The sequence below is a fragment of the Curvibacter sp. CHRR-16 genome, assembly GCF_018474005.1.
In the GTDB taxonomy this organism is placed as follows: domain Bacteria; phylum Pseudomonadota; class Gammaproteobacteria; order Burkholderiales; family Burkholderiaceae_C; genus Allorhodoferax.
The window spans coordinates 1-57,671 of sequence record NZ_JAHCSH010000003.1; the positions used below are offsets into that span (position 1 = coordinate 1).

The following is a 57,671-nucleotide window of genomic DNA, read 5'->3' on the forward strand; positions in this document are numbered from 1 at the left end:
TGCACTTGCTCGACCACCGCCAGCTTAAAAGCCAGTATGTAGTCCTTCTGCGTTCTCTTGATGCCTGATTCCATTTGACTTGCCTTTTCTGTGATGAAAAGGTGTCAACCTCCGGCAGGACGGGTCACAAGACAAAAAAAAAGCCCCGAACACTCGGGGCTTCAAGCCTATTTGCTGTCACACATCAAGGCCCTGCTCAGGGAGGAAAAGCAGGGGACAGTTGCCTGTCCGATCCGGAGTATAACGAGAAACCGTTTTTTGGGTAGCCCCTAGGTGTAAAGATTTCTGTGCATTTGGTAGGTTTTTAATATCGGTTACCTTGACTCAAATCGACTCCCTGCATGGACGCCAATGCGGCAGATCCACTACGATTGCCACTATCACTCTAGAAGCCATTTATGACATCCAGTTTTCCTTTTGCACGCCCACGTCGATTGCGCCATGACACCTTCACTCGCAATCTTGTACGGGAGACACAACTCAGCGCCCATGATCTGATTTACCCTGTATTTGTTGTGGATGGCAGCAAACAACGCCAAGCGATTTCATCCATGCCCGGTGCAGAACGTCTAAGTTTGGATTTGCTGTTACCCGTCGCGGAGGAATGCTGTCGCCTTGGCATACCTGCCTTGGCCTTGTTTCCCGCCATTGAGCAAAGCTTGAAAACTTTTGATGGAAAGGAGGCCCTAAACCCTGATGGCCTCGTCCCCCGAACCATCAAGGCACTGAAACAGGCGTTCCCAGAGCTTGGCGTGATTGCAGACATTGCCCTTGACCCATTTACCAGCCATGGACAAGACGGCATTCCGGACACCCGCCCCGGGCATAACAACTACATCTTGAACGACGAAACGGTCAGTCTTTTGACCCAACAAGCCCTTATTTACGCACAGGCCGGTGTGGACATCGTAGCGCCCAGCGACATGATGGATGGACGTGTTTACGCCATTCGCTCAGCACTGGAGAAAGAAAATCTCATTCACACGCGCATCATGTCCTACAGCGCTAAATATGCATCCGCTTTCTATGGCCCATTCCGCGAGGCGGTTGGCTCATCTAGCAACTTGGGCAAAGCCGATAAGAAGGTTTACCAAATGGATCCCGCCAATAGCGATGAAGCCTTGCGCGAAGTGGCACTGGATATTAGCGAAGGGGCGGATATGGTGATGGTGAAACCGGGCATGCCGTATTTGGACATCGTGCAGCGGATCAAAGCAGAGTTCAAAGTTCCGACATTTGCCTACCAAGTGAGCGGTGAGTACGCCATGCTCAAGGCAGCTGCCCTCAATGGCTGGTTGGATCACGATGCGGTCATGATGGAAAGTCTGCTGGCATTCAAGCGTGCTGGTGCAGATGGCGTGCTGACCTACTTTGCACGGGATGCCGCTCGCTTACTGCACCTTAGCAGCTGAACAGAACAGTGTTATGCGCACATTCTTCATTGGAGAACAAGGCGTCACTGAGCAAACCCAGGACATCTGCATCAATCTGGCATCGAATCCAAACGACTACATCTGGCTGGCTTGCACTCGCAACGAATTTGAAAGCAACGCCGAGCGCATACAAGGTGCTTTGCTGAACTTAGGTGCAAGCCCACTCTTGGATCTGCATGTCTCCGACTTGCTCAACCACCAGCTACCATCACACCACGACTTCACCTCCAATTACGACATCGTGGTTTTCCGGCGTTTGGCAAGCTACCGCGCCAGCACCACTGCGTCCACCTTAGTGCATGCTCCGATTGCCCAATTACAGCGATGCATTGATACGCAAGCTGTTGGTTTTGCGGTGTTTGACCGTGTGCTTTTGTCCGTACATCCAGACTCATGCAGCGTCCTAGACAGTTATGCCAGCAAACTCCTGCAGCCTAGCAGCCTTGCGGGCAGCAGCAACAAGCGCCTGCCAACCTCTTCTGCCGACTTGATGCTGCGCATCATTAACTTGATGGTCGACGGTTATTTAGGACTGCGCAAAGACCTCACGACAGCGCTGGATCACTGGCAAAACGAACTGCTCAACCCGCACACCCGCTTTCACCATTGGACAGCCATCCTAGATGCTCGCATGGCATTGCACCAACTCGATGATGTGTGTGAAGACCAGCGTGCTTGCATACAAGATTGGATTGAAGCTACCAAAACATGGCCAATCCCTGAAACCCACGCTGAACGAACCAACCTAGAGTTGCTACAAGTACGCAGTCGCGATGTACTTGAACATATTGAGCGAGTCATACAGCATGTTCGCAAGTTGGAGCAAAGTGCGGAAGCGGCCGTGCAAATTCACTTTTCCGTACAAGGCAATCGCACCAACGACATCATGCGCACCCTCACCGTGCTAACGGCTATTTTTCTGCCGCTCAATTTGATTGCAAGTATTTTCGGCATGAACTTCGACTTCATTCCACTGCTGCACAAACAAACGGGCTTCTGGTGGATTCTGGGCTTGATGGCAATCTGCGCATCGGGCTTAACCGCCTTCTTCTGGCGCAAACGCTACTTATCCCGAACAAATCGGTAATAGGCCATGGACATCAAACCCCTTATCACCCTTCTGGCCATTGTGAACCCATTGGCCATCGTTCCATTTTTCATCCACTACACCGAAGGATTCTCAGCACAGCAACGCCGGCACACGATTGGCGTTTCAGCCTTTGCATGTTTCTTGGTGGTCGGACTCTCTGCTACTGCTGGTTTGCATATCTTGGCTTTCTTCAGTATTTCACTCGCCAGCTTTCAAGTCGGTGGCAGCATGCTGCTGTTATCTAGTGCACTCAACATGCTGGCAGCACAACCAGCTGAAGCCAAAACGGCCTCCTCTGACATGCATGACGGTGCCGAAAAAGCAGCCATGGGCGCAAGCATCGCCGTAGTACCTCTGACCATTCCCTTGCTGACAGGGCCTGCAACCATGTCCACAGTGGTTATTTACGCAGAAAAAGCGAAAACCATTTGGCAGCAATTGACACTAGTGGGCTACGGTCTTGTCGTGGCCTTGGCCACCGCTTTGTGTTTTTCTTTGGCCGATCCCATCGCGCGCTTTTTAGGAAAAACCGGTATCAATGTCATGACGCGGTTGATGGGTCTTATCTTGGCAGCATTGGCGGTAGAAGTCATGTCAGATGGCTTGATCAAACTGTTCCCCGTTTTAGGGGGCGCTGGTTAACCCCCAGAAGGGTTAGTCCTAATGCTGCAAAAGTCTTCGTTGGATACATTCATCAACCAATAGAGCAATCACTGGTGCATGAACACCGTGTACAGGATGCCGAGGAGACGGCACTTTCAATAATTAATGACAAACCCTTTAAGCACAGCCAAGGCTGTGCTTTTTATTTGGGCGAGAATCAAGGGATGGAATTACTCGTCGTTGCGGTCGCCTCCCTGTTTGCAGGTTTTGTAGATTCAATCGTAGGAGGCGGGGGACTGATCCTGATCCCCGCCTTATTCGCCACATTCCCCCAGACACCACCAGCCACTTTGTTTGGAACCAACAAGGGGGCTTCTGTTTGGGGCACCTCCATGGCTGCTTGGCGCTTTGCGCGCCGCGTACAAATGCCTTGGGCGGTATTGCTGCCTGCTTCAGCGATGAGCTTTGGCATGTCTTTTGCGGGAGCATGGCTGGTTACGATGGTGTCACCCTCGCTACTGCGCCAGGCATTGCCTGCTGTGCTCTGTTTGCTACTGGCATACACCTTGTATAAAAAAGACCTTGGGCATGCTCACGCACCACTGAGGGACTTTTCGCGAGAGCGCAAACTGGCTTGTTTGATAGGCGGTGGCATTGGCCTGTACGATGGCTTTTTCGGCCCTGGCACTGGCAGCTTCTTCGTGTTTTTGCTAGTCAGGGTCTTGGGCTATGACTTCTTGCACGCATCCGCCGGGGCCAAACTACTCAACATGGCCTCTAACCTATCGGCTATTTTGCTGTTTGCCCTCAAGGGCCATATCTGGTGGCACTATGTACTGGTGATGGCTATTGCTAACGTACTGGGTAGCGTGGGTGGCTCGTACCTTGCGCTCAAACACGGCTCTGGTTTTGTACGCCGCATTTTCATCACTGTAGTGATTGCACTGATCTGTAAATCCACTTGGGACATCCTGCCCAGCACATGGCGCACAGACGTACTGCACACCTTCAGTGCTCTGGCACCCTAGGCCAAGGAATGTCAACAGCCTTGCGTGGTGTACCAATCGGCGCAGTAGCCATGCCTTTGCTGACAGCTGCCAAATCCTCCACGCTCGGATATTTACCCAACAACCAATAGTCAAAAACACGCCGCGCAATCGGCGCGGCGGCAGCGGCCCCAAAACCTGCGTTCTCCACAATGGCAGCCACCACAATCTTGGGGGCATCGGCTGGTGCAAAGGCAATGTAGAGTGCGTGGTCGCGCTGATGCTCTTCCATGGCTGCTGCGTTGTACCGTTGATTCTTGCCCAAGCTCACGGCCTGTGCCGTCCCCGTCTTGCCACCACTGGTATAGCCGGCACCTGCAAAAACCCGTGTTCCCGTACCCACCTGGGTCACCGCCACCATGGCATCTTGGATTACTTTGAGATTTTCTTCTTTGTAGCCCAGAGACTCACCGGGCTCTAGGGCAATTTCATTCTTAGCACGCGTGGTGGCATCTTGGGTTGCAATAACCAAGCGAGGCTTGTGCTTAACACCATGATTGACCAAGGTAGACAACGCTTGCGCCATTTGCAACATGGTGAAGGTGTTGTAGCCTTGACCGATCCCCAACGAGATGGTCTCACCGGCGTACCACTTCTGCTGCTCAGGGCGTTTGTAATACTTGCGCTTCCACTCTTGGCTAGGCAAAACGCCACGCACTTCACCCTGTATATCAATACCTGTTAGCTGCCCAAACCCCAGCGGCTTCATGAAGTCGTGGATAGTGTCCACCCCCAACTCATTGGCCAAAGAATAAAAGTACACGTTACTGGACTCAGCGATAGCGCGCCGCATATCCATGATCCCGCCCTTTTCATTCTCCGGACTGCCAAATCGATTACCACCAAACATGTAGTAACCCGGATCATTAATCAGGGTATGGGGGGTTCTGGTTCCCGTCTCTAGCGCCGCCAATGCCATGAATGGCTTGTAAGTCGACCCAGGAGGATAGGTACCACGCAAAGCCCGGTTCAGCAGTGGTTTGTCTATTGATTCGTTGAGCATTTGCCAGTTGTCTTGGTCAATGCCTTCTACGAACAAATTGGAGTCAAACGTTGGCTTGCTCACAAACGCCAGCACATCCCCACTCGCAGGATCCAAAGCAACCAGCGCCCCACGACGCTGCCCATACATGTCCTCTACCAGTTTTTGCAGCTTGATATCGATAGACAACATGACACTGTTACCCGGGGTCGATGGCGTACTGGCCAGCTTACGCACTGCACGCCCGCCTGCTGAGGTCTCCACCCGCTCAACGCCAGTAATGCCATGGAGCTCATGTTCGTAACTTTGCTCAATACCCAGCTTGCCAATATATTCCGTCCCACGGTAATTAGCTTGGTCTTCACTATCGGCGATCTTGTCTTTTTCTGTCCGGTTGATACGGCCTATGTAGCCAATCACATGGCTAGCCAATTCACCGTAAGGGTAATTGCGAAACAAGCGCGCTTTGATTTCCACTCCAGGAAAACGAAACCGCTGGGCTGCAAAACGCGCCACTTCCGCATCGGTCAAGCGTGTGCGAATAGGCAGTGAATCAAAGTTCTTGGATTCTTCCAACAACTTTTTGAACCGCCTGCGATCCCTAGCCGCAATATCCACCACTTGCGCCAGCGCATCAATGGTCTTCTCAAGGCTATCAACTTTGGATGGCGTTATCTCCAAGGTGTAAGCCGAATAATTGGTCGCCAACTCAATGCCGTTGCGATCCATGATCACCCCCCGATTGGGGACGATGGGCACAATAGCAGTCCGATTGGTTTCAGCCTGAGCCGCCAAGTCTTCATGGCGCCACACCTGCAGGTAAACCATTCGCAAAACCAGCAGGGAAAAGCACACCAAGACAGCAATGCTGGCCGCTAGGATTCGAACCCGAAAACGCGCCAACTCTGCTTGTAAATTGCGTAGCTCAATCATGCAACGCCCAACCCTTACAAAGGCCTGTTTGCATCAGGATCGGGCGCTCTGCGCTGCGGTGCTAGCAAAAATACCGTCAGCGGCAGCCACAGCAAAGACTCAAGGAGAGGCGCAAGAACAATCCACCAGCTTGGGTGACCTTGCGACAAGGAGACACGCAGCACCGTCATCATGACGTGGGCCATCGCAAACAAGGGCAACACTTGAACAGCCTGAGATGGCAAGCTAAACCACAACAAGCGACGGTGCACTGCAATCGCCAGAAAACTGAGTACCGAATAGGCCAAGGCGTGCTGACCCAGCAGAGATGCTTCGTGGACATCCATCAATAAACCAAACACAAAGGCTGCGGCAATACCGACCCGCTGGGGTTGGTGGATAGTCCAGAAAACCAAAACCACCGACAACACATCCGGTGCCCACGGCAATTGCCCATTGGCAAGAAAGTTCAACATGATGTTGGCCACGAAAGCCAAAATCATGCTGAGCCAAATGAATACTGGATTTGCTGGTAACAGAAGCTGTTGGCCAGGACGCATGATCATGGCTGCTTCTCCTCAACGGACATCGGATCCAATATCAGCACATGCTCTGCACCCGCTGTTTTGGCGATCGGTGTGCAATAGATACGGGCAAACGCAGCATCCACTTTGCGCTCAATTTTTTCAATGCGCGCCACTGGCAAGCCCACGGGATACACACCATCCACACCACTGGTGGTTAGCAAGTCACCCTCTGCCACATCGGCATTAGCAGCCATATAGCGCAACTCCATTGCTTCAGCGTGGACACTGTTGTCACCGAAGGCCACACCACGCGCACCGGTGCGCACATTCAGAACGGGAATCGCATGATCCCGATCAGTGAGCAACGTGACCTCGCTACTGAGTGGATAGACACGTGTTACCTGCCCAACGACACCCAATTCATCCACAACCGGAGAACCCAATTTGACCTGCTGCATGGCACCTCTATCTACCACGACCTTGCGCGTGAATGGATCGGCCGCATCAAACAACACTTGCGCGCTTTGGTAATGCACGGTCAAGCGTGCACCAAGTGCCAGCAAATCGCGCAGCCTCTTGTTTTCCAACTCCAGCTGCTCAACGCGCGCGGCACGCAACGATTGCTGCAGCAACTGCGATTGGGCACGCTCTACATCGCGGTGAGCCGATGTGACAGTCGTTACATAGTCAGAAAAACCTTCAACCCACTGCACAGGCTGCAACACCAACCATTGCACCGGGTATACGACCGTAGCCAACACCAAGCGCAGTGGTTGCATGACCTTGAAACGGCCATCACCCACCATCAACAGCAAGGCCAAGGCACTGCAGATAGCCAAACGCGACAAGGCCGAAGGGCCTTGTCGAAAGAAGGGAGGCGGATCTCTATCCAGCGTACCAAGAGGCATCGCTGACCTTGACTCTTATTCGCTGGTGAAGATGGAGCCCAAACGCTCCATTTGTTCCAAAGCCATGCCGCAGCCGCGTACCACGCAAGTCAGCGGATCTTCGGCCACCAACACGGGCAAACCTGTTTCTTCGGCCAACAAGCGATCCAAGTCACGCAACAAAGCACCGCCACCAGTCAGCATCATGCCGCGGTCAGCAATGTCGGCTCCCAATTCTGGGGGCGTTTGCTCCAAAGCGTTCTTCACTGCAGAAACGATGTTGTTCAGGGGATCTGTCAAGGCCTCCAGAATTTCATTGGAGCTGATCGTGAAGCTGCGTGGCACGCCTTCGGACAGATTGCGTCCGCGCACTTCCATTTCCTTGACTTCCGAACCAGGGAAAGCAGACCCAATTTGCTTCTTGATCGCTTCGGCTGTGGGCTCTCCAATCAGCATGCCGTAGTTGCGGCGGATGTAGTTGATGATCGCCTCATCGAACTTATCGCCACCCACGCGCACAGAACCTTTGTAGACCATGCCACCCAAAGAGATGACGCCCACTTCGGTCGTGCCACCACCGATGTCCACCACCATGGAACCACTGGCTTCACTCACGGGCAAACCTGCTCCAATCGCAGCAGCCATGGGCTCTTCGATCAGGTATACGTCACTGGCACCCGCGCCCAAAGCGGATTCACGGATGGCACGGCGCTCCACTTGGGTTGAACCGCAAGGCACACAAATGATGATGCGTGGACTGGCTTTGAGCACCCCACGTGGCAACACCATTTTGATGAACTGCTTGAGCATTTGCTCAGTCACCGTGAAATCGGCAATCACACCATCTTTCATCGGGCGAATGGCCTCGATGTTGCCAGGCACTTTGCCCAGCATCGCCTTGGCCTCCATACCAACGGCTTGGATAGTCTTCTTACCTTGTGGGCCACCCTCATGGCGGATGGCCACTACAGAAGGCTCATTGAGTACGATACCCTTGTCACGGGCTACGATGAGCGTATTGGCCGTACCCAAGTCAATGGCCAAATCTGTAGAAAAATACCGACGGAAAGCTCCGAGCATCACTAATCCTCTCGTGTAACGCCAGCACACGCTAGCGTCACATCTCTGGTGGGGTTTATTACATTTTGTTCCGGCTAGCTGCGCATACCCCATGCGCCTTACACCAAACTAAAGGCTGGATAATACCTTATAGCCCACTGTAAAGCCCGCCAGGATACTGGGGCCAAACACCTGTTTACATAGATTTAACAACATGTCTCTTTCACTTGCCGATATCGAGCGCATCGCCCATTTGGCCCGCTTGCAACTGCAACCCGAGCAAGCCACTCGCCTGCAAGGACAACTCAACGGTTTCTTTGACATTGTGGAAGCCATGCGGGCGGTCGATACAACGGGGATTACCCCTTTGGCGCACCCTACCGATGTGGTGCAAACCGTGGCTCTGCGCCTGCGAGAGGATACGGCCAACGAACCCAACCAGCGTGAGGCCAACCAACGCAGCGCCCCTGCCGTTGAGAACGGCTTATTCTTGGTTCCCAAAGTGATCGAATAACGCCATGAGCACCTCGTCTTCTACCCCCCTGCACCACCAAAGCCTGCGCCAGTTGCGCGACGCCCTGCAAACCAAGCAAATCAGTGCTGTCGAGCTGGCACAGCACTTTGTACAGCGCATGCAAGCGCACCAGTCCTTGGCCGCCTTTGTGGCCACCGACAGCGATGTGACATTGCAGCAAGCCCAAGTCGCCGACGCCCAGTTGGCCACGGGCAATGCCACTGCGCTAACGGGCATCCCCATAGCCCACAAAGATATTTTTGCCACCCGCGATTTCCCCACCACGGCAGGCTCGCGCATCCTGCAAGGCTACCGCTCGCCGTTTAACGCCACGGTGGTGGATCGCTTGCAAAGCGCCGGCATGGTGAGCTTGGGCAAACTCAGTTGCGACGAATTTGCCATGGGAGGCTCCAATGAAAACGTGGCCGTGCCAGCCGTCGGTTTAGATCAAGCCACGCCTTGCCGCAACCCGTGGGACAGCAGCCGCATTCCGGGCGGCTCATCGGGCGCTAGCGCCGTGGCGGTAGCCGCTGGCTTGGCCCCCGCTGCCACGGGCACCGACACCGGCGGCTCCATCCGCCAGCCAGCCGCTTTTTGCGGCGTGACTGGTATCAAGCCCACCTACGGACGCGCTTCCCGTTATGGCATGGTGGCCTTTGCCTCCAGTTTGGATCAAGCCGGCCCCATGGCGCGCAGCGCCGAAGACTGCGCCCTGCTGCTCAGCCACATGTGCGCCCCCGACCCAGAGCGTGACTCCACCTCGCTGGATGTGCCAGCACAAGACTTCACCACCACACTCACGCAAGACATCCAAGGCCTGCGCATCGGTGTGCCGCAAGAGTTCTTCGGCAACGGTTTGGCCGATGACGTGCGCGCACGCGTGGATGCCGCCTTGCAAACACTGCAAAGCCTGGGTGCCAAGCTGGTGCCTATTGCATTGCCGCGCACCGAGCTGTCCATCCCCGTGTACTACATCATCGCTCCGGCCGAAGCCAGCTCCAACCTGAGCCGCTTTGACGGTGTGAAGTTTGGCCACCGCGCAGCGCAGTACGACGACTTGCTGGACATGTACAAGAAAACGCGTGCCGAAGGCTTTGGCCCCGAAGTGCAACGTCGCATCATGATCGGCACTTACGTGCTAAGCCACGGCTACTACGACGCCTACTACCTGCAAGCGCAAAAAATCCGCCGCATGATTGCCGACGACTTCCAGCGCGCCTTTAGCGAATGCGATGTGATTGCAGGGCCAGTAGCGCCCACGGTGGCATGGAAGATTGGCGAGAAAACCGATGACCCCGTGGCCAACTACCTGGCCGACATCTACACCCTACCTGCCTCGCTGGCCGGTTTGCCCGGCATGAGCATTCCAGTTGGCACCGGTGCCGCTGGCATGCCGATTGGCATGCAGCTCATAGGCAACTACTTGCAGGAAGCGCGACTGCTCAACGTAGCGCACCGCTTCCAACAAACCACCGATTTCCACACCGCCAAGCCCGCAGGATTCTGACCATGGCAAGCAGCACAAACTCCTTGCTGGTGCAGGGCTACGAAGTCGTCATCGGCTTTGAAACCCACGCCCAGCTCTCGACCCAATCGAAGATTTTTTCCCGCGCTAGCACCGCTTTCGGCGCTGAGCCCAACACGCAAGCCTGCGCAGTGGACTTGGCCCTGCCCGGCACCCTGCCCGTGATGAACAAGGGCGCGGTCGAGCGCGCCATCCAGTTCGGTTTGGCCATTGGTGCCCACATCGCGCCGCGCAGCATCTTCGCGCGCAAAAACTACTTCTACCCCGACCTGCCCAAGGGCTACCAAATCAGCCAGTTCGAGATCCCGGTGGTGCAAGGCGGCGAAGTGAGTTTCTTTTTGGGTGACGAGAAAAAAAGCGTGCGCTTGGTGCGCGCCCACTTAGAAGAAGATGCCGGCAAATCGCTGCACGAAAACTTCATCGGCCAGTCGGGCATTGACCTCAACCGTGCTGGCACACCGCTGCTGGAAATCGTGACCGAACCGGACATCCGCTCTTCGCTGGAGGCGGTGGCCTACGCCAAAGAGTTGCACAAGATCGTGACCTGGATCGGCATCTGCGACGGCAATATGCAAGAAGGCTCGTTCCGCTGCGACGCCAACGTGTCGGTGCGCAAACCCGGCCAGCCCTTGGGCACGCGCCGCGAGATCAAGAACCTGAACTCGTTCAAGTTCATGCAGCAGGCCATCGACTTTGAGGTACGCTGGCAAATTGAGCAGATTGAAGACGGCCACGCCATCCAGCAGGCCACCGTGCTGTTCGACCCCGACACGGGCGAGACCCGCGCCATGCGCACCAAGGAAGACGCGGCCGACTACCGCTATTTCCCCGACCCAGACCTGCCACCGCTCTACATTTCAGAACAGTGGATTGAGCAGATTCGCAGCCAAATGGCCGAGTTGCCGCGCAATATGGCCAGCCGCTTCCAGAGTGAATACGGCCTGTCTGACTACGACGTAAACCAGCTTACCCAAAGCGTGGCGCTGGCCCAGTATTTTGAAAAAACTGCCAACGCCTGCGGCCAAGCCAAGCTGGCAGGCAACTGGGTCATGGGCGAAGTATCACGCCGACTCAATGTCGACGAAATCGGCATTGAGCAGTGCCCTGTCAACCCCGCGCAACTGGCCAGCCTGATCGCCCGCATTGCTGACGGAACCATCAGCAACAACGCTGGCAAACAGGTGTTTGACGCGCTGTGGACAGGAGAAGGCAGCGAGGTCGATGCCCTCATCGAGGCTAAGGGCCTCAAACAAATGAACGACTCCGGTGCTCTGGAAAAGATCATTGACGAAGTGATTGCTGCCAACCCCAAGAACGTGGAGGAATACCGCAACGGCAAGGAAAAAGCCTTCAATGCTTTGGTCGGCCAAGTGATGAAGGCCAGCAAAGGCAAGGCCAACCCGCAACAAGCAGGCGATTTGCTCAAGGCAAAATTGGCTTAACCACGCTGTGCCGCCTGCCCTGCTACAGAGTGGGGCGGGCGATCACGATGCAGGCGGCATCGCCTACTGCAGCTGGGCCTGCTGGGCCCACATGCCCTCAAGACGGCGCAGTTCTTCGTCAAAACGGGCATTGATGCGCTGACGCTCCTGCTCTTGATCCGACAAAAAGCGCTGCTGTGAAGACAGGTTTTGTGCATTGGCTTCGCGGCGTGCACGCAAGCCACTGGGCCATTTGCTGGTATCGGTACCGTAGGCTTTGGCTTCCGCATCCAACTGGGCGCGCTGACCCACCAACTCATCAATGCGGCGCTGCACCGCGTCAATGACGCCATTGATCGCGCTCAGAGAATCTTGGCGTTGCTTTTCGTGCGCCGCTTTGTTGGGGTAGCGCGTCGCCAGCGCCCTGTCACGACGCCGCTCATCGGCTTGGCGCTCTGCGGCCTCTTGATCGGCACGCTGTCGCGCCTCATATTCGGCCTGTTCTTTGGCCGTCAAAACCGGACCTCGGCGCTCACGGGTCGAGCCACTGGGGTTGAGAACCCGCTGCTCGCGGTCTAAGCAATCGGCGATAGGACGATCCGATGTGAGGCGGCGCCCTTTGGAATCCACACAGACAAAAATGCCATTGGTGCCCGCCGCATCTGCTGCATGCGCAAGCGCGATGGGGCCACCGCACAGCAGCATTCCTAGCAACAGACTACAGACACTCCTCATACCCCTTATTCCTCTCCCACGCCGTACCGCTCACGGTAGGCTTTGACTCGATTGTGCTGGGAGGCTGCATCAGCCCCTCCGTTGAGCGCCAAATACTGCAGCAAATCACTGAGCTTCGCAATGGCGCATACCGACAACCCCAACTGCTGGCGCACATACTGCACAGCGCTGTAGGAAACGTCTTGTCCATTGTCGGTAGCCATCTCTTGCCTGTCCAGCGCAATTGCGACCGCGTGTGGCGTAGCGCCTGCAGCTTCAATGATGGCGATGGACTCGCGCACTGCAGTACCGGCAGACATCACATCGTCCACAACGAGCACGCGCCCGCGCAGGGGGGCACCTACCAAACTGCCGCCTTCGCCATGGTCTTTGGCCTCTTTGCGGTTGTAGGCAAAAGGCACATTCTTGCCCCGGCGTGCCAGCTCCATCACCACCGCCGCACCCAACGGAATCCCTTTGTAGGCAGGGCCAAACACCATGTCGAACTCCACCCCACTGTCCAAAATACTCTGGGCATAGAATTCGGCCAGTTTCAGCAGCTTGGCACCATCGTCAAACAAGCCTGCATTGAAAAAATAAGGGCTCAGACGCCCGGCTTTGGTCTTGAATTCGCCAAAGCGCAGCACCTGGCACTCCACCGCGAACTGGACGAAGTCCAAGGCCAGGCTCTTGTTTTGTGTCATAGGGGAAATCCTTGTTTCAGTTAGTCAGCCTCAACCTCAACGGCATCCGCTCGGCCCACAGCAAAGGGCTGGCAGACTGGCTGCACACAGTGCGGCCGGATTGTATGGCGGTGCAAGAACTCAAGGCCCAGGGACCCGACGTGCAGTGTAAGTTCGAGGAACTGGCTGGCCTGCAAGGCTATTTCCACTACGCGGAGAAAAAGGCTATTCGAACGTTGCGCTCTACACGCGCAAGCTCTCACACATCTGCGCCTACTCCTCTGCTCCTCCTTCAGTCGGCGCGCGACTATAGCCAAGACCGTACCAACAACAAGTAGACGACTTGCAGTCAACGCGAATACGGGGATTTCGACAAACACGGTTGGATTGCAGCGCAACTGGTTCCCCATACGATATAGACAAAGAATAGTGCGACAGCGAATCAGCCATGTGTCGCCATCAAATTCAATTCTTGCTGTAGCGCGTAGGGTTGGGTGGATCGCCCTCTTGAATTTGAAGAGCTCGTTGGCGGGCAGGTTTAGGCTTTCGATTCAGTCTGCGCAATGAAGCGAAATTAGATTTGCGATTGCCAGCGTCCTCGACTCGGTCACTGGTAGGGCCGACCTGAAACAATGTTTTGTATGCTCGCGAGAAATGCGCTACCGAATTGAATCCACACGCTGTAGCAATAGCGGATGCATTCAATGACGTCTGTTGAAGAAGTTCACGGGCCTTTTCCAAACGAAGTTTCAGGTAGAAGCTTGCAGGTGCAGCACGTAAGTGTGTTGCGAAAAGGCGTTGCAGTTGCCTTGGTGTAACGCCCACACCCACAGATAGTTCAGCAAGGCCAAGTGGCTTATCCACATGGGCAAGCATTAAGCGGATGGCTTCACCAACTCTTTCGTTGTGAGTGCCATAGCGCGGCGCTATCTCCAAGCGCTGAGTGTCGGATGCATTGCGTATCCTGCCAAGGATGATCCAATCCGACACCTGAGTTGCCAGTGCCAGTCCGTGCTGGTGGCGAACCAGCGACAGCATCATGTCGATGCTAGCCGTGCCACCCGCACAGGTAACTGTATTGGGCTGGATTTCGAACAACGAATTGGAAAGCCTAACTCTTGGGTAACGGGCAGAAAAGGGGGCATGCGAATCCCAGTGGAGTGCCACACGATCCTGACCAATTAGTTCTGCCTCAGCCAACACGAATGGCCCCCCATCAATTCCACCGATTACTGCTCCACGTTCCCGCATCTGGCGTAGCCATTCGCCCATGGCCGATCGGTAATACAAGTGCGTATTAAATCCCGAAAGAACAAAAATCAAGCTGGCCTTTTGAACATCGAGAAATGAACCGTTTGACTGCAAAACAAATCCATTGGTTGCCATCACTGAGCCCCCCGTGGGGGTCAGTACGTGCCAGCGGTAGCTACCTTCGCGAAAGTGATTGGCGATGCGAAGAGGTTCAATGGCGCACATGAACCCCAGCATGGAAAACTCTGGCAGTAATAGGAAATGAACATCCAGAGGAGTCTGCGTCATATCCTCAGTCTATATGCACAACAACGCAGCCGCGCACGCTCCCTGTTTCAATGGCCTCATTAGAGTCCGCGAATCGCTCCAAGGGGTACGTGGCACCAATGCGGTGTTGGAGCGTTTGATTCGTTAGATGCTGGTTAATGTCTTGAATGGCCTGCTCCTTCGCAGATTCAGGCATGGCGTAGACAATTACCATGCGCAGCGTCAGATCCATGAACATCATTCGTCGAAACGCTAGCGATGGCTCGGCAACTGACGATGAATAGGTTGCAATGACACCGCCAATACGAATTATTTCAAGAACTGGCATGAGGTTGGCTCCAAAGTCGACCTCGACGACACGGTCAAGCTTTCGACCATCCGTGCATTGCAGCACTAGCTTAGGCCAATTGGGATCGCGATGATTGACAACATGGTCTGCGCCCGCATCCAGGCAATCTTGACGATCTGCTGCGCATGACGCGGTAGCGATGACAGTTGCTCCGCCAAGCTTTGCGAACTGGATCGCGTAGTAGCCCACCCGACCCGCACCACCTGTGACAAGAATCACCTGTCCGGTAACAGGGCCATCAGCAAACACACAGCGGTGGGATGTCATGACCGGGATGCCGAGACATGCACCGATCTCGAAGCTGGTATTGTCAGGAAGCTTTACTGCGCGTCGCGCGTCAATGGCCAAGTACTGCGCGGCAGTTCCATGCAAGCGACCATATTGCGCCTGATACACCCAAACGCGCTGTCCAACCCTGCTTTTGGGGACGCCAGCCCCGACCGCTTCAATCACACCGGCACCGTCGCTATTTGGAATGACCGCCCCAGCATCCAAAAGATTGGGGAACGCACCTGCTCGCTTTTTGGTGTCTGAAGGATTTGTACCGGATGTCTTCATCCTGATCAGTACTTCGCCGTGTGCAGGTGAGGGCGTGGCGAACTCACCAACTTCGATTACATCCTTGGCAGACCCAAATGACTTGAAAAAAGCTGCTTTCACGAACATTCCTTTCACTAATCAAAACCATTTTCAACTGCACAGTTCATGCGTTCTGGCAAGTTCAATGCTTGGCATACAGCGCTGTACAGCGCTCCGTCCGCACTGATGATCGGTTGTTGGATATCGGCTTGAGCCCGCCTTAACCAAGATAGGGTACGCACACCGGAGCCGCTGACGACAACGGCCTGTGAGTAATAGGAACTTCTCAGATTGGCCTCTATGGCGGAAAGAACCTCTACCTCAGTGAATCGATAGCGGCGCAAATCAACTTCTGCTTGCGTCGGGATGATGCCAAGATCGACGAACGTTTTGCATCCTTCAAGGGCATATCCGGCACGCTCCATGAATTGACAAAACTCGTGCTTCCATTCTGCGTTGTAGTAGGGAAACACTGCGGTGAACGTGTGCACACCGATTGCTTTCAAACTATCCAAGACAGCACAACCATTCAGAAGAACCGGAACTCCCGCTGCTTCACTGAGCCGCTGCCCCAATGCGAGGGCACCTGCAATAGTGCCTCCGCCTGCCTGATAGGCAAATGCAGGCCCGACCTGGGCGATGCACTCGCACCCGGCTTCGACGAGTAAGCGCGCAGCATCCAGCAAGTGGGGTTCACTGGTACGAATCGATGCAAAGCTCCAGTCAAAACCTGGTGGCCCCAAGATCGTTTGTGTGACATCAATTTGGCCGGAATGACGGAGTAGAAATTCGTTTGCAGTAGGGTCAAACCAGCCCGGCGCAGCGATGATTCCAAGTCGCTTCATGGAATGTGCGGCACTCAAGCGAGTAGACCACCGTCGACCACCAAGGTCTGTCCGGTCATGTAGTCCGCTCCCGCGCAGAGGAAGAAGATTACCTGCGCATAGTCCACAGGCAGCCCTATGCGTTGCAATGGCAGGGCTATTGCGGCTGCATTGGCTTCCTCGGCTTCCCAAGCACAGTCCCAACCAGACTGGCCAACCCATCCTGGCGCCACCCCATTGACTCGGACGTCAGGCCCCAATCCCTTGGCCAGTTCGCGCGTCATCAAGACCAGTGCAGATTTTCCTGCCGCGTACGCCGTACTACTTCCGCCGCCACCGAATGCCGCAGTTGACGCGACGTTGACCACCGCACCTTTTGAGGCCTTCAAGTGAGGCAAAGCAGACTTGATGCAATTAAATGGGCCGAGCAAATTGACCGACAGCAATTTGTACCAAAAAGCATCCGTTTGACTCTCGAGGTCTGATGCTGGAATAGCAGTACGTGTTCCTGGTGTCGCTGCGTTGTTGATCAGGTAGTCGAGCTTCCCCGTGCGTGCAACGACTGTATCAACCATAGTCGCGATGTCGTCTGAATTGCCCATATCAGCGCCAACAGCAAATACGTTGAACCCAGCTTCTTGCAAGCGTTTCTCTTCTCTCGCCAGTGCTGCACTACCGGGCAGATCATTCACGGCAACAGTGGCACCGCATTGCGCCAGTGCTTCAACTGTTGCCAGCCCAATGCCGGATGCGCCGCCCGTTACCAACGCACACTTGCCATTCAAATTTGCATGAATATTCATTTTTCACCCTCCCATTACTTGTTTCAGGCTAGCGCTTGAGTACGGCCAGCCATGGCTGATTCGAGCCAACCACGCTCCATTCGCGGCACCGATTCGAAGAGCAGCTTTGTGTAGTCGTCAAATGGAGGTGCCAGTACCGTGCTTTTGCTGCCATACCGAACCAGCCTGCCGCGGTGCATTACGGCGATGGAGTCCGCAATCGCCGAAACGGTTGCCAAGTCATGCGAGATAAAGAGGTAGGACACCTTTTCCACTTCTTGGAGTTTCAGCAGCAGTTTGAGTATTCCGTCTGCTACCAAAGGATCCAATGCACTGGTAACTTCGTCACAGATGATGACTTCCGGTTTGGCAGCGAGCGCACGGGCGATGCATACGCGCTGCTTTTGACCACCAGAGAGCTCTGCCGGAAACCTATCTGCGAAGCGGTTACCCAATTCAATCTCGTCGAGCAGTTCGGCTACTCTGCGATCTCGCTCCGCGCCTTTCATTCCAAAATAAAACGTCAGCGGACGTCCGATGATGTCTCGGATACGATGCCTAGGATTCATCGCAACGTCTGCCATTTGATAGATTAGCTGAAGCCTGCGCAGCTCTTCCCACGTTCTTTCCTCCAAGCGGGAGCGCAAAAGGGAACCATGCAAATGCACCTGGCCTTGGGTAGGAGGAAGCAAACCTACCAATACACGCGCCAATGTGGATTTTCCAGAACCTGACTCACCAACCACCGCCAAGGTGCGACCGGCTCCAAGTTCCAGCGAAATGTCTTCAAGAACCTTTGCTTTTCCTCCACCGTACGCTGCAAAAATGCCATCCATGCGCAGGACGATGTCATTGGTCACTGGTTTTTCTAGGTGTTGCAGCGTGCGAACGCTCACCAGATCACGGGTATAGGATTCCTTGGGATAGTGAATAACCTGTTCTGTCTCACCGAGCTCCACCATATTCCCGTTGCGCAGCACCATGATGCGATCCGCGATCTGGGCCACAACAGCTAAGTCATGAGTGATGTAGAGAGCTGCCACATGGGTTTGTCGGATAGCGTCCTTGATGGCCGCGAGCACATCCATCTGCGTAGTAACGTCCAAGGCCGTGGTTGGCTCATCGAAAACAATCAGGTCGGGCTGCGCGCAAAGTGCCATCGCAGTCATGGCACGCTGCAGCTGACCACCGGACACCTGGTGAGGGTACTTGTTTCCAAAATGCTCTGGGTCTGGCAGACGCAGAGTTTTGAAAAGCGCCAGTGCACGCTCCTCAGCCTGCTTGCGCGTCAAACGGCCATGCAGCACTGCCGATTCGACGATCTGATCCATCAGAGGATGAGCGGGGTTAAATGCCAATGCCGCGCTTTGAGCCACATAGGCAATCTCACACCCGCGAATTGCCTGCAAATCTTTGGCCTTCATGGCCGCAACGTCCTTGCCATTGAGTACCACACTGCCGCCAACGATACGTACAGCACCCCGGCCGTACCCCATCGCGGCCAAGCCGATGGTCGATTTACCGGCACCACTTTCACCGATGAGTCCCAAAACTTGCCCTTTGAGCAAATCAAAAGAGACGTTCGAGACTATGGTGTGCACAGAGCGGTCACTTTTTGACTCAACCGCAAGATGCAAGTCACGTACTTGCAGCAGTGCAGATTGAACTTGATCAGACATTGCCCCGCTCCCCATGAATATTGCTGGTCAGGTTCAGTATCCAGTCCGCGACCAAGTTAACTGCGATGGTCAAGAGTGCAATTGCGGCAGCGGGTGCCAATGCCGCAGGAATTCCAAAGACGATGCCTTCTTTGTTTTCCTTCACCAAACCGCCCCAGTCAGCGTCAGGAGGTTGCACGCCCAGTCCCAAGAAAGACAGTGCCGAAAGGAAAAGGACTGCGAAGATGAACCTCATGCCCAATTCAGATACCAGCGGAGTCAGGGCGTTTGGCAGTATTTCCCTAAAGACGATCCATGCGGTTTTCTCACCCCGCAGTCGCGCGGCTTCCACATAGTCCATGACATTGATGTCCATAGCGACCGCCCTTGCCAGACGGTAAACGCGCGTCGAGTCCAACACACCCATGACCAAAATCAGGACAAGTACAGTCGATGGAAAAACCGACAACACCACCAAAGCAAAGATCAAGGTAGGTATGGCCATCAGCACATCCACCAAGCGTGACAGGCACATATCGACCCAGCCTCCTGCCACAGCCGCGACAAAGCCAGCCACCGCACCAAGGCTGAAGGTCAGCAAAGTGGCCAATCCTGCAATGACCAGCGTGGTTCGCGTCCCCAGCACCAGTCGTGACAACAAGTCACGTCCCAAGTTGTCCGTCCCCAACCAATGCTGGGGAGACATAGGCATCCAGACATCGCCAACGATAGCCGCACTGTCGTAAGGTGCCAAAAACGGAGCCAACGTTGCAACCAATGCGAACCCCACACAGAGCAGCAGCCCCACTTGCGCAGAAATGGGCGCCTTAAAAATAAGGAGAAAAACTTTCATTTAGGATGACGCAAGCGCGGATTGGCCACGATGCCGACGATGTCTGCAACAATGTTCAGACCGATGTAAATGCTGGCAAAAACAAGCCCACAGGCCTGCACGACAGGTACGTCGCGCTTCGCAACATGATCAACTAGGTACTGGCCCATCCCGGGGTACACAAAGATGACCTCGATGACGATGACGCCGACTACCAGATAGGCTAGGTTGAGCAATACAACATTGACGATCGGTGCCAAGGCATTGGGTAGCGCATGGCGCACGACAATCTGGAATTCCGAAAGGCCCTTGAGCAGCGCCGTTTCGATATAGGCTGACTGCATGACATTCAAAATGGCAGCCCTTGTCATGCGCATCATGTGAGCCATCACAGCCAAGGTCAGCGCAATGATCGGCAATGCGATGGCATCCAGACGCTCGCTAAACGTCATGCCCTCAAATATGCTGGACATGCTGGAGAACCATTGCAACTTGACTGCCAGCAAGAAGACAAGGACGTAAGCCACAAAGAATTCTGGCAATGCTGTTGTGGCGAGACCGATGGTGGAGAGCGTCTTGTCGACCCAAGTGTTCCGGAACCTCGCCGCCACCAAACCCAGAAAAACGGCAAGTGGCACCGCAACCATTGCAGCGCACCCTGCAAGAAACAGTGTATTCCTTAGACGCTTACCCAGAGCACTCGAAATATCTTGTCCGTTGGACAAGGCCTTGCCAAAGTCGCCGACAACGGCATGTGAAAGCCATCGCGTGTAGCGCACGGACGTGGGCTCATTGAGTCCTAGTTCCTTGCGCAAGTTGGCCAGTGCCTCTGGTGTTGCCGATTGCCCGAGGATTGCTTGCGCTGGGTCCCCTGGCAATAGCTGCGTCCCAGCGAAAATCAACATAGAAACGCCTAGCAGCAGAACCAAGCCCAAAGCAAGGCGTCGAGCCACCAGCGCAACCACAGAAGCACGTGGATTCATCAACCCTCCAGCCAGCACTCAGACGCGGCCATATACCCCATCATTTCCATATTAGGGTTCTTCACCCACCCCTTCACCTTGGGGCCAATGGCTGCGATCGTGTCGTTAAACATTGGAACAATCGTTCCCCCTTCGTTGCTGACCATGAGTGACATATCCTGATATAGCTGTTTGCGCTTCGTCGGATTGAGCTCTCCGCGCGCAGCGATCACCATCTTGTCGAAAGCCGGATTGATGAATTTCGATTCATTCCAATCCGCTCCACTGATGTAAGCGGTAGAGAACATCTGGTCCTGAACAGGGCGCCCTTCCCAATAGGACATGCAAAATGGCTGCTTGTTCCAAACTTCGTTCCAATAGCCATCACCTGGCTCGCGCTTGACTTCCACCTTGATACCGGCCTTTGCAGCGCTGGCTTGAAGTAGTTGTGCAGCATCGACAGCACCGGGGAAGGCGACTTCGGAGGTACGCAGGATTACTGCATCCTTGTAGCCCGACTTCTTGAAGTGGAAGGCTGCCTTGTCCGGATCAAATTGGCGTTGAGGGAGCTCGCTGAAAAGCGGGTAAGCAGAATTGATGGGCGTGTCGTTACCTACCGAACCATAGCCACGCAGAATCTTCTCGACCATTTCCTTGCGATCCGTGGCGTATTTCATGGCCAGTCGGAGATCGGGATTGTTGAACGGAGCCCCATTGCACTGCATGATCATCACGTAGTGGGCACGACCAGATGCCGTCTGGATCGATACCCCCGGAACGTTTTTAATCATGTCGACAACCTTGGGGTCGACGCGGTTGATCATGTGAACACGGCCGCTTTGCAACGCTGCCATGCGTGCGGTAGTGTCATTGAGTACGATGAATTCAACTTGCTCTGCGAAGCCGCGCACGTTGGCAGCCCAGTAGTTGGCAAAGCGTGTCCCTACATAGCGAACACCAGGCTCATAACTTCCCAACTTGTACGGACCGGTACCGATTGCGGCGGTTGGATTGTCCTTACCACCATTGGGTTGAATCAAGAGGTGAAAGTCGTTGAGCAGATAAGGCAGATCCGCATTCGGATCTTTCAAGATGAATACCACGTTATCACCGTCACGCTTTACCGACGCCACACCGCGCATGATTCCCAAGGCACCAGACTTGGTGTCTGCGCCAGAGTGGCGCTCCATGGTTGCAACCACATCGTCTGGCGTCATTTCCTTGCCGTTGTGGAATTGGACGCCCTTGCGAATCTTGAATGTCCAGACTTTTGCATCCTTGGACGAACTCCATTCGGTAGCCAATTTAGGACGTAACTCTCCTGAAACCGTGAGTTCCACCAGTTCTTCGCCCCATGTACGACCGATGTTGTTTGGAACCGAGGCTGAGGCCAAGGCTGGATCGAGACTGTCAGTAGCAGTTCCTCCGGCCAACCCAATGCGCAGTATCCCGCCACGTACAGGGTTTGCAGCGTAGGCACTGTGTGCCATCATGAGATTGAGTGCACTGACGGAGATTCCCGCTGCCGCAGCACGGCCTAAAAAGTCTCGGCGTGAATGCCGACCATCGGCCAGAATTCGACTCAGATCACTCGATTGCATCGGCATACGTACACCTCCAGAAGATTTGTCACCAAGAAACTCAGTAACGCTCAGTCTAGAAAGACTCAAACGACATCTTCTTCAGTGCATACCCGAGAAGCGAACGTCGTATTTGTGCAAACTACCGTCGTTTTTGTCCATTCCCAACCTCTAAAGCAGATTTTGAATGCTTGGAATCACCGCATGGCTCACGCTTAACTGGGCTGCTGCCCAAGACTCAAAGAACAGGGCTCACGACTCTAGCAACAGCCATAATGGAGTTCACCGACTACGAAGAGCCACCCATGAAAATCATCACTGCAAACCTGAACGGAATCCGATCCGCAGCCACTAAGGGCTTCTTCGAATGGGTCCAACAGCAAGATGCGGATGTACTCGGCGTGCAGGAGATCAAGGCGCAGGCTGATGTTGTTGAAGGCACCTACTGCCAATTGGCAGGCTTGTCTGGTCACTTCCATTACGCCGAGAAGAAAGGCTATTCCGGTGTCGGCCTGTACACCCGCGTCGAACCTAGCGACATCGTGATGGGGTTCGGTGTTGCCGAATTTGATGCAGAAGGTCGTTGGATTGAAAAGCGCTTCGATAAGCCGGGTCGCAGGCTCAGCGTCATCAGTTGCTATTTCCCGAGTGGCTCCAGTGGAGAGGAGCGTCAGCAGGCCAAGTTCCGGTTTCTTGACGTGATGGCCCAGCACCTAGCCAAGCTAAAACAGCAACGCGAGTTCATCCTAGTCGGTGATGTGAATATCGCTCACATGGAGGCCGACCTGAAGAACTGGAAAGGCAACCTGAAAAACAGTGGTTTCCTGCCCGAAGAGCGCGCCTGGATGTCTCAATTACTGGGCACCGAGAAGGGCCAGGGCGGTCTGGTGGACGTGTACCGCCAACTGCATCCCGACACCACCGATGCCTGCTACACATGGTGGAGTAACCGCGGTCAAGCCTATGCCAAGAACGTGGGCTGGCGCTTGGACTACCACCTGGCCACCCCGGCGCTTGCGGCCCAAGCCCGCCACTGCAGCATTTACAAGGATGTCAAGTTCAGTGACCACGCGCCGGTGACCATGGACTACGACTTGGCGCTGTAAGCGCCTGCCATAACCTTGCAATGCCCGTGTAATTGCCTCGTGTGTCCCCGTTACTGAGGGCGCTTGGCGCGTTGGTAGAGCGGCTCCACATCGGGCATCGCCGCCTCCATGTCGCCAATGCGGGTGTCACTGGCCGGATGGGTGGACAACCACTGGGGTGGTGCGTTGCGGTTGGCTTGGGCCATTTTGGTCCACAAGCTAATGCCTGCTCGGGGGTTGAATCCAGCACGCGCCGCCAGCTCCATGCCGACCAAGTCGGCTTCGGTTTCGTCCTCGCGGCTAAAGCGCAGGGTGAGCAATTGCGCCCCCATCTCCGTGATACTTTGGCCCACTTGCCCTAAGCCAAAAATCTGCGTGATCAGATTTGCGCCTATGCCTGTGGCGGCGGTTTTACCCATGCGCTCGCGGGCATGCTCGCGCAGGGCATGGGCGATTTCATGCCCCATAACCAAGGCTACTTCGTCGTCAGTGAGCTGCAACTTGTCCAAGATGCCGGTGTAAAACGCAATCTTGCCACCCGGCATGCAAAAGGCATTGACTTGGTCGCTTCGCAGCAAATTGACCTCCCATTGCCACTCTTTGGCACGCGGATTCCATTCTTGCGCAAAGGGAATGAGTTGCTGCGCGATGCGGCGCAGGCGTTGCAGCTGCGCGTTTTGTGACGTGGCCACGGCTTGCTTGCCGCGCGCTTGGCTGAGCATTTGCTTGTACTGCTGGGCCGCACTGGCCTCGACCTCCTCAGCGGGAACGAGCTTGGCAAAAGCCGATCGTTCGCCCACCTGCACGCCCTCGCGGGCACTCACCAGCCCCGCATGGACAGCAACCAAGGCCAACAACCAGGCCATGCACAACTTGCCAATAGCGTATTGCTCCATCGTTACGTCTCCTCACTCGCCAGTATTATTCCCTGCATGTGCAATTCCCCCTCGCCACAAAACCCACCCATGCCCCAAGACAGCCCACCCAAACACCCATGGCTGCGGGCTTGGCGCGTGTACGCCCAACCGGCTTGCCTGCGCATGCTGTTGCTGGGTTTTTCCTCTGGTCTGCCACTGTTGCTGGTGCTGGGCACCCTCAGCTTTTGGTTGCGTGAAGCGGGGGTCAACCGCAGCAGCATTGGCTACTTCAGCTGGGTGGGGTTGGCATTTGCATTCAAATGGACATGGTCGCCTTTGGTTGACAGGCTGTCGTTGCCACTGCTCACGGCCCGCTTGGGACGTCGCCGCAGCTGGCTTTTGCTGGCCCAAACGGGCATTGTGCTGGGCTTGCTGGTATTGGCCCTCCACAACCCACTAGACAATTTGGCCTACACCGCATGGGCTGCGTTGCTGGTGGCCATCGCCGCGGCCACGCAAGACATTGCGCTCGATGCGTTTCGCATCGAGTCGGCCAACACCGACGAGCAAGCCGCACTGGCGGCCACCTACCAAACTGGCTACCGCTTGGCCATGATTTGGGCTGGTGCAGGCGCTCTGTGGGTGGCTGCACGCGCCCAAGGCAACACGGTGGGCTACGACTTTGGCGCTTGGCAAACGGCGTACTGGGCCATGGCCCTGTCTATGCTGCCGGGCATGGTGACGGTGCTTTTCAGTGCAGAACCCCATCCAGTGGCTTTGCCCCCCACACGCACAGCACAGGAGTGGATAAACCAAGCGGTGGTGGCCCCATTTGCCGACTTTTTCCGTCGCTACGGCTGGCATGCCGCTGCCTTGCTGGCGCTCATTGGGCTGTACCGCATCAGCGATGTGGTGATGGGTGTCATGGCTAATACGTTTTACGTGGACATGGGCTACACCAAAGACGAGGTGGCTGCAGTGACCAAAATCTATGGCGTCATCATGACGCTGGCAGGCTCCTTTCTGGGTGGAGCGCTGGCTATGCGCTGGGGGGTGATGCGGGTTCTCATGCTGGGGGCCGTGCTCAGCGCAGCCAGCAATTTGCTGTTTTCGTGGCTGGCCGGTCATGGGCACGACCTGAACGCCTTGATCGCCGTCATTTCGGCCGACAACCTGGCTGGTGGCGTGGCCACTGCGGCCTTCATTGCCTACTTGTCATCGCTGACCAATATCAGCTACTCGGCCACCCAATACGCATTGTTCAGTTCGTTCATGCTCTTGATTCCGAAAACCTTGGCTGGTTATTCGGGCGAATATGTGGACGCTTTCGGCTACAGCGCCTTCTTTACCAGTACCGCGCTGCTGGGCGTTCCGGTTATCCTGCTGCTGTTCTGGATAAACCATAAAAACAGGCCATAAGCCTTGTTGGATAAGCTGAAGTCACTATTATTTTGATAGCAAACCTGCTAGAAACACTATGGCATTGCAACACCTACACCTTATCGAAGACGACGAACGCCTAGCCAAAATGGTGGCGGAGTACTTAGGGCAATCGGGCTTTACCGTCAGCCACAGCGCCTCAGGCACAGATGGCTTGCTGCGCTTGGAGTCCGCCAGCAGCACGCCCATTGATCTGGTCATTCTGGACATCATGCTGCCTGACATGGACGGTTTGGAAGTGTGCCGTCGCATCCGTGCGCTGCATGCTCCTATCGCATCCATACCGGTAGTCATGCTCACCGCCAAAGGCGATGCCATGGACCGCATCATTGGCCTTGAGATTGGTGCGGACGACTACATGGCCAAACCCTTTGAACCCCGTGAACTGCTCGCCCGTATCCGCGCAGTGCTGCGGCGCAAAGCCGATCCTGCCACCGCAGGAACCGTGTCAGCCCCCAACAGCCATGCAATCACCATGGGCAGCCCTACTGGCAGCGAATCGCAACTGCTCCAATTTGGCAGCTTGGAAATCGACCGCGATGCCCGTGTTGTGCGCGTACAGGGCAAACGCTGCGACTTGACGGCCTACCAATTCGATCTGTTGGTGGCATTGGCTGAGAACGCAGGCAAAGTGATGAGCCGCGACAAAATCATGGAAATTGTGCGTGGGCGCGAGCTCGAAGCGTTTGATCGCTCGATCGACGTGCACATGGGCCGCATCCGCGCTGCCATCGAAATAGACGTCAAGAACCCCCAGCGCATCTTGACCGTGCGCGGTGTGGGCTATGTGTTTGCGCGCCACCAAGACTGACACACCATGAAGCGTCTTTATCTGCGCATATGGCTCACGGTGGTGCTCACCGTGTGCATATTGACCCTGATTGTCGGCTGGACATGGCAGATGACCGAAGAAGCGCCTCCACGTGAAGTAGTGGTCAGCGATGAAGAAGGCAACATTCTTGGCAACGGTTTGGCATACGCTGGCCCACGTTCACACAACCCCAACGAACACCACTTGCCCCCGCCTCCTCCATTTTTTGCTTTGCGCTTAGGGGACAAACCCAATTTTTCGCTGGCAGGACGCTCTCCGGAATTCGAATTGATGATGGAAAACGGCGAAATCGTTTTCCTGCACATGCCACGCACAACCGACAACATCCACAATCCACTGGGCTTTTTCTGGACTCTGGTGCTAGTGGGCATTGCCGTGGCCATGGGGGCTTACCCCGCTATTCGTCGCCTGACGCGGCGCTTGGAACATTTGCACAAAGGGGTAGAGCGCTGGGGCCGCGGCGACTTGAGTTCCCGCGTCGATATCAAAGGCAAAGACGAAGTGGCCTTTCTGGCCCAAAGCTTTAACCGGGCAGCAGAGCAAGTGCAATCCTTGGTGAATTCACGCGAGAACCTATTGGCCTCGCAAAAAGCCTTGCTGGCCAATGCCTCACACGAATTGCGCTCCCCTTTGGCCCGCATCCGCATCGGCTTAGAACTGATGGGCAGCACTCCCACGCTACACACCCGTAACGAAATTGCGCGCAACATCGCTGAACTGGACGCTTTGATTGAAGAAATATTGCTCGCCAGTCGCTTGGACACGCACGAAACCGATTTGGGGCCCCTTGAAGATGTGGACTTGGTTGGCCTGAGCGCAGAAGAATGCGCCCGTACCCAAGCCCTGCTGGATGTACAGACCACCGAGATACTCGTGCCCGGCGTCAGCAAACTGCTGCGCCGCGTCATTCGCAATCTGTTAGAGAACGCCCGGCGCTACGGGGGCAACGACGTTTGCTTGCTGCTGCGCACCCACGAGCAAGAAGCCGTATTGCAAGTGCATGACTCTGGCCCGGGTGTACCCGAGGACAAGCAAGAACGCATCTTTGAGCCTTTTTACCGCTTGCCTGGCGCATCGGAGCGCGAAGGAGGTGTGGGCTTGGGCTTGGCCTTGGTTAAGTCGATTGTGACGCGCCACGGCGGCAGCGTCAGTTGCCGCAACCGTAGCTTGGGCGGTGCTTGCTTTGAAGTACGCCTGCCATTGCGCTCCTGCGCACCCTTGGTGTCCGTAGATTCGGAATAACTTCTTACATTTTGCAGCATGCAATTCCCCCGTCCGAGGGATGGTGGCTTGCGATAGCAATGCGTACAGTTACTACCTGACTGCTGTCACAGTTCTCAAGGATTGCAGGGTAGCCCGGAAACAGCATAAATACCATTGGCTAACCCTCTACCGGTCCAACGACGTCCCCTCGGGGACTTGAAGCCACCCTCACCGGTGGCTTTTTTTTGCCTGCTGGACAGCTTTTCAAGCCTGCAAGGCTTGCAGCACGCGCTCAGGGCTTATGTCTTGCAAACAGCGCGTGTGGCCCAGCGGACATGCACGCTCGAAGCAAGGCGCGCAATCCAAAGCAGGTTGGTACTGCGGATCTTCTTTAAGCCAAATGACATGGGCTTTGTCGCTGAGCGGTGGTGTATGCAAAGGACTGGACGAGCCAAACACCGCCACTTGGGGCACATGGAAAGCCGCCGCCACGTGCATAAGCCCCGAATCGTTGCTCACCACCGCATGGGCTTGGGCGATCAAGGCCATGGCCTGCTCCAAACGGGTTTTGCCTGCCAGATTGATGCAGTGCGGCGACTCCCCCTTGCGCTGCGCGTTGACGGCACTGGCAATGGCCTGGCAAACCAGCGCATCTTTGCCCGAACCCAAGAGGACAACTGGCAAATCCAATTGCTGGGCCAGCGCAATGCAGTGCGCCACAGGCCAACGTTTGGCCTCCCCATACTCAGCCCCTGGGGCCAGCACCACGTAGCCACCAGCCTGCAAGCCAGTGTGCTGCAAGGCCTGCTCCAACGTCGCTGCGGGCAAAGCCAATTGCGGCTGAGGTTGACTGTGCGGCTGGCTGACTGCGCCCTGAGCAGCGGGCTTGGCCAGCGCCAGATAAAAGTCCACCATGGGAGGGCGATGGGCTTTGGATGGATTGGGCACGCTATCGGTCAGCAACCACTGGCGCATCTCCCCCACATAACCCACCCGCCGGGCAATGCCAGCCCACCATGGGATGAGCGCGCTCTTGAGCGAATTGGGGGCGATGTAGGCCACATCAAAACGCTGCGCTGCCAGTTGCTTGGCCATGGCGCGGCGCGCTTGCCACTGCAGGCCGCCATGGGCAAACGGAAACTCAACCACCTGCTGCACTTGGGGCATGGCCCGGTACACGGGTGCAACCCATGGCAGAGCCCCCACGGTGATGGACTCACCGCGCTGTGCCAACACCCGCAGCAGGGGCTCGGTCATGACAGCATCCCCAATCCATTGGGGCGCAATCAGCAACGCAGCCGTCATGCCTTCGTGCACCTACCCACTGGCCAGCGAGGCTCAGTGGTGTGCAGCAACGTGTTCACCGGCTTTGAGGCGGTATTCGGTGCCACAGTAAGGGCACTTGGCTTGGCCAGTTTTGGCCACATTCAGGTACACCTTGGGGTGGGTGTTCCAAGTTTCCATCTGGGCTTTGGGGCTGGGGCAGTACACACCGCCTTCGCGGTTCAGGTCTTTGGCCAACAATTCAACTACTTGGGACATGGAATCAATCTCCTGCTTAAGGGGAAGCGCTCAGACCAGGGTCAGCCAGTGGGCGTATTTCGGGTTGCGACCATTGACGATGTCAAAGAAGGCCGATTGGATTTTCTCGGTGATGGGGCCACGCGAACCGCTGCCCAGTTCAATGCGATCGAGTTCACGGATAGGGGTGACTTCAGCTGCGGTGCCGGTGAAGAACGCCTCGTCAGCAATATAGACCTCGTCGCGGGTAATGCGTTTTTGCACGATCTCCAGTCCCAAGTCTTTGGCAATGTGGAAGATAGTGTTGCGCGTGATGCCATTCAAAGCACCGGCCGACAAATCGGGGGTGTAAATGACACCGTTCTTGATCACGAAGATGTTCTCGCCCGCGCCTTCAGACACAAAGCCACTGCTATCGAGCAGCAAGGCTTCGTCGTAGCCGTCATCGGTGGCTTCCATGTTGGCCAAGATGGAGTTGGTGTAGTTGCTCACCGCCTTGGCTTGCGTCATGGTGATGTTGACGTGGTGGCGTGTGTAGCTGCTGGTCTTGACGCGGATACCGCGCTTCAAACCCTCTTCGCCCAAGTAAGCACCCCACGCCCAAGCGGCCACCATCAGGTGGATGGTGTTGCCCTTGGGACTCACGCCCAGTTTTTTGTCGCCCACCCAAGTGAGGGGGCGCAGGTAACCGCTCTCGAGCTGGTTTTCACGCACCACTTGGCGCTGTGCTTCGTTCACCTGCTCGATGGTGAACGGTATCTTCATACGCAAAATTTTGGCGCTGTTGAACAAACGCTCTGTGTGCTCTTGCAAACGGAAGATGGCCGTTCCCTTGTCCGTCTTATAGGCACGTACGCCTTCAAAAGCGCCGCAGCCATAGTGCAGCGTGTGGCTCAGCACATGGATTTTGGCGTCACGCCAATCGACCAGTTGGCCATCCATCCAAATTTTGCCATCGCGATCGGACATCGATGCAGGAACTACGCTCATAGGGAAAAGTCCTCGTTGCAAGAAGAGCGCGATTTTACGGGGCTTCTACCCATCCAGTGCGCAGTTCCACCCGCAAGCCACCGAGAGTGGGGCTGCGCTGCACCTGCACCGACAAACCCAACAAGTCCGCTATGCGGCGCACGATAGACCACCCCAAACCGCTACCACTTTGCTCGGTACCCAGCACACGAAAAAAACGCTCACCCAAGCGATTCATGTCCTCTGCGCTCATGCCCGGCCCGCTGTCTTGCACGCATACCTGTAGCTGTGATGTACCTTGCACCAGCACATGGGTCAAAGACACTTGTACCGTGGCTTGGATTGGGCTGTAGCGAATGGCGTTGTCCACCACGTTGCGCAGCAAAATCCCCCACAACGCAGCCGTGGCTTGCGGCACTTGGGCTTGTCCATCGGTATCGTCGTGCAGCTCTAAGTTTTGCTGCTTGGCCCACGCCATAGGGGCCATATCGGCCAATAGCTGCTGCACGGCGTCTGACAAGCGCAGCGTGTTTGTCGTACTCGGGCAAAGAATTGCATCCACCGGTGCGTCCAAACGGGCTAACACCAGCAATTGATCTACCACGTGACTGGCCCTGTCACACCCGGCCATGGTGGTCTGCAAAGCTTGGAAAATCACATCCGTGCGGGCATCCATCCCGTGCAAAGCACCCAGCGCCACTTGCGCCTGCGTGCGTATGGCCGCAATAGGGGTGCGCAACTCATGCGCAGCATCGGCGGTGAAGCGTCGCTCATGCTCCAGCATACGCGCCATGCGTGCCAGCAATTGGTTCAGTGCATCGAGCAAGGGCTGGATTTCTTGCGGCAGAGGTCCCGCATCCAACACGTGGGTATCGTCTGGCTGGCGCTGCAACAAAGCCGATTGCAGCTTACGCAGCGGCTTGAAGTTGTTCCGAACCAGCCACACCACCAGCAATGCCATGACAGGCAAAGACAGCAGCAAAGGCACCAACATGCTGCACAGTACCTCCGTAACGATAGAGTCCCGTGTACGCCACTGCTCCCCCACCAACACCGTGGTGTTGTGCTGCGCATCGTGCACCGCAAATACCCGCCAGCGCGAGCCATCGGCTTGCTGAACCGTCACAAAACCATTGCGGGTCGTCGTAATAGGCTCAGACGGGGCATTGCTGGAGCGACAATGCAACACACCATCACGGAATATCTGAAATACCGTGCGCGTGGCGTAACGGTGTAGCAAGGGAACATCTTCGACGGCCTCATCGTCCTCAAGGAGATTGGCCTGCATGAGTAGCGATGCTGCCGATTGGGCCAAATGGGCATCCAGCAACTCCCCCATTTCGTGCCGCATGGAGTGCGCTGCCGACACCATGGCCAACACACTGACAACCAGCATGCCCGTCACCAGCAGCACCAGCAAGCGTGCCTGCATAGAGGCCATCCACTGTTGAATACGCTTCATGATCGCTCCTGAGCGCCAACGGCTATGCGCATGGCATAGCCCACACCGCGCACGGTGATGATGGCATCGGACCCCAACTTGCGGCGCAAGTGGTGCACATGCACCTCTACCGCATTGCTTTCGACCTCTTGGCCCCAGCTATACAGCTGTTGCGCTAGCTGGGCACGCGTCACCACCTGCCCTGGGTGACGCATCAAAGCCTGTAGTACATCGAACTCTCGCGCTGAAAGCAACACAGGCTCACCGTCCTTGCACACCTGTCGCTTGGCCACATCAAGCACAATGTCGGCGCATTGCCACTTATCCTGCGCCTGCCCGTGCGAACGGCGAATCAATGAGCGCAAACGCGCTGCCAGTTCGTGCAAATCAACAGGTTTGACTACATAGTCATCTGCCCCAGCATCCAATCCCACGATGCGCTGCGCGATCGCATCTCTGGCCGTCAAAACCAAAATTGGCGTCACCACCCCCGCCGCCCGAACTTGGCGCAGCACTTGTAAACCATCCTGCAGGGGCAAGCCCAAATCCAACACAGCAGCCAAGTAAGCACCGCCGCCTAACTCGCGCTCTGCGGCCAATCCATCACGCACCCAATCTACCTGAAAGCCCTGCTGACGCAAACCAGCACGCAGCGCATCGCCCAGCATGGAATCATCTTCCACCACCAATACACGCACATTGCCTCCTTGCACTTATCGGTGCATATTTACGGATTATTAACACTGCATTAACACCCCAGAAAGACAATTTCACAGCAAATTGTTACCTTTTGGCACCATGCCAACAAAAACACAAACATAAACTTACTCGTTATGAATACTGAGAAGCAGCTGCTATGGGAAGAAGCCCTTCGACAGCAGCCTTTGGGGATGGTAGTCAACGTGGTTGGCTCCATGGGCTTGGGGTGGATTTTTCTGGACAAAGAGCCCCTTTTCTTCACGATCTGGCTCATTTCCAGCTTGGTATGCACCGCCTTGCGCGCTATTGTTTTTCTGAAATTTAGCTCCGTCGTCCACTCCCCCAACACCCCCTATCTGGACTTTTACAAGCGGCTATTGGAAGTCTCTATTGTGTTGTGCTGCTTGAACTGGTCCGTTTTAAGCTGGCACACGATAGCCACTTACGAACAATGGGAGTCCTACATCGTTCTCATGACCATTGCATCCATGGCAGGGGGCGTTGCCACTACCCAAGCCTCTGTGTTCGTTGGCAAAGTCTACATAGTGACCATGCTGGCCCCTGTGGTCATACAGTTAGCGCGCTCGCCCGCGCTGACCGAAAACATACTGTCAGGCATGAGTGCGGTGTACTGCATTGCCTTGCTAATCAGCCACGAAAAAAACTACCGCTTTCTGCGCGCTTACATGCGCCAAACGCTGGAAAACACAGGATTGATCGCGGCTTTGTCAGCCAAATCCGACGAGCTCAAAGCGCACAACCGGGATTTGGAATTCAAAGTACTTGAGCGTACTGCAGAACTCACCTTGCAGGCGCACCGCGACTACCTGACCAACTTACTCAATCGCCGGGGTGTCCTCAACTGCGACGAGGACATCAAACGCCAGTATTTGGGTAGCACCATCTACGCCGCCTACATCGACTTGGATCAGTTCAAAGAAATCAACGCCGAGCTGGGTCACCAATATGGCGACATCGTGCTGCAGCGCACTGCCCGTGCGATCGAAACCTACAGCCGCATCACCAGCAAAGCCATGCACTGGCAACGCTCTTTAGTCAGCCGCTGGGGGGGCGATGAGTTCGTCGTGATTGTGGTCAGTAAGGCCACCGAATCCCGCCCCCTGCTGCAAGCCCTGAGCAAAGATCTGCTACGCGCCATCGACTTGCAACATGAAGTGAACTTTCGAACCGTGCACATTACTGGCAGCTTGGGATTGGCACAGCAAACACTCACTTCTGACAGCAATTTGGAAAACCTACTGGCCGATGCGGCTATCGCGCTGCACCACGCCAAACAGCAAAGCCGCAACTGCTGGCACCTTTACGACAATGCGCTGCGCGACAACACCTACCGCTTGCAAAAAATCAATGCCGCGCTGGCCCACGCTTGCGTAGACGACACGCTGAGTCTGTGCTTCCAACCCATTGTGGATGCCCATACCCATGCCATACACAGTTACGAAGCCCTGCTGCGCTGGAAACACGCCCAGTTGGGCGACATTGCCCCCAGCGAATTCATTCCATTGGCCGAAGCCAACCACCTGATTTTGGAAATTGGCCAATGGGTTCTTGAGCAATGCTGCGCGCATATCGCCCAATTGACACAACCCATTCGCATCGCCATCAATGTATCCACCCGCCAACTGGCACAAGCCGACTTTGCCCAGCAAGTAGCCGACACCCTGCAACGCTACCAAGTGAGTGCTCAGTCTTTGGTGATTGAACTGACAGAAAGCGCCATGGCCGATAACACGCTGCAACAAACCCGCAGTACCGTGCAAGCGCTCCAGCACATGGGTTTTGAAGTCCACTTGGATGACTTTGGCACTGGCTACTCCTCGCTGTCGCGCTTGCACCAGTTTCCCATTACCGCCATCAAGCTCGATAAAGATTTTTTGCAAGACTGGGGGGAGCAATCCCCAGCCTTGGTGGAAGGCACGGTTCTCATGCTGCACCGCATGGGCATTCGCGTGATTGCAGAAGGGGTAGAAACCGAGCAGCAAGCCCAACGGCTTCGCAATTTGGGCGTGGACGAACTGCAAGGCTTTTGGTTCGCCTACCCCAGCCCGCTGCCCACCTTACTCCAAACTGCGTAGCAGTTGCATCGCTTCATCCACCCGATCCACAGCGTGCACGGTTAGACCCTCTATGGGTTTTTTGGGCGCGTTGGCCTTGGGGACCAGCGCAGTAGTGAAACCAAGCTTGGCCGCCTCCTTCAAGCGCTCTTGCCCACGTGGTGCGGGGCGTACCTCCCCTGCCAAGCCCACTTCACCAAAGGAAAAAAACCCCTTGGGCAAGGGTCGCCCGCGCAGGCTAGATGCAATGGCCAGCAGCACTGGCAAGTCCGCCGCTGGTTCGCTGATGCGCACGCCACCTACTGCGTTGACAAACACATCTTGGTCACCACAGGCCACGCCTGCGTGGCGGTGCAACACCGCCAGCAGCAGGGCCAAACGATCGCGCTCCAGTCCCACCGACAAACGGCGTGGACTCGGGCCGCCGCTATCGACCAAGGCCTGAATTTCCACCAACAGCGGGCGACTGCCTTCCAGCGTGACCATGACGCAGCTACCCGGCACCGCCTCGGCGTGCTGGCTCAAGAAAATGGCACTGGGGTTGCTCACGCCTTTGAGGCCTTTTTCCGTCATGGCAAAGACGCCCATCTCATTGACCGCACCAAAGCGGTTTTTGATGGCCCGAATGAGACGAAATTGGCTGTGCGTATCGCCCTCGAAGTACAGCACGGTATCGACCATGTGCTCCAGCACGCGCGGCCCAGCCAGTGCGCCTTCTTTGGTGACATGCCCGACCAGCACGATGGCCGTACCCGAACTTTTGGCCGCCCGCGTGAGGTGGGCCGCACACTCGCGCACCTGCGCCACCGAACCCGGTGCGCTGGTCAACTGGTCGGAATACACGGTTTGGATGGAGTCTATGACCGCCACCTGCGGTGCCTCGGCCTGCAAAGTAGCAAGGATTTTTTCCAGCTGGATTTCGGCCAGCACCCGCACTTGGCTGCTACCCAGCCCCAAACGGCGTGAGCGCAGCGCCACCTGGGCCCCACTCTCTTCGCCCGTCACATACAGCGTACGCTGGCCCAGCCGTTGCAGCGAATCGAGCGCTTGCAACAGCAAAGTGGATTTGCCAATGCCGGGGTCTCCGCCAATGAGCACCACCCCGCCCTCGACCATGCCGCCGCCCAGCACGCGATCCAGCTCCTCGTGCCCCGTGGGCGTGCGTTCTACGTCTGCAGCCTCGATGTCGGCCAGCACCGCCACGCTGCTGCTGGGTGCGAGGGCCGCAAAGCGGTTGCGCGCCGTGCCCGCATCGGGTACGGCCACACTCTCTACCAGCGTGTTCCACGCTTGGCAGTGCGGGCACTTGCCCAGCCATTTGGGGCTGCTGCCGCCGCACTCTTGGCAGGTGTACACGGTTTTCTCGCGCGCCATGTCAGTAGGGATGGGAGAGGTGCTGCACGCGCTCACGCGCGCGGCGCACCTTGTTGTGCGAAATGGCCAGCTTCACGCTGGCAAAGGTGATGGGCTCCACAATGGTGAAACCCTCTTGTGGCTGGCGGCACTGGTACATCTGCACCGGCAACGCATGCTCGTTTTGGATGCTGATAAGCCACGGCAAATTGACCTTGATGCCACGCTGCGCCACCACCGCCGTGTCGCCATTGCTCATGCGCACATAGGTGCCGGGAGGGTAAAAACCCAACACATTCGTAATGGCCGCCCCTACTGGGGAGGCTGCGTCGGCCCCTCCGGTGTAAATGGCCTTGACCGCGTGCAAAGAGGACAAAGGCAAGCGCGTTTTGCGTGCCGCGACTTTGGCCACAAATACGTCGGCCGTGTGCAAAATCTGCCGCAGCACGGCCAGACTGGGTTTGTCGTTGGGAATAGACGGTTTTTGGTGCCAACGCACCAAATCCAGCCAATCGGGCTCATCCACCCCCAGGGCCGACAGTATCTGCATGCCGCGCTCGCCGTGCTGGGCGATCAGTTCGCGCTGCTCGTCGGTCAGCGAGGTAGTTTGGCGCGTCATGCTGTCTTGCTCACGCGCCATGCCTATGTTCATGGTCAGGCAGGCGTCAAACACCACTTCGCACGAGTGCTCATCCAGCCCCAGCTTGCGCGCTGCCAGCAAGCTGATGCAGGCGCACAGCAACGCATTGGTAGCGCAGTAACCCACGGTCTCATCGGCCAGCAACTGGAACAGGCAGTACAGCGAATCGTCTGGGTCTTTGCTCAGCAAGCTCACAGCATGTTTGGACAGCTCTTTGAGACGCCGAGCCGGGCGAATGGCCAAACCACCTTGGTACAAGATGCCACGCAGCACCTCTTGGATATCCAACCACCCTCCCTGGTAGCAACTGGTGGCTTTCACGCGCACATAGTCCAGCTGGCTGATGGTCTTGGGCATGGTGACTTGGGCCACGGCCTGCACGTCCACACCATCGCGCACCATTTGGTACACCTGTCGTTCGTAGGCGTGCTGCCATGCCATGGCATCGCTTTCTATGGCGCTGGCATTGAAAGCATGCAGCTTGTCACGGTGTTGCTCCGAGACGATGGGCTGTCCCTTGCGCAGCAAGAGCTGCCCAGTCTCGCTCCATATATCGACTGGCATGGGTTCTCCAACGGCCAGTAGGTGAATAGGTATAGGTATGTATCTCAATCTGTGGTCACCGGCACGCGCTGGGCCAGTGCGCACATCAATTCGTAGCCCAGTGTCTGCGCGCTGGCGGCTACCTCATCAATGCTAAGAACCGCCCCATTGGCTGCGCGACCCCATAAGGTTACCTCGGAGCCCACGTGGGCGGTAGGAATTTCTGTCAAATCGACGCACAACATGTCCATGCTGACGCGTCCCAAAGTGCGGCTGCGCACACCATCGACCAGCACCGGGGTGCCGGTGGGGGCGATGCGCGGGTAACCGTCGGCATAACCACAAGCCACCGTACCAATGCGCATCGGTTTGTCGGCCACAAAGGCAGAGCCATATCCCACGCTAGCGCCTGCAGGTATTGCTCGCACCGCTATCAATTTCGCAGCAAGCGTCATGCCCGGTAGTAGCCCCCAGTCTGCGGCGCGGTGGGCGGGAAAGTCGGGGGCACTGCCGTACACCGCGATGCCCGGGCGTACCCAATCGGTGGGCAAGCCAGCAGCATGGCGCAGTGTGGCGGCGCTGTTGCAGACGGTGCGCTCACCGGGCAAGTCGTGCGTGACGCGCTCGAACAGTTGCATCGCCTCGGCCACGCCCTTGGGGCCGTCGGCATCGCTGAAGTGCGTCATGAGGCTGATCTCGTCCACCTGCGGCAGCGCGTTCAGGCGCGTCCAAGCCGAGCGGTATTCATCGGGGTCAAAGCCCAAACGGTTCATACCGCTGTTGAGCTTGAGGAAAACGCGGTGCGGTTCGTGCGTCTTGTGGGCGGCCAGCCAATCAATTTGCTCTTGGCAATGCACGGTGTGCCACAGATTCAGGCGCGAGCACAGCTCCAAATCCCGCGCATCGAACGCCCCCTCCAACAACAAAATGGGGCCACGCCAACCCAAATCGCGCACGCGCACGGCCTCATCCAAATCCAGCAGGGCAAAGCCATCGGCGCTGCGCAGGCCTTCAAAAGCGCGCTCTATACCGTGGCCATAGGCGTTGGCTTTGACCACTGCCCACACCCGGGCATCGGGGGCTGCGGCACGGGCACGCTGCAGGTTGTGGTGCAAGGCTTGGGTGTGGATGGTGGCTTGAATCGGGCGTGGCATGGGCTGAACTTTCGGTCGCTGCGGCGGAAATAGGGGTTCGGCGTGGGGTTAAGCCGCAGATTCTGGCACTGGTGGGCATGCTATAACCCCAGACCGTGAGTACGTTCTACAGAATATCCGTGGGCATTAGCAGCACTAATGCCCCTTGTTACGAGACCCCATGAAACGCGGCTTTTATTCCATCATGGCAGCGCAGTTCCTCAGCTCGCTGGCCGACAACGCCTTGTTTGTGGGAGCTGTCCAAATGCTGCGCGCCAGCCATGCGCCAGAGTGGCAGCAAGCCGCCTTGGTTCCCATGTTCGCCTTGTTCTACGTGGTGCTGGCCCCCTTTGTCGGGGCTTTTGCCGACGCACACCCCAAGGGCAAGGTCATGCTCTACAGCAACAGCATCAAGATTGTGGGCTGCTTGCTCATGCTCTTTGGTTCGCACCCGCTCTTGGCTTACGCCGTGGTGGGTTTGGGCGCAGCGGCCTACTCGCCAGCCAAGTACGGCATCCTGACCGAGTTGCTGCCCGCCAGCCAACTGGTCAAGGCCAACGGCTGGATTGAGGGGCTGACCATCGCCTCCATCATCTTGGGGGTGCTGCTCGGTGGGCAGCTCATTGGGCCCATCGCGGTGCATTTGCTCTCCGTTGACGTTCCCTTCTTCGATACCGGCATCAACACTCCAGCCCAAGCTGCTATCTCTACCTTAGTTCTCGTGTACTTGGGCGCGGCTTGGTTCAACACGCGCATTCCCCATACCGGCGTGGCCATGCGCCCCATCCCGAAAAACCCGCTGGAGCTATTGCCCGACTTTTGGGACTGCAACAAGCGCCTGTGGAAAGACCGCTTGGGCCAAATTTCCTTGGCCACCACCACCCTGTTTTGGGGCGTGAGCGGCAACTTGCGTTACATCGTGCTGGCCTGGGCCGCGACCGCCTTGCAATACGACGTGACCCAAGCCTCGCGCTTGGTCGGTGTGGTGGCACTGGGCACAGCGGCTGGAGCCATCTTGGCCTCCATGCGCATGCGTCTGGATCAAGCCGTGCGCGTCATCCCACTGGGCATTGCCATGGGGGTGCTGGTGATTGGCCTGAACCTCATCCACAACGCGTGGATCGCCGCGCCCTTCCTCATTCTGCTCGGTGCACTGGGTGGCTTTTTGGTGGTCCCCATGAATGCGCTGCTGCAACACCGGGGCCACAACCTGATGGGGGCAGGCCGCTCGATTGCGGTGCAAAACCTCAATGAACAAGCGTGCATTTTGGGTATTGGTTTCCTCTACAGCTTTGGCACGGGTGTGGGCTTGTCGGCCTTTGGGGCCATCACCATTTTTGGTGTCGTGGTGGCGGGTACCATGTGGGGCATATTGCGCTGGCACCAGCACAACTGCCAGCACCACGCAGCGGTGGTCAACCACCTGCTGGACGTGGCCCGCAACGACAAATCGCATTGAACAGCAACCGCCCAACCATGACCAGCGTGTACGACTTTGAAGCACTGTCCATCTCGGGCCAACCCGTTGCGCTGAACCAGTACCGTGGGCAAGTCCTGCTGCTGGTCAACACCGCCAGCGCCTGCGGCTTCACGCCCCAGTTTGCCGGGCTGGAGGCGCTGCACCAGCAGTACGCCAGCCAAGGCCTGGTGGTGCTGGGCTTTCCCTGCAACCAGTTTGGTGCGCAAGACAAAGGCAGCAACGATGAGATTGCCCAGTTTTGCCAAGTGAACTACGGTGTGAGTTTTCCCATGATGGCCAAGATCGACGTCAACGGCCCGCAAGCGCACCCGCTGTTTGCCCACCTGCGCCAACAGGCGCGTGGCGTGTTGGGCACCAGCGCCATCAAGTGGAACTTCACCAAGTTTTTAGTAGGACGGGACGGCACGGTGTTGCGCCGCTACGCCCCCACCCACACCCCGGCCAAGCTAGCGCGGGATATTGAGCGGGCCTTGGCTTAGAGGCCTAGAGCCCACTAGCCCTAGAACCCATCAGTCAGTGGTGTCGCCGTGCAACACGGCATCCACCACCTCCACCCAATGCCGCACGGGCGTGGTGGTGCCTGCTTGCAAGTGGGTGATGCAACCCACATTGGCGCTGACAATCACCTCCCCAGCCTGCGCTGCCAAACCCGCTAGCTTGCGCTGGCGCAACTGGCCTGACAGTGCGGGCTGCAATACCGAATACGTGCCCGCCGAGCCACAGCACAGATGCGCCTCTCGCTCGGCCAAGCGCACGCTAAAACCCAAACTGCCCAGCGCAGACTCCACGCCACCGCGCAACTGCTGGCCATGCTGCAGTGTGCAGGGCGGGTGAAACACCAAGCGCGGCAGGGCTTTGCCCCCCGTGGACTTGTCGGTAGAGCGGCGCTGGCGCACGGCTCCCGGCAGCACTTGCTGCAGCATGGGCAACAAGTGGGGCAGTAGTTCACTCAAGTCTTGGCACAGGCTGCTGACTTGGCGCGCTCGCTCGGCATACGCCGGGTCGTGGGCCAGCAGGTGGCCGTAGTCTTTGACCATGACGGTGCAACCCGAGGCATTGACCACAATGGCCTGCGCGGCGGCGGTACCGTCAGTGGGGAAAAGCAGGGGCCACCACGCGTCGATATTGGCTTTGGCCTGGGCCAAAGCCGGGTCGGCTTGGTTCAAATGCCACGCCAGCGCACCGCAGCAACCCGCATGCTGGGCCAGCACGGTTTGCACACCACAAGCGGCCAGTACCCGCTCGGTCGCGGCATTGATATTAGGGGCCATGGCGGGCTGCACACAGCCTTGCAGCAGCACCACGCGCTGCAAGGCTGGCGGTGGCGACACCGCTGCGTGCACGCCAGCACGGGTCTGCGAGGCGCTGGCAGCACGACGCTGACGCGGCGGCACTTTGGCGCGCAGCACCGCAGGCAATACGGGCCGCAGCCACTGCCCTACCTGCAGCAAAGGGGCAAAGAGGGGGGAGGCCAAGCCACGCCACAGCAGCCATCGCACTGCCCGCTGATGCCAAGGACGCGCTACTTGGGCATCCACCAACTGGCGGCCAATGTCGAGCAGCGCCCCGTACTGCATGCCACTGGGGCAGGTGCTTTCGCAGTTGCGGCAGGTCAGGCAACGATCCAAATGCTGCTGCGTGGCACGCGTGGGTGCTTGGCCTTCGAGCACCTGCTTGATTTGGTAAATACGCCCTCGCGGCCCATCCAACTCATCGCCCAACAGCTGGTAGGTAGGACAGGTGGCGGTGCAAAAACCGCAGTGCACACACTGGCGCAGCAACTGGGCAGCTTCTTGCGCCTGCGGGTTGTGGGCGTAGTCGGGGCTCAGGTGGGTGTGCATGGATCAGTCCTTGCGCGAAAACAATGCAGGGTTGAACAAGCCCCAAGGGTCGAAAGCGTCTTTGACGCGGCACGCAATCTGCCACAACGCCTGCGCACTGGTCGCAGCAGGCGGTCCATACGCCACCCGACTTTGCATGCCAAAACGGGCTGTAGAGCTTACTGGACAAGCTGCAGCAGCTATAAAAACTGTAGCAGAACCACCAGCGCGCCATGCGGTTTGCTGCACCTGCTGGGCCGCTGCAGCAGGGGCCCACACCCAGCGCAACGCACCGTGCCACTCCACCAGCGTGGGGTAAGGCCAATCCAGCGCAGGCGTGGCGGCGGGCACCGACAGACGCCACAGCAGCGCATCGTGCGGGGCTTGGGTGAAAAACGGCAACTGCTGCTCGCGGCACAAGGCCCAGTCGGCAGCGGCTTGACTGGCCTCCATGTGGTGCGCCTGCGCGCTGCCAGGCGATTGGGGCAGCAACAGCGCATCGACCAGCATGCGCTGGCAGGCCGATTCGACCGCTGCCCTAGCACCGCGTAAGCGCACAAACAGCAGGTCTTGCCCGCTGGCAGCGGCGGAGGAATGGGCCGCGTCAGCCCCCGTGGTGTCGTGCACCCAGCAACTGGCGTTGAGCGGCAGCGCCTGCCCACCCCAGCGCTGGAGCTGGGCCAAAGCGTCGGCCTGCGAGAGGGGTAGGCACAGCGTGGCCTCGGCCACGGGCCGGGCCAGCACCTTGAGCGACACCTGCGTGATGACGCCCAGCGTGCCCATAGCGCCCACCATCAGGCGCGAGATGTCGTAGCCCGCCACGTTTTTGATGACCTGCCCACCAAACTGCAAGTGCTCCCCGCGCCCATTGAGCAGGTGCAAGCCCAGCACGTGGTCGCGCACGCTGCCCACAGCGGCGCGTGCCGGCCCTGCCAAGCCCGATGCCACCAAGCCGCCGACCGTAGCGCCCAGCGCACCGTTCGGGTTTGCCCGCGCGAAATGGGGGGGCTCAAAGGGCAAGTACTGCCCACGCTCAGCCAATGCCGACTCCAGCTCGGCCAGCGGCGTGCCCGCTCCGGCGGTAATGACCAGCTCGCTGGGCGCGTAATCCACGATGCCGCGCAAGCCATCGGTGTGCAGCCACTGCACGCCAGGCTGGGGCAACGCTGGCTGGCCCAGTTGCGGCGTGAGCCACGCTTTGCTGCCCCCGCCCCGTATGTGCAGGGCCGGACGCGGTGCATCGGATGAACTGTGCTGCTGGGCGTGCTGCGCGGCGTCTTGCACCTGCTGCAGCAAGGTGTCCAGCGCGGGCTGGTAGGGAAGCGTAGATGGCGATGTCAAGATGCAAGGGCCTCGTAGGAATGCGCAAAACAGTATGGGGCAGCGTAACAAATTTCGAATTTCTCCCTATAGGAATTACGCTGCAATCCCACCACGCCGGAATTGGTGCAAACTGGTTTGGCCATGAAACAGGAACCCATTCCTAACCCGTCCACTTTTGGCTTGCTACCCCAGCGAACCACGGATGATGCGCACACGGTAATCAGCTTCACGCTGGACACCCAGTACCGCTATGTGGCGTTCAACCAGCAGCACCAAGAAGCCATGCGGGCGCTGTGGGGCAAAGAGATCAGCCTGGGTATGCACATGCTCGATGCGGTGATTGGAGACCACCCCGACCACGGCGTGGCCAAGCGGGCGTTTGACCGCGCACTGGGTGGAGAGAGCTTCAGCGAAGAATCGGCCTATGGCGACGAAACCAAGCAGCGCGAGTTTTGGCAAACCTTTTATGTGCCGCTGCACAACGAGGCGGATCAGATCATCGGGCTGAGTTGCTTTGTGCTCAACATCTCCGAGCGCAAGCGCATGCAAGCCGAGCTGGCGCTACGCGAACATGAGTTCCGCACTTTGGTGGAACACGCGACAGACACCGTGGTGCGCTACGGGCCAGGACTGCAACGACAGTATGCCAACCCGGCGTTTTACCGCCTGTTGCGCCTTAGCCCCGAGCAGGTGATTGGCAAAAAGCCATCCGACTTGGCTGAGAGCGTGTACGCCGATGCGCTCGAAATGAATTTGCACAAAGTGTTCCAGTCGGGCGAGCCAAGGGAGTTTGACATGCCCATCCGCCTACCGGACAAGCAGCCGCAGCATATGTGGATCTGCCTGACACCCGAGTTTGGCAGCCAAGGCCAGGTGCAAAGCGTGCTGGCGGTGGGGCGCGATGTGACGGAACTGCACGCATCGCGGCACCAACTCAAGCAAATGGCTTTTTACGACACCTTGACCACGCTGCCCAACCGCACCCTGTTCATGGAACGCCTGCATGAGAACCTGTCCTTCGCCTTGCAGCACGGCCAGACAGGCGCGGTGATGATGATTGACTTGGATCGTTTCAAGGAAGTCAACGACAGCCTAGGGCATACGCTGGGCGACGAGTTGCTGCGCATGGTCGCCATCCGCTTGGCGGGTTGTGCCCGCGCACTGGACTGCGTGGCCAGGCTGGGGGGCGATGAGTTCGTGATGGTGGTCGCCCAAGTTGGCACGACCGATGAGGTGGGCCGCATCGCCAACAAAATACTGGCCACCCTGAACGCCCCCTATGTGCTGCATGGGCACGAGGTATTTGTGTCCGGCAGCATAGGCATTGCCCTGTTTCCCAACGATGGCAGCGAACCCAATGACCTGCTCAAGTACGCGGACTCGGCCATGTTCTTGGCCAAACGCTCTGGCCGCAACGCCTATCGCCTGTACTCCAAGCACCTGACCGAGCAAGCCAATGCACGGCTGCAGCTAGAAACCGAGCTGCGCCGCGCCCTGGAACGCAAGGCCATGGCCTTGTACTTCCAGCCCAAGATAGACCTGCGCACCGGCCAGCTAGTGGGCTCTGAAGCCTTGGTGCGCTGGCAGCACCCTGAGCGGGGCGTGATCACGCCTTATCAGTTCATCCCGATTGCCGAAGACACGGGGCTCATCATCCCCTTGGGGACATGGGTGCTGCGCCAAGCCTGCCACACGGCCAGCCTATGGAATCGCGCTGGCGCGCCGCCACACAAAGTGGCGATCAACTTATCGGCCCGGCAATTTCAAGCAGGCAACTTGATCTCCACCATCACCCAAACACTGCAGGAAACGGGCTGTCGTCCCGAATGGATAGAACTGGAAATCACCGAAAGCCTGTTGCTGGAGGAAGACAAGTACATCTTCAACATGCTCACCCAATTGCGCGGCATGGGCATCAGCATTGCGATTGACGACTTTGGCACCGGCTACTCCGCCCTGAGTTATTTGGCCCGTTTTCCCATCACCACCCTGAAGATAGACCGTTCTTTCACCAGCCAAATTTGCGCCGACCACTCACGGGCCGAATTGGTCAAGGGCATCATTTCCTTGGCCCACGCATTGGGCCAGGAAGTGGTGGCTGAGGGGGTAGAACAAGCCGAGCAGGCCGCCTTTTTGGCCCAACACGGTTGCCAGCTAGCGCAGGGCTACCTGTACAGCCAGCCTGTACCGATCGATGAATTTGAAAAACTACCGCAGCAGTTTTGACAATCTGCGATCCCAGTTGAGCCACGCATCCACGGCCCACGCGCCGCTGCCGTAAAGCGCCAGCACCATGAGCAACACACCCCACAGCACATGCTGCTGCAAGGCAAGGGGTGCAATGTCGGTCAGTGACAGCACGGCCATCACGTTGACCACACTCAAGCCCAAAGCCGGTACACGCCCTCCTACGCCCAACACCAGCAGCACTGGCAACACGGTCTCGCCAAACGTCCCCGTGACGGCAGCCACGGCTGGCGGCAGCAGTGGCACGTGGTATTCCTCTTGGAACAAGAACAAGGTGGTGTCCCAGTCCCGCAACTTGGTCAGGCCCGAGAGCAGAAACACCTGCGCCACATACAGCCTGGCCACCAATGCGGCGGGCGCTTGGAGTAGATTGAGTAGCCGCAGCAAGAGCTGGTGGGCTGTATAGAGTGTTTTCACAATATGCATGGTGTCTCTCCGTCCAAAAAAATAGGGGGGGTCACTTGCAGCAGCAGGCCGGTTTGCACCGCCATGGGCAACCACTGTTCAAATGCCAACGCAGGACTGCACTCCAGCGCTTGGTGCAAGCTGAGCCCCTGCCCAAGGGCTTGCAAAAACGCTGCTTCGCCAGCCAAACAAGCCCGCAGTTGGGGCTTGTAGCCATTGCGCCAGAGCAATACCGCGCAGGGCTCCTCGGCGCAAATGCAAGCAGCTTGCACACGATCCCACAGCGCGTGCAAAGCCAAGGCTTGCTCTGCTGCATCGGCCGCCGCTGTACCTGCCTCCTGCGCACCACCCAGCGGGAGCTGCCAGTGGGTTTGGATGATGTCGTGCACGGGCCAAGGGCTGTTCTGCACTTGCCAACCCGTTGACAGGCTTATGTGCAAGGTGTCGGGGTCATGCTCTAGTAAGCACTGCAGCGTCTGTAATTGCGCTTGCCCATCGCCAGCAAAAGCAAGCCGGTGCAAAGCCCATTCACACCGGGCGACATCGGGCAACCATGGGCACTGGGCCAATTGCGGCTGCGCCTGCATGAAGGCGGCCAAGCCATCGCCCCACTGGTGCACATCACCGCGCAAAGGGGGAGACTGCAACCAATGCGCGCAAGCCAGCGCGTCCATGCTTTGCCCACCCAGAATGGCGCTGACCACCGGGTAAGCGCTGCGCAAACTGCTTTTGGCCAGCGCCAGCATGTTGGATTGGTAGACCAGCATGGCACGCGACAAGGTGCTATCGGCACGGTAGAGCGATTGCACCCACGCCGCCTGCTGGCTGGCCAGAGTCTGGCGGTGTTCAAGCATGCTGCACCTCGCGCATGCGCTGCACCTGAGCGAGCAAAGTAGGCAGCGGGGGTATCGCCGTGTCCCACTCTAGCAAAGTCGGTACGGGGCCGAACAACTCCAACGCGCAGCGATAAAGCGCCCACACTTCCTCACACACGCAGCTGCCATGGCTGTCTATGACCAAACTGCCCCACGCGTCGTTCACCCGTTCGTGGCCCGCCACATGCATTTCCTGCACAGCCCCCAGTAGCTGCTTGCGCTCCAAGGTGGAGGCCAGTGCTTGCAGCCACTGCCGGGATTTTTCCAAAGGGGTGGATTGCGTGTCCTTGCTGTCGGTGTTGCATGCATTCACGTACACGTTGTTCACGTCCAGCAGCAAGCCGCAGCCGGTTCGTTCGGCCAAACAGGCCAAAAATTCTGTTTCGTGCAGGGCGTTGTCGCCCATTGGCCTATCGGGCGCAACATAGGCCGAGATGTTTTCCACCAAGATAGTTCGCCCCACTGTCTCTTGCACGTGGTGCACATTGCTGCACAGCACATCCAGAGCCGACTGGCAGTACGGCAAGGGCAACAGATCTGCGGCATGCATGACCTGACCCGATGGCATCTGCACCCGCGCAAAGCTGGCGTGGTCACTCACCCGCACCGGGTCGATGCGCGCCACCAACTGCGCTAGTTGCTGCAAATGCCACTCGTCTACCCCCACAGCGCTGCCCAGTGCCAACCCCACGCCGTGCAAGCTAATGGGGTAATGGGCGCGTCCTTGCTGCAGCACGGCCAAGGCGGCTCCGCCTTGGCCAAAGAAGTTTTCGCTGTGCACTTCCAAAAAATCCAGTGCCGGAAGCTCCTGCAACAACTGCTGGTAGTGGGGATGGCGCCAGCCTAGGCCGACTGGGGCCATGGGGGCAACAGCGCCCGCACCGCCCCCCACCCTCCCCCCGCTGGGGGCAGCCATACCGTGCACTGGATGCGTCATAGCAGCTACGCCCCGCTTACAGCTTGAGTTGCTTCTTGGCTTCGTCCATGCTGATGCCACCAGCGGCCTTGCAAGTGCCTGCGGGCACAAACTTCCAGTCTTCCTTGGCCATGTCCATCTTGGTTTGGCCTGCGCAGGAGTGGGCGCCTGTCAGGTTGGCACAGTCGTTTTGGCCTGCTTTGGCAATGCCAAAGCACTTTTCTTTTTCAGCGGCCATGCTGGTAGCGGGAGCGGCCAAAGCGGTGAGCAAAGTGGCTGCGGTAGCGGCAATCATCAAACGTTGGTTCATGGTGTTCTCCTGAAAATGGGTTGCTAAATTGCTAAACATCGACCGCCATGCCCTTGCCCAGTGCAGGGCTATGTCGACCGATAAGGCTTAGTCAGGGCAGCTGGGGTTTTCTTACAGCGGTGCTGAAAAATATTTCTGAGCGCAGCGCCAGTGCCCTGCAGCACAATCGCGCCATGCATGCTTTGGAACAAGAACTTCACGCCCTGCGTCCCTACCTGCTGCGCTTTGCCCGGCTGCAACTGCGCAACGCGGTGTGGGCCGAAGACGCGGTATCGGAAACCATCGTGGCGGCTCTGTCCAAGCCACAAACCTTTGCAGGCCGCTCCGCGCTCAAGACCTGGCTGGTGGGCATACTCAAACACAAAGTGCTGGACGCCATGCGACTGCACGCGCGCGAATGCGTGACCAGCCCCGTGGCCGATGCCGATAGCCACACCGACCCGCTAGAAGAAATGGCATTCACCCCCGATGGGCACTACGCCCAAGCCCCGTCGGACTGGGGAACACCCGAGCAGCACACCGACAGCCAGCAGTTCATCCGCACGCTGGAGCTGTGCATGCAGCGCTTGCCCGATGTGCAGGCCCGCTTGTTCCTGATGCGCGAGTGGCTGGAGCTGAGCAGCGAGGAGATTTGTAAGGAACTGAACCTGAGCGCGACCAACCTGTATGTGCAACTGCACCGCGCCCGCCTGCGGCTGCGCGAGTGCCTGCAACTGCACTGGATTGATGGAAAGGCCATGGCATGACCCCGCTCAGACTGAGCTGCAAAAAAGCCACCGCACTCTTGGTGGCCCGGGAAGACCGCCGCTTGGCGCTCTTAGAGCGCTTGGCGCTGGGCGTGCACCTGCGCCTGTGCGACGCCTGCACCCGCATGGACGGGCAAATGCGCGTGATGCAGCGCGGCCTAGCCCAGTGGCGCAACTACCGCGAGGACGAGTCGCGCGAGGACTAAACGGGCCAAACCCTCAATCCACAAAACACTGCACCGGCAGGCCGGGCACTTCCACACGGCGTGACAGCACCATGCCCGACGCGGGGTAGACCAGCAGCTCGGCCTCGCTGCGGCCTTTGCTGGCGGTGGTGACGTACAGGGTGCGCAGGTCTTCGCCACCAAAGCAGGGCATGGTGGGGCACAGGGCGGGCAAGTCCAGGTGCTCCACCAACTCGCCTGTGGGGGCGTAGTGGGCCAGGCAGTGGCCTTCGAACATGGCGGCGAAGTAGTGACCTTGTGAGTCGATGGCAGCGCCGTCTGGGCGGCCGTGGTAACCCGTGCTGTGGTTCCACGCCCAGCCCTCAGGCTTGGGGGGAGTGTTGGCAAACGGGCGCTCACCGCTGAGTGAGCCAGCCTCTAAGTCAAAGTCCCACGCGCGGATGGTGTGGGTGGGGGTGTCGGCCCAGTACAGCGTGCGCTTGTCAGGGCTCCAGCCCAAGCCGTTGCCTGTGAGTGCGCCAACCACGTGCTGGGTAATCTGCACCGCAGCGCCAGTGCGGCTGCCACGGGCATCGATGCAAAACAAAGCGGCAGTTTTGGCGGTTTTGGTCTCGTCGATGGTGCCGACCCACAGGCGGCCCAGTGCGTCGCACTGGCCGTCGTTGGCACGCATGGTGGCCGTGTCGTAGGGCAAGGTTGCTATGCGGGTGAGCGCGCCGCGCCACTCGGTTGCGCGGTAAATGCCATCGCGCAGCGCCAGCACCAAGCCGCCGCTGGCGGCGGGGGCGATGCAGCCGGGGTCGCTGGGCATGTCCCAGGTCTCGACGGTGCCCATGTAGATGTTGGCGCGCAGCACTTGGCGTCCCGGGATGTCCACCCAGTACAACTGCTGCTCGTGCGGGTGCCAAAAGGGCGATTCGCCCAGGCCGCAGCGGTGCTGGGCAACCACGCTCCAAGCGGCTGCGTGGCCAGATGTGGCGGAAGAAGTGCTCATGGTGGTGTCTCCTGGCTTACTTGAGTGTCCATTCCAAGCGCATGTGGGCGCTATAACGCTCACCCGGTTGCAGCACCACCAAGCCCAGCGATTCGATGCTGACGCCCTGCTCCTCTGCCAAATTGATGGCGTTGTTCACGTGGCTGACGGGCTCAATGGCGATGTTGTTGCGCTGCGGGTTGGTAAAGACCACCAAGCGGCGCAGGTTGGAGTGCATGCGCAGGCGGATGCGCTCGTCCTCCAGCAACACATCGCCATGCCAACCGTCGTAGCAGTGGTCCACGTCCAGCGTGGCCAAGTCGGCCACCATGCCCGCTACCGGGCTGAAGTGGGTGGGCAGCTTGTCTTCGTTCATTTCCCAACGGCCTTCGCAGGCGAATTGCACGCGCATGCCATGGCGTTTTTCAAAGAAGGGGTGCCAGCCCAGGCCCACCGGAGCGGGACCGCTGTGGTCGTTGGTGATGGTCATTTCCATGTCCAGCGCATGGGCGTGCAGCTTGAAATACTGCATGGCTGTGAAAGCAAACGGCCACTTGCCGGGGATAGGGCTGGGCGATGGCTGGCTAGGGTCGTGATGGAGTTGCAGCAAGGCTTCACTGGCGCTGCTGCTGTGCACTTGCCAGGGGCGCTGCCAGCCAATACCGTGCGCCATGTGCTTGTCGCCAGGGAAGTTGATTTCAATGTCCAGCGGCTGGCCATCCCACTGCGCTTGGGCGTAGCCAATGCGGTTGGAAAACGGAACCAAGGGGTAGCTGCCGGCTTCGCGCCCGTGCTGCAGGGGTTGGTCGTCGGGCAAACGCAGCAGGGGCTCGTTGCCCCAGCGCAGAGAGCGGATGGTGCCGCCCAAGGCCGGTAGCAGGGCCATGCGCACGTCGGCTTGCTGCAGTACCAGCTCAGACAGGGGATCGGTCATCGGTGCGGTCATGCTTGTCTCCAATCGGTGGCTTCACTGCCCGTGATTGTGCATGGAGTAAGGCCCATCAATCCTCTTTGCGGCCATGTGCACAAACCATTCGTGCACAAAAAAACCTGCCAGCTTGCACTGGCAGGTTTTTGCTTTTCCAGGTACTTCAGGCCCGAATCGCTTCGGGCACCGAGTGCATTACTTGTTGTAAGCGGTTTCGCCGTGGGATGTGATGTCCAGACCTTCGCGCTCTTCCTCTTCGGTCACGCGCAGGCCAATGGTCAAATCCACAATCTTGTAGGAGATGACAGACACCACTGCAGACCAGACCACAGTAATGAGCACAGCCTTGGCTTGCACCCACACTTGGGCTGCGATGCTGTAGTCGGCAGGAGCGATCATGCCCACAGTCACCCAGTCACCCACAGCGCTGGGGCCACCCAGTGCGGGGCTGTTGAACACGCCAGTCAGCAAAGCACCCAAGATACCGCCTACGCCGTGCACGCCGAACACGTCCAGTGTGTCGTCAGCGCCCAGCAGTTTCTTCAAGCCAGTCACGCCCCACAGGCAGACGAAGCCAGCGACCAAACCGATGATGATGGCACCTCCGATGCCCACGTTGCCAGCGGCGGGAGTGATAGCCACCAGACCTGCTACGGCGCCAGAAGCAGCACCCAGCATGGAGGCCTTGCCACGGTGCAGGGCTTCACCCAAAGACCACGACAACACAGCAGCGGCAGTCGCCACAAAGGTGTTGGCAAACGCCAGGGCAGCAAAACCGTTGGCTTCCAGAGCGGAACCGGCGTTGAAACCGAACCAGCCCACCCACAACAGGGATGCGCCAACCATGGTCAAAGGCAGGTTGTGGGGAGCCATGGCTTCTTTGCCATAGCCCACTCGCTTGCCGATCAGGAAGGCACCGACCAAGCCAGCCACCGCAGCGTTGATGTGCACCACGGTACCGCCAGCGAAGTCCAGTGCGCCCATTTGCCAGATGTAACCCGCTTTGGCGTTCATGGCATCCACCACTTCCTTGCCGGTGTAGGCGTCAGGACCCATCCAGAACCACACCATGTGGGCGATAGGAGCGTAGCTGAAGGTGAACCACAGCACCATGAACATGAGCACAGCAGAGAACTTGATGCGTTCTGCAAAAGCACCCACGATCAGCGCGCAAGTGATGCCAGCAAAAGTGGCTTGGAAACCTGCGAACACGATTTCAGGAATCACCACGCCTTTGCTAAAAGTAGCGGCATTGGCAAAAGTGCCTGCAACGTTGTCCCAGATGCCCTTCATGAACAAGCGGTCAAAACCACCCACGAAGGCACCGCCTTCGGTGAAGGCCAAGCTGTAGCCGTAGATGAACCACAGCACAACAATCATGGAGAAAGTGACCATGACTTGCATGAGCACGGACAGCATGTTCTTGCTGCGCACCAAGCCACCGTAGAACAAGGCCAAGCCAGGCACAGTCATCAAGATCACCAACAGCGTGGAGACCATCATCCAAGCGTTGTCACCTTTATTAGGCACGGGAGCAGGTGCGGCAGCAGGGGCCGCGGCATCTGCTGCGGGCGCTGCGGCGGCGGCAGCAGCAGCAGGTGCTTCTGCTGGAGCAGCGGCAGCTGGAGCAGCATCTGCAGGTTTGGCTTCAGCGGGCGCCGCAGCAGCAGCTGGAGCAGCGGTTTGGGCCAGCGCGAAAGTTCCCGCGCCGAGCAAGCTTAGCCCCAAGGCCAAGGAAGCAAGCAGTTTTTTCATAGTCGGTTCTCTCTTAGAAGGGACTGGGCTTAGAGGGCCTCGTTACCGGTTTCACCCGTACGGATGCGCACCACCTGCTCGAGGTCGTACACAAAAATCTTGCCGTCACCAATCTTGCCGGTGCGTGCAGCGCCTTCGATGGCTTCGATCACACGCTCCACCAGCGCGTCATCCACGGCGGCCTCGATCTTGACCTTGGGCAGGAAGTCCACTACGTATTCAGCTCCGCGGTAGAGCTCGGTGTGTCCCTTTTGGCGACCGAAGCCTTTGACTTCGGTGACGGTGATGCCTTGCACGCCCATGCTGGACAAGGCTTCACGCACCTCGTCGAGCTTGAACGGTTTGATGATGGCCGTTACCAGTTTCATGATTGCACCTTTGTTAGTGTTTCGATTGATGACAGTTGCCTATCGGCACTGCGTCTCCCATGCGACGCGAGGAGATGACCCCAATTAGCAGAAGCCGTGCCAACCTCGCCACACCCGATGGCAGGCACTTGCAGTTTTTTGTTGGCACCGTATCATGCTGTATATCCATACAGTTGCACGCTTATTGTGCATTCACCTGCCATAAATGTGCGTTATGCGCACCAAACTGGAACATTCGTCATATGAGCTTATCTTTGGTGCAAAGCCGGGCCTTGGTAGGCCTTGAAGCTGTGCAAGTCACGGTCGAGGTGCATCTGGCCAATGGTTTGCCTAGCTTCACACTGGTGGGCTTGGCCGATGTGGAAGTGAAAGAAGCCCGCGAGCGGGTGCGCTGCGCCATCCAAAACAGCGGGCTGGAGTTCCCCAATAACAAACGCATCACCGTTAACTTAGCCCCAGCCGATTTGCCCAAAGATTCTGGCCGACTGGACTTGCCGATTGCCTTGGGTATTTTGGCCGCCAGTGGACAAATAGACGCAACGCAACTGCAAGGTTTGGAGTTTGCAGGGGAGCTATCCTTGTCGGGTGAACTGCGACCTGTGCGCGGGGCCTTGGCCATGGCATTGGCGCTGCGCCGTCAAAGCGCCCACAGCACGCAAGCAACGCGCTTGGTACTACCAGCAGGCAGTGCCGAAGAAGCAGCGTTGGTTCCCGATACCGAGGTGTATCGCGCATTGCACCTGCTCGATGCAGTGCAAGCCCTGCGCCCCGCAGCACCGCAGGACAACGCCACACGCCCCACCGATGGCTGGGTGCGCCTGCAAGGCCAAGCCCTGCGCTCCAACCCACACTACGCAGACTTGGCCGACGTAAAAGGCCAAACCGCCGCCAAACGCGTACTGGAAATTGCCGCTGCCGGCGGCCACAGTCTGCTCATGGTGGGGCCACCGGGTTCGGGTAAATCGATGCTGGCACAGCGTTTTGCCGGCTTGCTGCCCCCCATGGATGCCGAACAAGCATTGGAAAGTGCGGCCATTGCCAGCCTGAGTGGTCGCTTCAAACTGGAACACTGGGGCCAACGCCCTACCTGCCAGCCCCACCACTCTGCCAGTGCTGTGGCCCTTGTAGGAGGGGGATCCCCCCCTCGACCCGGTGAAATCTCTCTCGCCCACCATGGGGTCTTGTTTCTGGACGAACTACCCGAATTTCCACGCGCAGCCTTGGAAGCCCTGCGAGAACCGCTAGAGACTGGGCACATCACGATTGCCAGAGCCACTCGGCGGGCTGACTTTCCAGCGCGCTTTCAACTCATTGCCGCCATGAACCCCTGCCCTTGCGGCTACTTGGGCAGTCGCATACGCGTCTGCCGTTGCACCCCAGACCAAGTAGCCCGTTACCAAGGCAAACTCAGCGGTCCTTTGCTAGACCGCATAGACCTGCATTTGGAAGTACCTGCACTGCCCGCCCAAGAGTTGCTACACACCAGTCCCGGCGAAGGGACTGCCGCCATAGCCCAACGCTGCGACCAGGCACGCCAATTGGCGAAAACACGCCAAGGTTGCACCAATGCAGCTTTGCAAGGCCAGGCCATCGACGAGCATGTGCAACTGGAAAGCAGCGCAGCCAGCCTGCTCAACAAAGCAGCCGCCAAAATGGCTTGGAGTGCCCGCAGCACCCACCGCACCCTCAAGGTGGCACGCACCATTGCTGACTTGGCCGCTAGCACCAGCGTGCAAGCCAGCCATGTGGCCGAGGCGATTCAATACCGCCACGCACTCAAATCGGCAGCGCTCTAAGGGCATCTTGGCGCACCCAAGCCAAAAATGCCTGTTCTGGCATGGGGCGTGCAAAGCCATAGCCCTGCAATTCATCGCAACCAAGGCGCTTGAGGGCTTGTGCCGTCGCCATGGTTTCTACGCCTTCCGCCACCACCTGCAATTGCAAGCTGTGACCCAGACCAATGACCGCCTGCACGATGGCAGCATCGGCAGAATCTTCCAGCATAGCGCGGACAAACGATTGATCTACCTTGAGTTTGTCGATGGCAAAGCGCTTGAGATAAGCCAAGCTGGAATAGCCTGTACCAAAGTCGTCGATAGAGATTTGCACCCCCAACTTCTTGAGTGCAGCCACCCGTTGCTGTGCGGCACTGGGGTTGTCCATCAGGTGCGATTCCGTCAGCTCCAACTCCAACAGAGATGCCGACAATCCTGAGCGCTGCAAGGCCTGCGCTACTTGCTGCACCAAATGCTCATCGGCCAACTGGGCGGCCGAAAGATTGACCGACAGTTGCGCCCCCAACCAACCATCGGGCATCACCGTGCGCATTTCCTGCAGCATGCTGGCCCACTGGCTACACGCTTGCTGCAAAACCCACGGCCCAATGGTTTTGATCAAGCCTGTTTCTTCGGCCAATTGAATAAATGCGCTAGGAGACACTGTTCCGAGTGCAGGGTTGTGCCAACGTAGCAGGGCTTCGGCTCCATTCATACGATAGTCACTGGCACGCAAACGGGGTTGAAAATGCAAGCTGAACTCGCCGTTTCCTAAAGCCATACGCAGCTGGGCTTCCATGGATTGGCGTGCCAAGATGCGCTGATCGGTTTCAACAGAAAAGTAGCGCGCAGTGTCACGCCCAGCCGCTTTGGCTTCGTACATAGCGGAATCGGCCCGGCGCATTAGCTCATCCTCGTCCAAAGCATCCGTAGGGTAAATGGCCACACCCACGCTACACGAAACGCTCAGGTTGTGTCCCTCCACCACCATGGGTTGACGAATGCTTGGAATGAGTCGCTGCAGTACCAAGTTTTCCAACTCTTCACGCCCATGAACGTGGCGCATGATGATGATGAACTCATCACCACCCAAACGACTCACTGTGTCGTGGGCACGCACCGCATGCAACAACCGGCGCGCCACCGTGCGCAGCAAACCATCGCCAATGTGGTGACCCAAGGTGTCATTGATGAGTTTGAAACGATCCAAGTCGATAAACAGCACCGCCACCTGTTCACCGCGCTGCCGTGCAGCTTCCAAAGCTTCCGTCAAACGCAGCTGGCACAAAGCCCGGTTGGGCAGCTCAGTCAGCACATCGTGCTGGGCCAAGAAGCGAATACGTTCCTCCTTGGCTTTGCGATCGGTGATGTCAATAGCGATACCGATGTAATGGGTAGGGTGCTCACTACCACCTTCACGCACCGGCGATACCATGAGCCATGCCGGATAGGAATCCCCGGATTGGCGGCGAAACCGCACTTCCCCTTGCCACGACTCTTTGTCCAATACAGCTTGCCACTGCGGACCATCGCCCTCGATGAGCATGGTCAATTCCTCGCCAATCACCTCGTAGTAGTCATACCCTGTATTGCGGCAAAAAGCGGCATTCACACTGATGACTTGGCGCTCAGCATTCAAAATCGTAATCCCCTCCGAGGAGGCCTCGAACACTTTGGCCCACAACTCTAGGCGCTGCTCCATGACTTTGAGCACATTGATCGGAGTGAAAGCAGTAATAACTGCATCTTGCCCCTGAAACTCCAGTCGGCGCGCCGACAAAACCGCCCATGTGGGTTCCGCCGCAGCGTGCCAACGGACTTCAAATTCGTCCACTACACCGCGGTCGGCCAAACGTTGGAAAAAGCGCGCCCGCACCCCTGGCTCCAAACCCATGCGCCAAGGGTCTTGGTGCCATTGACCCACCCAATGCCTGCCCGGTTCATTCAAATGCAAGATACGGTGATCAGGGATGGATGTCACCACCAAGGGGATGGGCGATGCCTCCAACAAGGCTTTCTGGGCCTCTGCTGCACGGGCGCTGGCGGCCAATTCTTGCTGTACCAAACGGTCATGGTCGAGCTGGGCCAGCATGTCATTGAATGCAGCAAACAAACGCCCAATCTCATCGCTGCTACTCCACTGCGCACGCTGGGTGTAATCGGATGTCTGGCGCACACGCTCGGCCACCGTAGCCAAACTGCGCAAGGGCCGGGCAATTTGACTAGCCACCAGATAGACCAGTGACAAAATTCCACCTAGTAGCGCCAAAGCTGTACCCAAGTGCAAAGCCATGCGGGTGTACAAGCCACGCACACGCTGCTGCAACAACCCGTCCAACTCCCGCAAGCCCTGCACCCAAGCGGCATCCAAGGCTTGCTGCACTACCAGTTGGTACTGCACAAAGGCTTGCTTGGGTTGTCTGTCGATTTTGCGACTGGCATTGGCCATGGATTGCAAGGCAATCTCATACACCTTGAGCGCATTGAGCAAAGCCTCTCGACTGGGCCCCAAGCGCTGATGCAACCCGTCATCACTGGCTTTCCACGTTTGGATAAAGTCCGATTGAATACCCTGCACGACAGCATCGAGCCGTCCTGCCACGGTCAACAACTCGGCCTGCCGAACCAAACTCCCATCAGTGGGACGCAATGCTGTTTGGCTGTCTTGCAAAAGCTGCAACAACTCAGGGTAGCGCAGCATAGTGAGCGACATCACGTAATAACTATCCAAGTCCGGATCCAAAATCAGGTTGGACTGGTTAGCCACGGTGGTCAACAAATCACCAGCCCGTGTCAACAGATCGGCTTGTGCACTGGCCCTGGATGCTGCACTGAGGTTGCGCATGCTCTGCAGGGCTTGGTCAAAGCGTTCCGCTTGCTCTGCGGTATTGAGCGCCGCATCCTGTGCCGCACGCTGGTTATGCCAGCGCTGCAGCATGTCATCGGGGGGCACTTGCCCAGTAATCAGCGCCTGCAGCAAATTGTCCCGCACCGATACGGTGTAGGTGACGCCCACCACTTCCTTTTGTGTGAACTCTATGGCTGCGAGTTTTTCATGGATCAAGATGCCGGTGATGTAAATCACGGCCGTCATGTCCAACAAATAAATAAGCATGAGCTTGCGCCCAACGCTCAAACTGCCCAACCAACGAGTGAATCGCACAATCATGATGGATGAGCGCTAGCAATTTCCGCTCCACCTAATCATTACCACGTTTGCGAAACGCAAACCATGCCGCCAGCAACGTTACCACCACAACCACCAGCAACACGAGGACAAAACCGTGCGGGTGG

Annotated in this window: 53 protein-coding genes and 1 pseudogene (1 of these 54 running past the window's edge); 19 read left to right on the plus strand and 35 right to left on the minus strand. The window is 57.6% G+C overall.

All coding sequences use genetic code 11. The features are described 5' to 3' along the window. Positions 1-398 precede the first annotated feature (398 nt). From hemB to KIK84_RS06955, 4 genes are all read left to right on the plus strand, one after another. Complete coding sequence (gene hemB / locus KIK84_RS06940; protein WP_214122350.1) at positions 399-1,412, plus strand: porphobilinogen synthase; 1,014 nt, start codon at positions 399-401, stop codon at positions 1,410-1,412. Between the two features lie 13 nt (positions 1,413-1,425). Continuing rightward, positions 1,426-2,520: a magnesium transporter CorA family protein gene (locus tag KIK84_RS06945; protein WP_214122351.1), complete on the plus strand. Its 1,095-nt coding sequence runs from the start codon at positions 1,426-1,428 to the stop codon at positions 2,518-2,520. Between the two features lie 6 nt (positions 2,521-2,526). Beyond that, positions 2,527-3,165, plus strand: coding sequence for a MarC family protein (locus KIK84_RS06950; protein ID WP_214122352.1), 639 nt, complete (start codon positions 2,527-2,529; stop codon positions 3,163-3,165). A gap of 185 nt (positions 3,166-3,350) precedes the next feature. Then, positions 3,351-4,154 (plus strand): sulfite exporter TauE/SafE family protein, encoded by an 804-nt coding sequence (locus KIK84_RS06955; RefSeq protein ID WP_214122353.1) that lies wholly within the window; start codon positions 3,351-3,353, stop codon positions 4,152-4,154. Here the strand turns inward: KIK84_RS06955 and mrdA are convergent. Genes mrdA through KIK84_RS06975 form a run of 4 tightly spaced genes read right to left on the minus strand, consistent with a single transcriptional unit; the run spans position 4,135 to position 8,560 of the window. Continuing rightward, positions 4,135-6,087, minus strand: coding sequence for a penicillin-binding protein 2 (gene mrdA / locus KIK84_RS06960; protein WP_214122354.1), 1,953 nt, complete (start codon positions 6,085-6,087; stop codon positions 4,135-4,137). The two genes, KIK84_RS06955 and mrdA, sit on opposite strands and share 20 nt — an antisense overlap. A gap of 14 nt (positions 6,088-6,101) precedes the next feature. Beyond that, on the minus strand, positions 6,102-6,632 hold the full coding sequence (gene mreD, locus KIK84_RS06965) for a rod shape-determining protein MreD (RefSeq protein ID WP_214122355.1): 531 nt from the start codon (positions 6,630-6,632) through the stop codon (positions 6,102-6,104). After that, a complete protein-coding gene (gene mreC / locus KIK84_RS06970) occupies positions 6,629-7,501 on the minus strand; it encodes a rod shape-determining protein MreC (RefSeq protein WP_214122356.1) in 873 nt (290 codons plus the stop codon). The genes mreD and mreC overlap by 4 nt, the downstream gene beginning before the upstream one ends. 15 nt (positions 7,502-7,516) lie before the next feature. Next, a complete protein-coding gene (locus tag KIK84_RS06975) occupies positions 7,517-8,560 on the minus strand; it encodes a rod shape-determining protein (RefSeq protein WP_214122357.1) in 1,044 nt (347 codons plus the stop codon). A gap of 193 nt (positions 8,561-8,753) precedes the next feature. On the opposite strand from KIK84_RS06975, the gene gatC reads away from it, so the two are divergent. Genes gatC through gatB form a run of 3 tightly spaced genes read left to right on the plus strand, consistent with a single transcriptional unit; the run spans position 8,754 to position 12,020 of the window. Then, positions 8,754-9,053 carry an Asp-tRNA(Asn)/Glu-tRNA(Gln) amidotransferase subunit GatC gene (gene gatC, locus KIK84_RS06980; protein ID WP_214122358.1) on the plus strand — a complete coding sequence of 100 codons (300 nt, stop codon included), beginning with the start codon at positions 8,754-8,756 and terminating at the stop codon, positions 9,051-9,053. 4 nt (positions 9,054-9,057) lie between these two features. Continuing rightward, a complete protein-coding gene (gene gatA / locus KIK84_RS06985) occupies positions 9,058-10,560 on the plus strand; it encodes an Asp-tRNA(Asn)/Glu-tRNA(Gln) amidotransferase subunit GatA (protein WP_214122359.1) in 1,503 nt (500 codons plus the stop codon). 2 nt (positions 10,561-10,562) lie between these two features. Next, on the plus strand, positions 10,563-12,020 hold the full coding sequence (gene gatB, locus KIK84_RS06990) for an Asp-tRNA(Asn)/Glu-tRNA(Gln) amidotransferase subunit GatB (RefSeq protein WP_214122360.1): 1,458 nt from the start codon (positions 10,563-10,565) through the stop codon (positions 12,018-12,020). Between the two features lie 63 nt (positions 12,021-12,083). On the opposite strand, the gene KIK84_RS06995 is transcribed toward gatB, so the two are convergent. Beyond that, complete coding sequence (locus KIK84_RS06995) at positions 12,084-12,734, minus strand: DUF4124 domain-containing protein (RefSeq protein WP_214122361.1); 651 nt, start codon at positions 12,732-12,734, stop codon at positions 12,084-12,086. Between the two features lie 5 nt (positions 12,735-12,739). Continuing rightward, on the minus strand, positions 12,740-13,417 hold the full coding sequence (gene pyrE, locus KIK84_RS07000; RefSeq protein WP_214122362.1) for an orotate phosphoribosyltransferase: 678 nt from the start codon (positions 13,415-13,417) through the stop codon (positions 12,740-12,742). Between the two features lie 11 nt (positions 13,418-13,428). Between pyrE and KIK84_RS16980 the strand changes: the two are divergent. Next, positions 13,429-13,649: pseudogene (locus tag KIK84_RS16980) on the plus strand (endonuclease/exonuclease/phosphatase family protein); the annotation flags it as partial. A 212-nt stretch (positions 13,650-13,861) separates the two neighbouring features. Here the strand turns inward: KIK84_RS16980 and KIK84_RS07005 are convergent. From KIK84_RS07005 to KIK84_RS07040, 8 genes are read right to left on the minus strand one after another with little or no spacing between them, the layout of a single operon-like run. After that, entirely contained in the window at positions 13,862-14,935 is a 1,074-nt protein-coding gene (locus KIK84_RS07005) for a GlxA family transcriptional regulator (protein WP_214122363.1), read from the minus strand. Between the two features lie 4 nt (positions 14,936-14,939). After that, positions 14,940-15,923, minus strand: a complete 984-nt coding sequence (locus tag KIK84_RS07010; RefSeq protein WP_214122364.1) for an NADPH:quinone reductase — start codon at positions 15,921-15,923, stop codon at positions 14,940-14,942. Between the two features lie 14 nt (positions 15,924-15,937). Continuing rightward, on the minus strand, positions 15,938-16,687 hold the full coding sequence (locus KIK84_RS07015; protein WP_214122365.1) for an aspartate racemase/maleate isomerase family protein: 750 nt from the start codon (positions 16,685-16,687) through the stop codon (positions 15,938-15,940). A gap of 14 nt (positions 16,688-16,701) precedes the next feature. Next, a complete protein-coding gene (locus KIK84_RS07020; RefSeq protein ID WP_214122366.1) occupies positions 16,702-17,469 on the minus strand; it encodes an SDR family NAD(P)-dependent oxidoreductase in 768 nt (255 codons plus the stop codon). A gap of 23 nt (positions 17,470-17,492) precedes the next feature. Next, a complete protein-coding gene (locus KIK84_RS07025) occupies positions 17,493-19,127 on the minus strand; it encodes an ABC transporter ATP-binding protein (protein WP_214122367.1) in 1,635 nt (544 codons plus the stop codon). Beyond that, positions 19,120-19,959, minus strand: coding sequence for an ABC transporter permease (locus KIK84_RS07030; protein ID WP_214122368.1), 840 nt, complete (start codon positions 19,957-19,959; stop codon positions 19,120-19,122). The genes KIK84_RS07025 and KIK84_RS07030 overlap by 8 nt, the downstream gene beginning before the upstream one ends. Beyond that, a complete protein-coding gene (locus KIK84_RS07035) occupies positions 19,956-20,921 on the minus strand; it encodes an ABC transporter permease (RefSeq protein ID WP_250207837.1) in 966 nt (321 codons plus the stop codon). The genes KIK84_RS07030 and KIK84_RS07035 overlap by 4 nt, the downstream gene beginning before the upstream one ends. Then, positions 20,921-22,507: an ABC transporter substrate-binding protein gene (locus KIK84_RS07040; protein ID WP_214122860.1), complete on the minus strand. Its 1,587-nt coding sequence runs from the start codon at positions 22,505-22,507 to the stop codon at positions 20,921-20,923. Before KIK84_RS07040 ends, KIK84_RS07035 begins: the two co-directional genes overlap by 1 nt. 278 nt (positions 22,508-22,785) lie before the next feature. On the opposite strand from KIK84_RS07040, the gene KIK84_RS07045 reads away from it, so the two are divergent. Continuing rightward, positions 22,786-23,586: an exodeoxyribonuclease III gene (locus KIK84_RS07045; protein WP_214122369.1), complete on the plus strand. Its 801-nt coding sequence runs from the start codon at positions 22,786-22,788 to the stop codon at positions 23,584-23,586. A 50-nt stretch (positions 23,587-23,636) separates the two neighbouring features. On the opposite strand, the gene KIK84_RS07050 is transcribed toward KIK84_RS07045, so the two are convergent. Then, entirely contained in the window at positions 23,637-24,461 is an 825-nt protein-coding gene (locus KIK84_RS07050) for a M48 family metallopeptidase (protein WP_214122370.1), read from the minus strand. A 69-nt stretch (positions 24,462-24,530) separates the two neighbouring features. Here KIK84_RS07050 and KIK84_RS07055 point away from each other — a divergent pair, with 69 nt between their 5' ends. From KIK84_RS07055 to KIK84_RS07065, 3 genes are read left to right on the plus strand one after another with little or no spacing between them, the layout of a single operon-like run. Beyond that, positions 24,531-25,841, plus strand: coding sequence for an AmpG family muropeptide MFS transporter (locus KIK84_RS07055; protein WP_214122371.1), 1,311 nt, complete (start codon positions 24,531-24,533; stop codon positions 25,839-25,841). 58 nt (positions 25,842-25,899) lie between these two features. Further along, positions 25,900-26,673, plus strand: a complete 774-nt coding sequence (locus KIK84_RS07060; protein ID WP_214122372.1) for a response regulator — start codon at positions 25,900-25,902, stop codon at positions 26,671-26,673. Positions 26,674-26,679: 6 nt separating this feature from the next. Next, positions 26,680-27,936, plus strand: a complete 1,257-nt coding sequence (locus KIK84_RS07065; RefSeq protein ID WP_214122373.1) for an ATP-binding protein — start codon at positions 26,680-26,682, stop codon at positions 27,934-27,936. A 225-nt stretch (positions 27,937-28,161) separates the two neighbouring features. Here the strand turns inward: KIK84_RS07065 and waaF are convergent, their stop codons facing one another. The 5 genes from waaF to KIK84_RS07090 are packed head-to-tail and all read right to left on the minus strand — an operon-like array spanning position 28,162 to position 32,526. Beyond that, on the minus strand, positions 28,162-29,202 hold the full coding sequence (waaF, locus tag KIK84_RS07070) for a lipopolysaccharide heptosyltransferase II (protein ID WP_214122374.1): 1,041 nt from the start codon (positions 29,200-29,202) through the stop codon (positions 28,162-28,164). A 33-nt stretch (positions 29,203-29,235) separates the two neighbouring features. Continuing rightward, positions 29,236-29,439 (minus strand): zinc-finger domain-containing protein, encoded by a 204-nt coding sequence (locus KIK84_RS07075; RefSeq protein ID WP_214122375.1) that lies wholly within the window; start codon positions 29,437-29,439, stop codon positions 29,236-29,238. A 30-nt stretch (positions 29,440-29,469) separates the two neighbouring features. Further along, positions 29,470-30,408, minus strand: coding sequence for a branched-chain amino acid transaminase (locus KIK84_RS07080; protein ID WP_214122376.1), 939 nt, complete (start codon positions 30,406-30,408; stop codon positions 29,470-29,472). 34 nt (positions 30,409-30,442) lie between these two features. Then, on the minus strand, positions 30,443-31,849 hold the full coding sequence (locus tag KIK84_RS07085) for an ATP-binding protein (protein ID WP_214122377.1): 1,407 nt from the start codon (positions 31,847-31,849) through the stop codon (positions 30,443-30,445). Continuing rightward, positions 31,846-32,526: a winged helix-turn-helix domain-containing protein gene (locus KIK84_RS07090; RefSeq protein WP_214122378.1), complete on the minus strand. Its 681-nt coding sequence runs from the start codon at positions 32,524-32,526 to the stop codon at positions 31,846-31,848. Before KIK84_RS07090 ends, KIK84_RS07085 begins: the two co-directional genes overlap by 4 nt. A gap of 135 nt (positions 32,527-32,661) precedes the next feature. Between KIK84_RS07090 and KIK84_RS07095 the strand changes: the two genes are divergently transcribed. Continuing rightward, complete coding sequence (locus tag KIK84_RS07095; RefSeq protein WP_214122379.1) at positions 32,662-34,623, plus strand: putative bifunctional diguanylate cyclase/phosphodiesterase; 1,962 nt, start codon at positions 32,662-32,664, stop codon at positions 34,621-34,623. On the opposite strand, the gene radA is transcribed toward KIK84_RS07095, so the two are convergent. From radA to alr, 3 genes are read right to left on the minus strand one after another with little or no spacing between them, the layout of a single operon-like run. Further along, entirely contained in the window at positions 34,606-35,976 is a 1,371-nt protein-coding gene (gene radA / locus KIK84_RS07100) for a DNA repair protein RadA (RefSeq protein ID WP_214122861.1), read from the minus strand. The genes KIK84_RS07095 and radA overlap by 18 nt on opposite strands. Position 35,977: 1 nt before the next feature. Beyond that, a complete protein-coding gene (locus KIK84_RS07105; protein ID WP_214122380.1) occupies positions 35,978-37,159 on the minus strand; it encodes an HD-GYP domain-containing protein in 1,182 nt (393 codons plus the stop codon). Between the two features lie 44 nt (positions 37,160-37,203). After that, a complete protein-coding gene (gene alr / locus KIK84_RS07110; RefSeq protein ID WP_214122381.1) occupies positions 37,204-38,292 on the minus strand; it encodes an alanine racemase in 1,089 nt (362 codons plus the stop codon). 160 nt (positions 38,293-38,452) lie between these two features. Here alr and lplT point away from each other — a divergent pair, with 160 nt between their 5' ends. Continuing rightward, positions 38,453-39,730, plus strand: coding sequence for a lysophospholipid transporter LplT (gene lplT / locus KIK84_RS07115; RefSeq protein ID WP_214122382.1), 1,278 nt, complete (start codon positions 38,453-38,455; stop codon positions 39,728-39,730). Positions 39,731-39,747: 17 nt separating this feature from the next. Beyond that, complete coding sequence (locus tag KIK84_RS07120) at positions 39,748-40,230, plus strand: glutathione peroxidase (protein ID WP_214122383.1); 483 nt, start codon at positions 39,748-39,750, stop codon at positions 40,228-40,230. A gap of 30 nt (positions 40,231-40,260) precedes the next feature. On the opposite strand, the gene glcF is transcribed toward KIK84_RS07120, so the two are convergent. Then, positions 40,261-41,592, minus strand: coding sequence for a glycolate oxidase subunit GlcF (gene glcF / locus KIK84_RS07125; RefSeq protein ID WP_214122384.1), 1,332 nt, complete (start codon positions 41,590-41,592; stop codon positions 40,261-40,263). A gap of 3 nt (positions 41,593-41,595) precedes the next feature. Beyond that, the gene (gene glcE / locus KIK84_RS07130) at positions 41,596-42,912 is read right to left on the minus strand and encodes a glycolate oxidase subunit GlcE (RefSeq protein ID WP_250207838.1); all 1,317 of its coding nucleotides are present in this window, start codon (positions 42,910-42,912) and stop codon (positions 41,596-41,598) included. A gap of 123 nt (positions 42,913-43,035) precedes the next feature. On the opposite strand from glcE, the gene KIK84_RS07135 reads away from it, so the two are divergent. Further along, the gene (locus KIK84_RS07135) at positions 43,036-45,120 is read left to right on the plus strand and encodes a putative bifunctional diguanylate cyclase/phosphodiesterase (RefSeq protein WP_214122385.1); all 2,085 of its coding nucleotides are present in this window, start codon (positions 43,036-43,038) and stop codon (positions 45,118-45,120) included. Here the strand turns inward: KIK84_RS07135 and KIK84_RS07140 are convergent. From KIK84_RS07140 to KIK84_RS07155, 4 genes are read right to left on the minus strand one after another with little or no spacing between them, the layout of a single operon-like run. Then, on the minus strand, positions 45,103-45,567 hold the full coding sequence (locus KIK84_RS07140) for a DoxX family protein (protein ID WP_214122386.1): 465 nt from the start codon (positions 45,565-45,567) through the stop codon (positions 45,103-45,105). The genes KIK84_RS07135 and KIK84_RS07140 overlap by 18 nt on opposite strands. Then, a complete protein-coding gene (locus tag KIK84_RS07145) occupies positions 45,555-46,400 on the minus strand; it encodes an HvfC/BufC family peptide modification chaperone (RefSeq protein ID WP_214122387.1) in 846 nt (281 codons plus the stop codon). The genes KIK84_RS07140 and KIK84_RS07145 overlap by 13 nt, the downstream gene beginning before the upstream one ends. Next, on the minus strand, positions 46,393-47,358 hold the full coding sequence (locus KIK84_RS07150) for an MbnB/TglH/ChrH family RiPP precursor modification enzyme (protein WP_250207839.1): 966 nt from the start codon (positions 47,356-47,358) through the stop codon (positions 46,393-46,395). Before KIK84_RS07150 ends, KIK84_RS07145 begins: the two co-directional genes overlap by 8 nt. Positions 47,359-47,374: 16 nt before the next feature. Beyond that, positions 47,375-47,647: a BufA1 family periplasmic bufferin-type metallophore gene (locus tag KIK84_RS07155; protein WP_214122388.1), complete on the minus strand. Its 273-nt coding sequence runs from the start codon at positions 47,645-47,647 to the stop codon at positions 47,375-47,377. A 173-nt stretch (positions 47,648-47,820) separates the two neighbouring features. Between KIK84_RS07155 and KIK84_RS07160 the strand changes: the two genes are divergently transcribed. Further along, a complete protein-coding gene (locus tag KIK84_RS07160; RefSeq protein WP_214122389.1) occupies positions 47,821-48,393 on the plus strand; it encodes a sigma-70 family RNA polymerase sigma factor in 573 nt (190 codons plus the stop codon). Next, positions 48,390-48,599: an anti-sigma factor family protein gene (locus KIK84_RS07165; RefSeq protein ID WP_214122390.1), complete on the plus strand. Its 210-nt coding sequence runs from the start codon at positions 48,390-48,392 to the stop codon at positions 48,597-48,599. The genes KIK84_RS07160 and KIK84_RS07165 overlap by 4 nt, the downstream gene beginning before the upstream one ends. Positions 48,600-48,612: 13 nt before the next feature. Here the strand turns inward: KIK84_RS07165 and KIK84_RS07170 are convergent, their stop codons facing one another. The 4 genes from KIK84_RS07170 to glnK all read right to left on the minus strand — a co-directional run bounded on the left by KIK84_RS07170 (position 48,613) and on the right by glnK (position 52,602). Further along, the gene (locus KIK84_RS07170; RefSeq protein ID WP_214122391.1) at positions 48,613-49,572 is read right to left on the minus strand and encodes an SMP-30/gluconolactonase/LRE family protein; all 960 of its coding nucleotides are present in this window, start codon (positions 49,570-49,572) and stop codon (positions 48,613-48,615) included. Positions 49,573-49,588: 16 nt separating this feature from the next. Beyond that, positions 49,589-50,497, minus strand: a complete 909-nt coding sequence (locus KIK84_RS07175; RefSeq protein WP_214122392.1) for an aldose 1-epimerase — start codon at positions 50,495-50,497, stop codon at positions 49,589-49,591. A gap of 177 nt (positions 50,498-50,674) precedes the next feature. After that, positions 50,675-52,234: an ammonium transporter gene (locus tag KIK84_RS07180; RefSeq protein ID WP_214122393.1), complete on the minus strand. Its 1,560-nt coding sequence runs from the start codon at positions 52,232-52,234 to the stop codon at positions 50,675-50,677. A 29-nt stretch (positions 52,235-52,263) separates the two neighbouring features. Beyond that, on the minus strand, positions 52,264-52,602 hold the full coding sequence (glnK, locus tag KIK84_RS07185) for a P-II family nitrogen regulator (protein ID WP_214122394.1): 339 nt from the start codon (positions 52,600-52,602) through the stop codon (positions 52,264-52,266). Positions 52,603-52,844: 242 nt separating this feature from the next. Here glnK and KIK84_RS07190 point away from each other — a divergent pair, with 242 nt between their 5' ends. Further along, positions 52,845-54,398, plus strand: coding sequence for a YifB family Mg chelatase-like AAA ATPase (locus KIK84_RS07190; protein WP_214122395.1), 1,554 nt, complete (start codon positions 52,845-52,847; stop codon positions 54,396-54,398). Here KIK84_RS07190 and KIK84_RS07195 read toward each other — a convergent pair. Next, on the minus strand, positions 54,379-57,492 hold the full coding sequence (locus KIK84_RS07195) for an EAL domain-containing protein (RefSeq protein WP_250207840.1): 3,114 nt from the start codon (positions 57,490-57,492) through the stop codon (positions 54,379-54,381). The two genes, KIK84_RS07190 and KIK84_RS07195, sit on opposite strands and share 20 nt — an antisense overlap. A gap of 85 nt (positions 57,493-57,577) precedes the next feature. Beyond that, on the minus strand, positions 57,578-57,671 hold the end of the coding sequence (locus KIK84_RS07200) for a transporter (protein ID WP_214122397.1). The gene runs 920 nt beyond the window's last position; 94 of the gene's 1,014 nt are visible here — the last part of the coding sequence; its start codon lies off the right edge, out of view — the gene reads right to left on this strand; it ends in the stop codon at positions 57,578-57,580.

Coding starts and splice junctions, on each gene's coding strand:
- mreD (WP_214122355.1), bottom strand. CDS start 6,632: ATGATCATGCGTCCTGGCCAACAGCTTCTGTTACCAGCAAATCCAGTA.
- KIK84_RS07040 (WP_214122860.1), bottom strand. CDS start 22,507: ATGCCGATGCAATCGAGTGATCTGAGTCGAATTCTGGCCGATGGTCGG.
- KIK84_RS07085 (WP_214122377.1), bottom strand. CDS start 31,849: ATGAAGCGTATTCAACAGTGGATGGCCTCTATGCAGGCACGCTTGCTG.
- KIK84_RS07195 (WP_250207840.1), bottom strand. CDS start 57,492: ATGCTTATTTATTTGTTGGACATGACGGCCGTGATTTACATCACCGGC.
- KIK84_RS06975 (WP_214122357.1), bottom strand. CDS start 8,560: ATGCTCGGAGCTTTCCGTCGGTATTTTTCTACAGATTTGGCCATTGAC.
- KIK84_RS07025 (WP_214122367.1), bottom strand. CDS start 19,127: ATGTCTGATCAAGTTCAATCTGCACTGCTGCAAGTACGTGACTTGCAT.
- KIK84_RS07015 (WP_214122365.1), bottom strand. CDS start 16,687: ATGAAGCGACTTGGAATCATCGCTGCGCCGGGCTGGTTTGACCCTACT.
- KIK84_RS07160 (WP_214122389.1), top strand. CDS start 47,821: ATGCATGCTTTGGAACAAGAACTTCACGCCCTGCGTCCCTACCTGCTG.
- waaF (WP_214122374.1), bottom strand. CDS start 29,202: ATGACGGCTGCGTTGCTGATTGCGCCCCAATGGATTGGGGATGCTGTC.
- KIK84_RS07095 (WP_214122379.1), top strand. CDS start 32,662: ATGAATACTGAGAAGCAGCTGCTATGGGAAGAAGCCCTTCGACAGCAG.
- KIK84_RS07050 (WP_214122370.1), bottom strand. CDS start 24,461: ATGGAGCAATACGCTATTGGCAAGTTGTGCATGGCCTGGTTGTTGGCC.
- KIK84_RS07190 (WP_214122395.1), top strand. CDS start 52,845: ATGAGCTTATCTTTGGTGCAAAGCCGGGCCTTGGTAGGCCTTGAAGCT.
- KIK84_RS06955 (WP_214122353.1), top strand. CDS start 3,351: ATGGAATTACTCGTCGTTGCGGTCGCCTCCCTGTTTGCAGGTTTTGTA.
- gatB (WP_214122360.1), top strand. CDS start 10,563: ATGGCAAGCAGCACAAACTCCTTGCTGGTGCAGGGCTACGAAGTCGTC.
- KIK84_RS07140 (WP_214122386.1), bottom strand. CDS start 45,567: ATGCATATTGTGAAAACACTCTATACAGCCCACCAGCTCTTGCTGCGG.
- KIK84_RS07165 (WP_214122390.1), top strand. CDS start 48,390: ATGACCCCGCTCAGACTGAGCTGCAAAAAAGCCACCGCACTCTTGGTG.
- glnK (WP_214122394.1), bottom strand. CDS start 52,602: ATGAAACTGGTAACGGCCATCATCAAACCGTTCAAGCTCGACGAGGTG.
- gatC (WP_214122358.1), top strand. CDS start 8,754: ATGTCTCTTTCACTTGCCGATATCGAGCGCATCGCCCATTTGGCCCGC.
- KIK84_RS07145 (WP_214122387.1), bottom strand. CDS start 46,400: ATGCTTGAACACCGCCAGACTCTGGCCAGCCAGCAGGCGGCGTGGGTG.
- KIK84_RS07060 (WP_214122372.1), top strand. CDS start 25,900: ATGGCATTGCAACACCTACACCTTATCGAAGACGACGAACGCCTAGCC.
- lplT (WP_214122382.1), top strand. CDS start 38,453: ATGAAACGCGGCTTTTATTCCATCATGGCAGCGCAGTTCCTCAGCTCG.
- KIK84_RS06995 (WP_214122361.1), bottom strand. CDS start 12,734: ATGAGGAGTGTCTGTAGTCTGTTGCTAGGAATGCTGCTGTGCGGTGGC.
- pyrE (WP_214122362.1), bottom strand. CDS start 13,417: ATGACACAAAACAAGAGCCTGGCCTTGGACTTCGTCCAGTTCGCGGTG.
- KIK84_RS07005 (WP_214122363.1), bottom strand. CDS start 14,935: ATGACGCAGACTCCTCTGGATGTTCATTTCCTATTACTGCCAGAGTTT.
- KIK84_RS07065 (WP_214122373.1), top strand. CDS start 26,680: ATGAAGCGTCTTTATCTGCGCATATGGCTCACGGTGGTGCTCACCGTG.
- KIK84_RS07105 (WP_214122380.1), bottom strand. CDS start 37,159: ATGCCAGTCGATATATGGAGCGAGACTGGGCAGCTCTTGCTGCGCAAG.
- KIK84_RS07155 (WP_214122388.1), bottom strand. CDS start 47,647: ATGAACCAACGTTTGATGATTGCCGCTACCGCAGCCACTTTGCTCACC.
- mrdA (WP_214122354.1), bottom strand. CDS start 6,087: ATGATTGAGCTACGCAATTTACAAGCAGAGTTGGCGCGTTTTCGGGTT.
- KIK84_RS07180 (WP_214122393.1), bottom strand. CDS start 52,234: ATGAAAAAACTGCTTGCTTCCTTGGCCTTGGGGCTAAGCTTGCTCGGC.
- KIK84_RS07075 (WP_214122375.1), bottom strand. CDS start 29,439: ATGTCCCAAGTAGTTGAATTGTTGGCCAAAGACCTGAACCGCGAAGGC.
- KIK84_RS06950 (WP_214122352.1), top strand. CDS start 2,527: ATGGACATCAAACCCCTTATCACCCTTCTGGCCATTGTGAACCCATTG.
- hemB (WP_214122350.1), top strand. CDS start 399: ATGACATCCAGTTTTCCTTTTGCACGCCCACGTCGATTGCGCCATGAC.
- KIK84_RS07135 (WP_214122385.1), top strand. CDS start 43,036: ATGAAACAGGAACCCATTCCTAACCCGTCCACTTTTGGCTTGCTACCC.
- mreC (WP_214122356.1), bottom strand. CDS start 7,501: ATGCCTCTTGGTACGCTGGATAGAGATCCGCCTCCCTTCTTTCGACAA.
- KIK84_RS07170 (WP_214122391.1), bottom strand. CDS start 49,572: ATGAGCACTTCTTCCGCCACATCTGGCCACGCAGCCGCTTGGAGCGTG.
- radA (WP_214122861.1), bottom strand. CDS start 35,976: ATGGCGCGCGAGAAAACCGTGTACACCTGCCAAGAGTGCGGCGGCAGC.
- KIK84_RS07055 (WP_214122371.1), top strand. CDS start 24,531: ATGCCCCAAGACAGCCCACCCAAACACCCATGGCTGCGGGCTTGGCGC.
- KIK84_RS07030 (WP_214122368.1), bottom strand. CDS start 19,959: ATGAAAGTTTTTCTCCTTATTTTTAAGGCGCCCATTTCTGCGCAAGTG.
- glcF (WP_214122384.1), bottom strand. CDS start 41,592: ATGCACACCCACCTGAGCCCCGACTACGCCCACAACCCGCAGGCGCAA.
- gatA (WP_214122359.1), top strand. CDS start 9,058: ATGAGCACCTCGTCTTCTACCCCCCTGCACCACCAAAGCCTGCGCCAG.
- KIK84_RS06945 (WP_214122351.1), top strand. CDS start 1,426: ATGCGCACATTCTTCATTGGAGAACAAGGCGTCACTGAGCAAACCCAG.
- KIK84_RS07035 (WP_250207837.1), bottom strand. CDS start 20,921: ATGAATCCACGTGCTTCTGTGGTTGCGCTGGTGGCTCGACGCCTTGCT.
- alr (WP_214122381.1), bottom strand. CDS start 38,292: ATGCCACGCCCGATTCAAGCCACCATCCACACCCAAGCCTTGCACCAC.
- KIK84_RS07045 (WP_214122369.1), top strand. CDS start 22,786: ATGAAAATCATCACTGCAAACCTGAACGGAATCCGATCCGCAGCCACT.
- KIK84_RS07020 (WP_214122366.1), bottom strand. CDS start 17,469: ATGAATATTCATGCAAATTTGAATGGCAAGTGTGCGTTGGTAACGGGC.
- KIK84_RS07175 (WP_214122392.1), bottom strand. CDS start 50,497: ATGACCGCACCGATGACCGATCCCCTGTCTGAGCTGGTACTGCAGCAA.
- KIK84_RS07080 (WP_214122376.1), bottom strand. CDS start 30,408: ATGAGCGTAGTTCCTGCATCGATGTCCGATCGCGATGGCAAAATTTGG.
- KIK84_RS07150 (WP_250207839.1), bottom strand. CDS start 47,358: ATGACGCATCCAGTGCACGGTATGGCTGCCCCCAGCGGGGGGAGGGTG.
- KIK84_RS07120 (WP_214122383.1), top strand. CDS start 39,748: ATGACCAGCGTGTACGACTTTGAAGCACTGTCCATCTCGGGCCAACCC.